At 36.5% G+C, this 57,671-nt stretch carries 60 protein-coding genes and 1 pseudogene (2 of these 61 only partly in view); 28 read left to right on the forward strand and 33 right to left on the reverse strand.

Annotated features, from left to right (window positions below):
• Both H131_RS17570 and H131_RS17575 read left to right on the forward strand, forming a co-directional pair.
• Window positions 1–227, forward strand: partial view of a response regulator transcription factor gene (locus tag H131_RS17570; RefSeq protein WP_010860478.1) — the 3' portion only. The gene continues 496 nt to the left of window position 1, outside the view; only the last 227 of its 723 coding nucleotides appear in the window; its start codon lies beyond the left edge, outside the window; it ends in the stop codon at window positions 225–227.
• The gene (locus H131_RS17575) at window positions 218–1,312 is read left to right on the forward strand and encodes a sensor histidine kinase (RefSeq protein ID WP_010860479.1); all 1,095 of its coding nucleotides are present in this window, start codon (window positions 218–220) and stop codon (window positions 1,310–1,312) included. The genes H131_RS17570 and H131_RS17575 overlap by 10 nt, the downstream gene beginning before the upstream one ends.
• A 118-nt stretch (window positions 1,313–1,430) precedes the next feature.
• Here the strand turns inward: H131_RS17575 and H131_RS17580 are convergent, their stop codons facing one another.
• Window positions 1,431–2,309, reverse strand: coding sequence for a DMT family transporter (locus tag H131_RS17580; protein WP_010860480.1), 879 nt, complete (start codon window positions 2,307–2,309; stop codon window positions 1,431–1,433).
• Complete coding sequence (locus H131_RS17585; RefSeq protein ID WP_010860481.1) at window positions 2,296–3,219, reverse strand: DMT family transporter; 924 nt, start codon at window positions 3,217–3,219, stop codon at window positions 2,296–2,298. Before H131_RS17585 ends, H131_RS17580 begins: the two co-directional genes overlap by 14 nt.
• 118 nt (window positions 3,220–3,337) lie before the next feature.
• Here H131_RS17585 and H131_RS17590 point away from each other — a divergent pair, with 118 nt between their 5' ends.
• Together H131_RS17590 and H131_RS17595 are read left to right on the forward strand one after the other, a co-directional pair.
• Complete coding sequence (locus tag H131_RS17590) at window positions 3,338–4,678, forward strand: aminotransferase-like domain-containing protein (protein ID WP_010860482.1); 1,341 nt, start codon at window positions 3,338–3,340, stop codon at window positions 4,676–4,678.
• Between the two features lie 262 nt (window positions 4,679–4,940).
• Window positions 4,941–5,186 carry a hypothetical protein gene (locus H131_RS17595; RefSeq protein ID WP_010860483.1) on the forward strand — a complete coding sequence of 82 codons (246 nt, stop codon included), beginning with the start codon at window positions 4,941–4,943 and terminating at the stop codon, window positions 5,184–5,186.
• A 354-nt stretch (window positions 5,187–5,540) separates the two neighbouring features.
• On the opposite strand, the gene H131_RS23900 is transcribed toward H131_RS17595, so the two are convergent.
• The 10 genes and pseudogenes from H131_RS23900 to H131_RS26160 all read right to left on the reverse strand — a co-directional run.
• Window positions 5,541–5,699, reverse strand: a complete 159-nt coding sequence (locus H131_RS23900) for a DUF1540 domain-containing protein (RefSeq protein ID WP_010860484.1) — start codon at window positions 5,697–5,699, stop codon at window positions 5,541–5,543.
• A 93-nt stretch (window positions 5,700–5,792) separates the two neighbouring features.
• Window positions 5,793–6,674: a helix-turn-helix domain-containing protein gene (locus tag H131_RS17600; RefSeq protein ID WP_010860485.1), complete on the reverse strand. Its 882-nt coding sequence runs from the start codon at window positions 6,672–6,674 to the stop codon at window positions 5,793–5,795.
• Window positions 6,675–6,755: 81 nt separating this feature from the next.
• Complete coding sequence (locus H131_RS17605) at window positions 6,756–8,018, reverse strand: erythromycin esterase family protein (RefSeq protein ID WP_010860486.1); 1,263 nt, start codon at window positions 8,016–8,018, stop codon at window positions 6,756–6,758.
• Window positions 8,019–8,045: 27 nt separating this feature from the next.
• Window positions 8,046–8,774, reverse strand: a complete 729-nt coding sequence (locus H131_RS17610; protein ID WP_010860487.1) for an ABC transporter permease — start codon at window positions 8,772–8,774, stop codon at window positions 8,046–8,048.
• Entirely contained in the window at window positions 8,774–9,484 is a 711-nt protein-coding gene (locus tag H131_RS17615) for an ABC transporter permease (protein ID WP_010860488.1), read from the reverse strand. Before H131_RS17615 ends, H131_RS17610 begins: the two co-directional genes overlap by 1 nt.
• Window positions 9,481–10,392: an ABC transporter ATP-binding protein gene (locus H131_RS17620; RefSeq protein ID WP_010860489.1), complete on the reverse strand. Its 912-nt coding sequence runs from the start codon at window positions 10,390–10,392 to the stop codon at window positions 9,481–9,483. Before H131_RS17620 ends, H131_RS17615 begins: the two co-directional genes overlap by 4 nt.
• Before the next feature lie 153 nt (window positions 10,393–10,545).
• A complete protein-coding gene (locus H131_RS17625; protein WP_010860490.1) occupies window positions 10,546–11,925 on the reverse strand; it encodes a HAMP domain-containing sensor histidine kinase in 1,380 nt (459 codons plus the stop codon).
• Complete coding sequence (locus H131_RS17630; RefSeq protein WP_010860491.1) at window positions 11,922–12,590, reverse strand: response regulator transcription factor; 669 nt, start codon at window positions 12,588–12,590, stop codon at window positions 11,922–11,924. The genes H131_RS17625 and H131_RS17630 overlap by 4 nt, the downstream gene beginning before the upstream one ends.
• A 223-nt stretch (window positions 12,591–12,813) precedes the next feature.
• On the reverse strand, window positions 12,814–13,260 hold the full coding sequence (locus H131_RS17635; protein WP_010860492.1) for a VOC family protein: 447 nt from the start codon (window positions 13,258–13,260) through the stop codon (window positions 12,814–12,816).
• 94 nt (window positions 13,261–13,354) lie between these two features.
• Window positions 13,355–13,450, reverse strand: a pseudogene (locus tag H131_RS26160) (GNAT family N-acetyltransferase); the annotation flags it as partial.
• 310 nt (window positions 13,451–13,760) lie between these two features.
• On the opposite strand from H131_RS26160, the gene H131_RS17640 reads away from it, so the two are divergent.
• Window positions 13,761–14,606 carry an aldo/keto reductase gene (locus H131_RS17640; protein WP_010860494.1) on the forward strand — a complete coding sequence of 282 codons (846 nt, stop codon included), beginning with the start codon at window positions 13,761–13,763 and terminating at the stop codon, window positions 14,604–14,606.
• Window positions 14,607–14,744: 138 nt separating this feature from the next.
• Here H131_RS17640 and H131_RS17645 read toward each other — a convergent pair whose 3' ends face one another.
• Window positions 14,745–15,128, reverse strand: a complete 384-nt coding sequence (locus H131_RS17645) for a winged helix-turn-helix transcriptional regulator (RefSeq protein WP_010860495.1) — start codon at window positions 15,126–15,128, stop codon at window positions 14,745–14,747.
• A gap of 109 nt (window positions 15,129–15,237) precedes the next feature.
• Between H131_RS17645 and H131_RS17650 the strand changes: the two genes are divergently transcribed.
• The 4 genes from H131_RS17650 to H131_RS17665 all read left to right on the forward strand — a co-directional run bounded on the left by H131_RS17650 (window position 15,238) and on the right by H131_RS17665 (window position 19,729).
• On the forward strand, window positions 15,238–16,422 hold the full coding sequence (locus H131_RS17650) for an MFS transporter (protein WP_010860496.1): 1,185 nt from the start codon (window positions 15,238–15,240) through the stop codon (window positions 16,420–16,422).
• Between the two features lie 185 nt (window positions 16,423–16,607).
• A complete protein-coding gene (locus H131_RS17655; protein ID WP_010860497.1) occupies window positions 16,608–17,555 on the forward strand; it encodes an ABC transporter substrate-binding protein in 948 nt (315 codons plus the stop codon).
• Between the two features lie 84 nt (window positions 17,556–17,639).
• Window positions 17,640–19,223, forward strand: a complete 1,584-nt coding sequence (locus H131_RS17660) for an AraC family transcriptional regulator (RefSeq protein ID WP_010860498.1) — start codon at window positions 17,640–17,642, stop codon at window positions 19,221–19,223.
• A 95-nt stretch (window positions 19,224–19,318) separates the two neighbouring features.
• Entirely contained in the window at window positions 19,319–19,729 is a 411-nt protein-coding gene (locus tag H131_RS17665; RefSeq protein WP_010860499.1) for a YuzC family spore coat inner layer protein, read from the forward strand.
• 199 nt (window positions 19,730–19,928) lie between these two features.
• Here the strand turns inward: H131_RS17665 and H131_RS17670 are convergent, their stop codons facing one another.
• Window positions 19,929–20,702 carry a Cof-type HAD-IIB family hydrolase gene (locus H131_RS17670; protein WP_010860500.1) on the reverse strand — a complete coding sequence of 258 codons (774 nt, stop codon included), beginning with the start codon at window positions 20,700–20,702 and terminating at the stop codon, window positions 19,929–19,931.
• 411 nt (window positions 20,703–21,113) lie between these two features.
• On the opposite strand from H131_RS17670, the gene H131_RS17675 reads away from it, so the two are divergent.
• The 3 genes from H131_RS17675 to H131_RS17685 all read left to right on the forward strand — a co-directional run bounded on the left by H131_RS17675 (window position 21,114) and on the right by H131_RS17685 (window position 23,829).
• Window positions 21,114–21,809: a DUF2225 domain-containing protein gene (locus H131_RS17675; protein ID WP_010860501.1), complete on the forward strand. Its 696-nt coding sequence runs from the start codon at window positions 21,114–21,116 to the stop codon at window positions 21,807–21,809.
• A gap of 21 nt (window positions 21,810–21,830) precedes the next feature.
• The gene (locus H131_RS17680; protein WP_010860502.1) at window positions 21,831–22,184 is read left to right on the forward strand and encodes a hypothetical protein; all 354 of its coding nucleotides are present in this window, start codon (window positions 21,831–21,833) and stop codon (window positions 22,182–22,184) included.
• A gap of 205 nt (window positions 22,185–22,389) precedes the next feature.
• Window positions 22,390–23,829 carry an erythromycin esterase family protein gene (locus tag H131_RS17685; RefSeq protein WP_036131653.1) on the forward strand — a complete coding sequence of 480 codons (1,440 nt, stop codon included), beginning with the start codon at window positions 22,390–22,392 and terminating at the stop codon, window positions 23,827–23,829.
• 176 nt (window positions 23,830–24,005) lie between these two features.
• Here the strand turns inward: H131_RS17685 and H131_RS17690 are convergent, their stop codons facing one another.
• From H131_RS17690 to H131_RS17705, 4 genes are all read right to left on the reverse strand, one after another.
• Window positions 24,006–25,181: a DUF4272 domain-containing protein gene (locus tag H131_RS17690; protein WP_010860504.1), complete on the reverse strand. Its 1,176-nt coding sequence runs from the start codon at window positions 25,179–25,181 to the stop codon at window positions 24,006–24,008.
• 43 nt (window positions 25,182–25,224) lie between these two features.
• Entirely contained in the window at window positions 25,225–26,505 is a 1,281-nt protein-coding gene (locus H131_RS17695; protein ID WP_230491868.1) for an SMI1/KNR4 family protein, read from the reverse strand.
• A gap of 441 nt (window positions 26,506–26,946) precedes the next feature.
• Window positions 26,947–27,603 carry a DJ-1/PfpI family protein gene (locus H131_RS17700; RefSeq protein WP_010860506.1) on the reverse strand — a complete coding sequence of 219 codons (657 nt, stop codon included), beginning with the start codon at window positions 27,601–27,603 and terminating at the stop codon, window positions 26,947–26,949.
• 142 nt (window positions 27,604–27,745) lie between these two features.
• Window positions 27,746–28,348, reverse strand: coding sequence for a TetR/AcrR family transcriptional regulator (locus H131_RS17705; RefSeq protein ID WP_010860507.1), 603 nt, complete (start codon window positions 28,346–28,348; stop codon window positions 27,746–27,748).
• A gap of 135 nt (window positions 28,349–28,483) precedes the next feature.
• Here H131_RS17705 and H131_RS26165 point away from each other — a divergent pair, with 135 nt between their 5' ends.
• Window positions 28,484–28,711 carry a hypothetical protein gene (locus tag H131_RS26165; protein ID WP_010860508.1) on the forward strand — a complete coding sequence of 76 codons (228 nt, stop codon included), beginning with the start codon at window positions 28,484–28,486 and terminating at the stop codon, window positions 28,709–28,711.
• 95 nt (window positions 28,712–28,806) lie between these two features.
• Here H131_RS26165 and H131_RS17715 read toward each other — a convergent pair whose 3' ends face one another.
• Window positions 28,807–29,646, reverse strand: coding sequence for a MerR family transcriptional regulator (locus H131_RS17715; protein WP_010860509.1), 840 nt, complete (start codon window positions 29,644–29,646; stop codon window positions 28,807–28,809).
• Between the two features lie 84 nt (window positions 29,647–29,730).
• Here H131_RS17715 and H131_RS17720 point away from each other — a divergent pair, with 84 nt between their 5' ends.
• From H131_RS17720 to H131_RS17730, 3 genes are all read left to right on the forward strand, one after another.
• Entirely contained in the window at window positions 29,731–30,198 is a 468-nt protein-coding gene (locus H131_RS17720) for a GNAT family N-acetyltransferase (RefSeq protein WP_010860510.1), read from the forward strand.
• On the forward strand, window positions 30,185–31,528 hold the full coding sequence (locus H131_RS17725) for an MATE family efflux transporter (RefSeq protein ID WP_010860511.1): 1,344 nt from the start codon (window positions 30,185–30,187) through the stop codon (window positions 31,526–31,528). The genes H131_RS17720 and H131_RS17725 overlap by 14 nt, the downstream gene beginning before the upstream one ends.
• 171 nt (window positions 31,529–31,699) lie before the next feature.
• A complete protein-coding gene (locus tag H131_RS17730) occupies window positions 31,700–32,179 on the forward strand; it encodes a GNAT family N-acetyltransferase (RefSeq protein ID WP_010860512.1) in 480 nt (159 codons plus the stop codon).
• Between the two features lie 73 nt (window positions 32,180–32,252).
• On the opposite strand, the gene H131_RS17735 is transcribed toward H131_RS17730, so the two are convergent.
• Window positions 32,253–32,834, reverse strand: a complete 582-nt coding sequence (locus H131_RS17735) for a TetR/AcrR family transcriptional regulator (RefSeq protein WP_010860513.1) — start codon at window positions 32,832–32,834, stop codon at window positions 32,253–32,255.
• Window positions 32,835–33,129: 295 nt separating this feature from the next.
• Here H131_RS17735 and H131_RS17740 point away from each other — a divergent pair, with 295 nt between their 5' ends.
• Window positions 33,130–34,398 (forward strand): MFS transporter, encoded by a 1,269-nt coding sequence (locus H131_RS17740; protein WP_010860514.1) that lies wholly within the window; start codon window positions 33,130–33,132, stop codon window positions 34,396–34,398.
• A gap of 161 nt (window positions 34,399–34,559) precedes the next feature.
• Window positions 34,560–35,621, forward strand: coding sequence for an LLM class flavin-dependent oxidoreductase (locus H131_RS17745; protein WP_010860515.1), 1,062 nt, complete (start codon window positions 34,560–34,562; stop codon window positions 35,619–35,621).
• A gap of 336 nt (window positions 35,622–35,957) precedes the next feature.
• Here the strand turns inward: H131_RS17745 and H131_RS17750 are convergent, their stop codons facing one another.
• The 6 genes from H131_RS17750 to H131_RS17775 form a co-directional block, all read right to left on the reverse strand.
• Entirely contained in the window at window positions 35,958–36,599 is a 642-nt protein-coding gene (locus H131_RS17750; RefSeq protein WP_010860516.1) for a pentapeptide repeat-containing protein, read from the reverse strand.
• A 159-nt stretch (window positions 36,600–36,758) separates the two neighbouring features.
• The gene (locus H131_RS17755) at window positions 36,759–37,214 is read right to left on the reverse strand and encodes a GNAT family N-acetyltransferase (protein WP_010860517.1); all 456 of its coding nucleotides are present in this window, start codon (window positions 37,212–37,214) and stop codon (window positions 36,759–36,761) included.
• A 193-nt stretch (window positions 37,215–37,407) separates the two neighbouring features.
• A complete protein-coding gene (locus H131_RS17760) occupies window positions 37,408–38,619 on the reverse strand; it encodes an MDR family MFS transporter (protein WP_010860518.1) in 1,212 nt (403 codons plus the stop codon).
• Between the two features lie 107 nt (window positions 38,620–38,726).
• A complete protein-coding gene (locus H131_RS17765) occupies window positions 38,727–39,395 on the reverse strand; it encodes a GntR family transcriptional regulator (RefSeq protein WP_010860519.1) in 669 nt (222 codons plus the stop codon).
• A 203-nt stretch (window positions 39,396–39,598) separates the two neighbouring features.
• On the reverse strand, window positions 39,599–39,997 hold the full coding sequence (locus H131_RS17770) for a RidA family protein (RefSeq protein ID WP_010860520.1): 399 nt from the start codon (window positions 39,995–39,997) through the stop codon (window positions 39,599–39,601).
• A gap of 355 nt (window positions 39,998–40,352) precedes the next feature.
• Window positions 40,353–41,414 carry an AI-2E family transporter gene (locus tag H131_RS17775; RefSeq protein WP_010860521.1) on the reverse strand — a complete coding sequence of 354 codons (1,062 nt, stop codon included), beginning with the start codon at window positions 41,412–41,414 and terminating at the stop codon, window positions 40,353–40,355.
• A gap of 351 nt (window positions 41,415–41,765) precedes the next feature.
• Between H131_RS17775 and H131_RS17780 the strand changes: the two genes are divergently transcribed.
• The gene (locus tag H131_RS17780; RefSeq protein ID WP_010860522.1) at window positions 41,766–42,158 is read left to right on the forward strand and encodes a RidA family protein; all 393 of its coding nucleotides are present in this window, start codon (window positions 41,766–41,768) and stop codon (window positions 42,156–42,158) included.
• An 86-nt stretch (window positions 42,159–42,244) separates the two neighbouring features.
• Here H131_RS17780 and H131_RS17785 read toward each other — a convergent pair whose 3' ends face one another.
• On the reverse strand, window positions 42,245–42,793 hold the full coding sequence (locus tag H131_RS17785; protein ID WP_010860523.1) for a GNAT family N-acetyltransferase: 549 nt from the start codon (window positions 42,791–42,793) through the stop codon (window positions 42,245–42,247).
• Between the two features lie 374 nt (window positions 42,794–43,167).
• Between H131_RS17785 and H131_RS17790 the strand changes: the two genes are divergently transcribed.
• Both H131_RS17790 and H131_RS17795 read left to right on the forward strand, forming a co-directional pair.
• A complete protein-coding gene (locus H131_RS17790) occupies window positions 43,168–43,920 on the forward strand; it encodes an IclR family transcriptional regulator (RefSeq protein ID WP_010860524.1) in 753 nt (250 codons plus the stop codon).
• 136 nt (window positions 43,921–44,056) lie between these two features.
• Window positions 44,057–44,989 (forward strand): aldo/keto reductase, encoded by a 933-nt coding sequence (locus H131_RS17795; RefSeq protein WP_010860525.1) that lies wholly within the window; start codon window positions 44,057–44,059, stop codon window positions 44,987–44,989.
• A 48-nt stretch (window positions 44,990–45,037) separates the two neighbouring features.
• On the opposite strand, the gene H131_RS17800 is transcribed toward H131_RS17795, so the two are convergent.
• Complete coding sequence (locus tag H131_RS17800; RefSeq protein WP_010860526.1) at window positions 45,038–45,976, reverse strand: ring-cleaving dioxygenase; 939 nt, start codon at window positions 45,974–45,976, stop codon at window positions 45,038–45,040.
• A 642-nt stretch (window positions 45,977–46,618) separates the two neighbouring features.
• Here H131_RS17800 and H131_RS17805 point away from each other — a divergent pair.
• Window positions 46,619–47,458, forward strand: coding sequence for a YitT family protein (locus tag H131_RS17805; protein ID WP_010860527.1), 840 nt, complete (start codon window positions 46,619–46,621; stop codon window positions 47,456–47,458).
• A 333-nt stretch (window positions 47,459–47,791) separates the two neighbouring features.
• On the opposite strand, the gene H131_RS17810 is transcribed toward H131_RS17805, so the two are convergent.
• Together H131_RS17810 and pdxR are read right to left on the reverse strand one after the other, a co-directional pair.
• On the reverse strand, window positions 47,792–48,715 hold the full coding sequence (locus H131_RS17810) for a D-alanine--D-alanine ligase (protein ID WP_010860528.1): 924 nt from the start codon (window positions 48,713–48,715) through the stop codon (window positions 47,792–47,794).
• Complete coding sequence (gene pdxR / locus H131_RS17815) at window positions 48,712–50,169, reverse strand: MocR-like pyridoxine biosynthesis transcription factor PdxR (protein ID WP_010860529.1); 1,458 nt, start codon at window positions 50,167–50,169, stop codon at window positions 48,712–48,714. Before pdxR ends, H131_RS17810 begins: the two co-directional genes overlap by 4 nt.
• Before the next feature lie 269 nt (window positions 50,170–50,438).
• Between pdxR and H131_RS17820 the strand changes: the two genes are divergently transcribed.
• The 5 genes from H131_RS17820 (at window position 50,439) to H131_RS17840 (ending at window position 54,757) form a co-directional block, all read left to right on the forward strand.
• Window positions 50,439–51,227 carry an ABC transporter ATP-binding protein gene (locus H131_RS17820; protein ID WP_010860530.1) on the forward strand — a complete coding sequence of 263 codons (789 nt, stop codon included), beginning with the start codon at window positions 50,439–50,441 and terminating at the stop codon, window positions 51,225–51,227.
• Window positions 51,224–52,846, forward strand: a complete 1,623-nt coding sequence (locus tag H131_RS17825; RefSeq protein ID WP_010860531.1) for a hypothetical protein — start codon at window positions 51,224–51,226, stop codon at window positions 52,844–52,846. Before H131_RS17820 ends, H131_RS17825 begins: the two co-directional genes overlap by 4 nt.
• Before the next feature lie 176 nt (window positions 52,847–53,022).
• A complete protein-coding gene (locus tag H131_RS17830) occupies window positions 53,023–53,499 on the forward strand; it encodes a sigma-70 family RNA polymerase sigma factor (protein WP_010860532.1) in 477 nt (158 codons plus the stop codon).
• Window positions 53,500–53,501: 2 nt separating this feature from the next.
• On the forward strand, window positions 53,502–54,482 hold the full coding sequence (locus H131_RS17835; RefSeq protein ID WP_010860533.1) for an anti-sigma factor: 981 nt from the start codon (window positions 53,502–53,504) through the stop codon (window positions 54,480–54,482).
• Window positions 54,464–54,757: a hypothetical protein gene (locus tag H131_RS17840; RefSeq protein WP_010860534.1), complete on the forward strand. Its 294-nt coding sequence runs from the start codon at window positions 54,464–54,466 to the stop codon at window positions 54,755–54,757. The genes H131_RS17835 and H131_RS17840 overlap by 19 nt, the downstream gene beginning before the upstream one ends.
• Window positions 54,758–54,826: 69 nt before the next feature.
• Here the strand turns inward: H131_RS17840 and H131_RS17845 are convergent, their stop codons facing one another.
• Complete coding sequence (locus tag H131_RS17845) at window positions 54,827–55,903, reverse strand: helix-turn-helix domain-containing protein (protein ID WP_010860535.1); 1,077 nt, start codon at window positions 55,901–55,903, stop codon at window positions 54,827–54,829.
• Window positions 55,904–56,295: 392 nt separating this feature from the next.
• Here H131_RS17845 and H131_RS17850 point away from each other — a divergent pair, with 392 nt between their 5' ends.
• Window positions 56,296–57,159: a glycine betaine ABC transporter substrate-binding protein gene (locus tag H131_RS17850; RefSeq protein ID WP_010860536.1), complete on the forward strand. Its 864-nt coding sequence runs from the start codon at window positions 56,296–56,298 to the stop codon at window positions 57,157–57,159.
• Window positions 57,160–57,280: 121 nt separating this feature from the next.
• Here H131_RS17850 and H131_RS24630 read toward each other — a convergent pair whose 3' ends face one another.
• Window positions 57,281–57,421, reverse strand: a complete 141-nt coding sequence (locus tag H131_RS24630; RefSeq protein WP_155242472.1) for a hypothetical protein — start codon at window positions 57,419–57,421, stop codon at window positions 57,281–57,283.
• Between the two features lie 131 nt (window positions 57,422–57,552).
• On the reverse strand, window positions 57,553–57,671 hold the end of the coding sequence (locus tag H131_RS17855; RefSeq protein ID WP_010860537.1) for a CPBP family intramembrane glutamic endopeptidase. 709 nt of this gene lie beyond the right edge of the window; the window shows 119 of its 828 coding nt (coding positions 710–828); the start codon falls outside the window, past its right edge — the gene reads right to left on this strand; it ends in the stop codon at window positions 57,553–57,555.

Below are 57,671 nucleotides of genomic sequence, written 5' to 3' on the forward strand. Positions count from 1 at the left end.
TACTGCATTTTTTTTGTAAAAATCCTAATCGTATTTTCACTACAACACAGCTCTATGAATTCGTATGGGGAAATGATGTATTCGGAGAAGAAAAAACTGTGACCATCCATATAGCAAAATTGAGGAAAAAACTCGGCGATGATACTCGTAAACCTAGAATCATTGTTAATTTACGAGGGATCGGCTATAAATTCATTCCACCAAAAGAGGCGTTTGCATGCGAATAAATACTCGATTTACATTGCATCTAGCACTGGGGATAATTTTGTGGATATTGGCGACCGGTGTAGGTATTCTGTTTATTCTTGAAGGTATCCTTCCACTAATTGAAATGAATGTTAATGAGGCTAAAGAAGGTTTACTTGTAGCATGGATTTTTGGCATTAGTACGATAATTTGTATCAGTTTATTTGGATGGTATTTTGGAGGACCCCTCGGTTTTATAATGACTTGGATTTATCAGCTCTCACAAGAGAACTTTAAACAGCCTGAAGGTTTACCTAAAATCTATACAAGAAAAGGAAAACTCCGTAAACGCTATCTTTTATATAAAGAGGTACTTCAGCACCTTCAATCCTTATCTGTGAAATTACAGGCTGCTGAAATAGAACGAGTACAAGTCGAACAAGCGAAACAAGAATGGATAGCTGGTATTTCGCATGATTTAAAAACACCCTTAACCTATATAACCGGCTACTCCACATTGTTATTGAATGAGCAGTATGAATGGTCAAAAGAGGAGAGTCATTCCTTTATTCAAGAGATAGCAGATAAGGGCCAGCATATGGAAGAACTTATTGAGGATTTAAGTCTCGTGATTCAGCTTAATAGTGCGGACGGTGCAATTCCCTTGCACAAGAACAGCCAGGATTTAGTTGAATTCACAAAAAGAATTGTTGCAAACATAAGCAATAATCCACAAGCACATGACTACATGCTGCACTTTAAAACGGATACGCCTGTGCTAAACGTTGAGTTTGATGCTAAATTTATGCAACGGATTTTACAAAACATACTGATGAACTCGATTATCCACAACCCTCAACACACAGCTATTTATACACAGCTTTATGATAACGATAAAAATATAGCCATCCACATTGTTGATAATGGTGTGGGTATGTCTACGCACATGGTAGAAAATATTTTTCAGCAGTATTATCGTGGAACAACAACAGACGCCTCTTCTGAAGGCACTGGATTGGGCATGGCTATAGTCCATAAGCTAGTTACAGCACATAATGGGACAATCTCCGTTCACAGTGAGCCCTCTAAAGGAACTTCTTTCAAACTTACATTACCGAAAAAATAGAATACTATACAACATGTCAGTGTTCTATCTAGCTGTCTGCGTAATCTCAAAAATTTCGCGTGACCACTAGATGCTTCATTCATCTAAGGGGTCACGCGAATCAACAGCACAATGGGCGTTAAATTTTTGCATTAGTTTTTTTAACAATGCGTTCATTCGAAAATAGCAGAGCAAAAAGAATTATACATATGCCCACCGAATGTCGCATCGATAACGTTTCATTTAATATAAAATATCCTAAGAGTACACCAACAACAGGAACGATATAATTACTAAAGGATGCAAATAGAGCACCTTCTACTTTAATTAAAAGATTATAGAGCAAGTAGACAATTCCTGAATGGAAAACGCCTAATATAGCAATCGATACTATTTGTGTTTTGTTTATATTCACTTGTAATGGTTGTTCAAAAATGAATGACAATGGAAGTAATAGTAGCGTCGCAATCCATAGAACGTTCCTCATATGGACCACAGGAGAGCCCCCCTGTAATTTTTCCATTAAAATCAATGACAACGCAAAGCTTATTGCGGCCAGTAGGAGTAGGACATTTCCAAGAATATTTCCCGAAATATTCAGTGCTGTTTGATCGGGCCATGATAACACAATGATGCCTAAAAAGCCTAAAAAAATACTGAGGACTTCTATCCTTCTTGCTTTCTTTTTAAAGAACAATGTAAATAAGGCGAGCGTAAAGATTGGTACCATCGCAATCAACATCGATGCAACACTGCTCGATACGTATTTTTGACCTTGTGCAATCAGGATGAATGGTAATACTACTTCAAAAAGGGCAAGACAAAAATATAATCTAATCGTCGTTTTATTGTTTTCTTTTATTAAAAATAGACTAATAATGCTTAAGCACATGGCTCCAATAAAAGCCTTTAACATCGATAAAGTAATGGCTCCTATATCATTCGTTACTAACGCTACAAAGAAAAATTGGGACCCCCAAATGCAACTTATCACGAGCAAAAAGCTATATTTTCTCATTGCATTTTCTCCCATTCCCCAAATAATTAGTTCCTACTACCCCAATAATAATGACAATAGCCCCCATTAAATGATAAAGATGAAATGCCTCTTGCAAAAAAATTACGCCTGCTACTATCGTAATGAGCGTGGCAAAATTACTAAAAACACTCATTTTAGATGCTTCCATTTTTGATAAAGCATAATTTGAAAGATACGATGTACCGAGTGACGATAAAATACCTAAGTATAAAATAGCTAGGATAAAGTTAATATGCATAAAAGGTCTGAAGAACTGATGGATAGTACCGTTTACTAAATGATTACCGACTGCTATTCCGTTAAACACTAGAAATCCACACAATGTCATGACATATGTTAATGTCACTAAGGTATATTGTTGTGTTAACTTCCTTGCAAAAACGTTGTATAACGATGTGGCTATCGCAGACAGTACTATGAAGCCGCTGCCGAGTAAATTCGCAGTATTAGCGCTCACTCCATTATTCATAAAGAGCATGTATATAACACCAAGTACCGATAGACTAATAAAGGCGAGCTGTCCACGCGTAGCTTTTTCCTTTAATAAAATACTGGCAAGGACTAACGTAAAAATAGGCACAGTTGCTTGAATAATTCCCGCTTCTGAAGAGCTAATACGAGCCAACCCAAACACTTGAAAAGTGAAAAAGGCAATCGGGTATAATAATGCTAAGGGTAAAATTCGCAATAAATCATATTTATTGATTTTCAATTTTTCTCGTTTAAGAAGTACTAAAACAGTGACACCAATCATTGCAATGGTAAATCGATGTGCAAGTGTATCCATCGGGCTTGCGACAGTTAATGTCACTTTAACGAACATAAACGATAGCCCAATAACGATGGAATAAATAATTGCTGCTATATATGCCATTCTTTTTTCTGCCATACGATTGACTCCTTCTATATTCTTTCCGGCCGGTAAAGCTATCGTATTAAAAAATATAGCATTGCACGATATCAAAAAAACACATCTGTACCGATACAGATGCGTAAGGAGATTGAACATGCTTAAATATGACTTTATATATAATCAACTACTGCAACAAATACAAACGGGTGTCTTACAAGCTGGTGCAAAGCTACCCTCTATAAGATCTTTATCGCTTCAATTTGCTTGTAGTAAAAGTACAGTCCTAACCGCTTTAAATAAACTCGAAAATCAACATTTGATCTATGCAATCTCTAAAAGTGGCTATTTTGTAGTGGATCATCAACTACCAAATTTGCCGTTGGAAAATGATTCTATAGATTTTGCGACTTCATCACCAACCTGGCATGCATTCCCTTACAAAGATTTTCAACACTGTATGAACAAAGCGATTAATACATATCAGATGGACTTATTTCGATATGGCACCCCCAAAGGCTTACCATCATTAATTGTCGAAGCTAAAAAGTTGTTAGAAACGTATCAAATATTCACACCTGAAGACAATATTTTCGTTACTTCAGGTGTCCAGCAATCACTATCTTTGCTCAGTATTATGCCATTTCCAAATCAGCGCACAACCATCCTAGTAGAACAGCCGAGTTATCATTTATACATGGATTACTTGAAAACCTATAAACTGCCAGTTGTAGGTATTAAAAGAACTGCTGAGGGCATTAGCTTAGATGAGTTAGAACATATCTTTAGTAGCAATACCATCAAATTTTTTTATACAATGCCACGCTTGCAAAATCCATTAGGTTGTTCTTTTAGCAAAAAGAAAAAAGATAGTATCCGTAAACTTGCTGATAAATACGATGTATATATCGTAGAAGATGATTATTTGGCGGACTTTGAGCAAAATTCGAAAATGGATCCGTTATTTACTGAGGATCTCGAGGACCGAGTGATTTATTTAAAAAGTTTTTCTAAAATTATGTTTCCTGGTCTACGCATTGGTCTAGCGGTGTTGCCTCATGCATTAATTAACACTTTTCAGCAATATAAAAATACCACCGATATCGATAGCTCTATGATTTCTCAGGCAGCCTTGGAGCTTTATTTGAAAAGCGGCATGTTCGATCGCTATCGATTAAAAGTATCTGAAGATTATACAAAGCGTGCCCATACTCTTCAACGCTCCCTAAAAATACATTTACCTATGTATTTAACAACAACTGATATTTGTATGCATAGCCATATCGTTCTACCAAGGCAAGTCAATATGAACTTACTTATTCAACAATTGAGCCAACAGCATATCTTTTTAGATAGCATTGATCGCAATTATTTAGAAGGATTTGACCGTGAACGAATTTTAAAACTAAATGTTTCGAATGTAGAAGAACAAAAAATTGACACAGGTATTAAAGAAATAGCTATCGCTCTTACTAACACTAAAAACTATTTTAGTTAATAACAATTCCCTCTCCATTTTTCTCTGTAAATAGTAAGCATTCGCGTAACATTATCCACTCATGAACTCCTATTATTAGGCATATGTTTAGACAGTATTAAGTGAAACTTCAATCAGTGTGAGTTTCATCCCACGCTGATTGTTAGTTCAACCAATCGGGCCTTTACGGTCAGTTGTTCGATCACCTAGTTAACTCGTTCTCATGAGGTGGGCATCTTACTGACTGTTAAGTCGGGATAAAATGGTGTACAAGGAGGATATTATGCGAAAAGAAAAAATGCGCCTTCGAAAAATTCAACATCTTGCTTATGAAATTATGGATGAGATGAATGCCGGGAAAGAATTGACACGATTTGATACGTTAATTCCTGTGATCGATAATTTATCCCGTGCAATTGGTGATTTAACAGATTCTGTTGGGCATTATTCGTTAGACTATGTAGAGGAAAAAGTCAAAAATGCTCATTACTTGTTATTCCACAAGGATAAAGTGGATTTACATCAATAAAGTGAAACTTCAATCCATGGGGTTTTCTTCATCCCCATGGATTGTTAGTTGAACCAATCGGGCTTTTACGGTCAGTTGTTCGAATACCTAGTGGACGTCTTACTGACCGTTCATGCGGGATAAAGTGAAACTTCAATCCGTGGGGTTTTCTTCATCCCCATGGATTGAAAATGCCCTGCAGGAGCGTAGCGACGAGTTGACTGAAGCCACGCCCGCGAAAATCATCTGCCATAGCGGCAAACAATGGGTTCATATAGATACTTCTATTTAAAAGAAAAAAACTGTAAACAAACACAAATTTTTGAGTTTGTCCACAGTCCGAGGGTGATCATATTAATGATTACCCTCATTGATTTAATGCGTTTCAGGTGTAAATGTTTTACAATCCGTATCCTCACTATTGGAAGCCTGTTGACCTTTTTGACTAACAACGTAAATAGCTTCTGCAGTACATTTGTTTCCAGAGTCCCAATACGTGCAGTTATTGACTTCACATAAAATCTCTTGTGCCATCGTATCCCACCTCCTCTGTTGTTATCTTTCACAAATTAGAGGCAATCAATACTTCACCACAAGAGAAATTCCAAAGATAACCTTTATCCCACCTTATTCGCTAAAATCCAGATTAAAAGGCTGTTTTGGCAGTTGTTCTTGAGCGAGCATATTTGTTGTTGGCACTTGTTTATCTACTTCCTCGAAACGAAAGCCATCCGCCCATACTTTTCCCGCACCAATTAACAGTACGCCGAAATAAATGGATGCACTGTCTTCCGGTACATCTAACACGACTGAATAATGATTCCACTCCGTCGTGCCTTGAATGGACCGATTATCCATATTATCAAATTGAATGGTATCTCCTGTGCCGTTATCAATGCGAAGCCATGCGCCACATTTAGTTGCTTGTGCAGTTTTTAAATAACACGACATTTTTAGTCGCTTTCCTTTGTAGACGTGTGCTTGAAAGCCTTGCATCATCGTCGCAAATTGCTCTCCATTACTCGCAACTTCCTTAGCATACAATACACCGGATTTAGTTCCTGAATGAAATACCGCTTCATCCACTTGAAATTCATATAGCTCAGGATTCGCTCCGCTTAATAACCAACCTTTAATTGGTTGTTGTACGTTCATCGCTTGTTCCTCCTTTTTCATACTTAATGACTGCATTAATTTGCGATATTTCCCTGGTGGCAAAGCGTACACATCTTTGAAAGCTCTTGTGAATGCTTCTTGTGATTGAAACTGGAGTTCGAAAGCAATCATTAAAATGGATTCATCTGAGTACAACAAATAGGAAGCAGCCGTAGCTAATCGGCGTAATCGAATATATTCTCCAATTGTTAAGCCCGTTTCTAGCTTAAAAATACGGCTTAAATGAAACTTCGAATAACCGACAACTATTGGAAGGTTCACTAACTGAATTTCCTCAGATAAATGCTCCTCGATATAGGTAATGGCCCTTTGTGTTGCTTGACTATACTCCATATTGCTCACCTCACAAATTATCATAATAGATGATGTGAAAGAATTTTTGATTGTGCTTGCTAAATCGGTGCTTATTGTATGTTATTCCATAACTGATGTTGCTGTTGCTTCTTTGACAATAATAATGCCATCGTATGCATCTGCTGGTGTCATTTTAATTGTATAAAGCATCTTTGAAAACTTATACCAAGGGCGGAAATCATCACCTATATTGCCCATTCTTTGCTCTTTCGCCAAGATATCTGCTAACTCATCCAACTCACTTGCTTTTTCGAAGTCTACATAGAAAATATTGTCCGTTACCTCACTAAATGCATCCACTAATTCATTATGATGCTTTAGTGTATAGGTTTTACGCTCACCTGACCCAGCATTTTGTGCCTGAAACGTATTGTTCATAAAGTCCGTACCTATGGCAAAATACGCCTCTCCGTATACTTCGTTTAAATAATGTCCCATCGATTTATAACCTGCCAACGATGCGGATGTTTTTTCGATATGCCCATTATGTGCAGACATAAGTACCTTGTCATGCCCTCGACCTGCTTCATAATCAACAATCCACTGCAAATTGTTCGCTAAATATTCATCCCGTAGATTCATATAATCACTATCATGTAAAAACAATTGTGTACGCTGCTTCATGATTTGGGCGTATTGTAAGGCAAAGGTAAAGTCATCATTAGATGATTGTTTGATATAGGATGCCTTATTTGACTGTAAATCTGTAATAATAGAGTCAATGACGTCATTTAGTTCTTTCAGTTCATTGTTGGATAACTCTCGCATTGTCTCATTAGAAACGTCAGCCAACTGTGTGGCATATTTTTTTGCGCTATCTTTGTTAACCACTTCATAATAATGTAAAACGCCCTGCTTACTGTAGTCATAACGTTGCATATCATTACCGTAAAAATATACTTTATCTTTTTCATCCGCCGTCTTGTTATAGTCATGCATCCACTGAACAAATTCAATCATTTGTTCAGTTTGATATATGCCATAATCAAGAGCTCTCACAGCCTCTTCCGCTGTTCCAGCACCATTCAAAATAAACTGATTGATTTGCTGCGCACCACCAAAATCGCCTTCTAAAACAAAGACACGAACATTTTCATTATCAATTAATGCTTGAAATACATCTTTCTTTAATGCCTGAAATTCAATGTTTCCATGGGTCGCTTCACCAAATCCAATTACTTTTACACCATCCGGAATATCGATATCTTCAATTGCCATAGTATATTGTGAAGCATCCTTAAGTACTTCACCATTACCACATCCCGCTAAAAAAACTGATAGAAAAATAGCTGTAACTATAAAACTCTTTTTAGAAAATAGCATTTTAATCTCCTCTACAATATGAAAAAGTTATACTGCTTTTCGTTGGAAATACAAATAACCTCCAAGGAAAAATACAATGAACCCTCCCCCTACTACTGTTAATAATTGATCCCAAGGTACAAAGAATACATCCTCTGTATTTCCACCTATATACATCATTGAAAAGGGTTGCGCCCATGGATAGTAAGGTCCAAATTGTTCAGAATTTATCGCAAATATGGCAGGCAACGTAAAAATAACGTTTACAGCAAATGGTGCGGCAAAACTCTTAAACAGTATAGACATCCACAACTGCAATGCAACTAAAGGTAATGTAGCCACCCATCCGCCAAGGATACTCTTCCAAACGATTTCCATTGGAAAAGGATCTGTAAAGCCTTTCATCATGCCCACTGCATAGATAGAACATAAATAAAGCATTTGCATTGTCATGACCAGCATCATAATTAATAAATATTTTGCTACGAATACTTTCCCTCTTGTTACAGGCAATGCTAAAAGTTGTTTCCAACCGCCCGATTGATGTTCATATCTACATATAACACTAGCGAAAACACCTGTAATCAACGGTAAAAATAATAATGCGTACGTTAAATTCATTGAAAATAAAGTGAGATACCACTCATTTATATGACTATCAACTTCAAGGTTTGAAGTTAATCCTATAAAAAGACCTATTATCGGCCCCGCCAAAATAATTGGCACCATTTTTGATTTTCGTAATTTATACCATTCAGCTTGCAGTAAAGCGCGCATTATTTCACGTCCCTTCTTGCAAAATCAATCATCCCAATAATGTACAAAATAATTCCTACAGCAAGACCGAACAGTACATTGATGATGGGCTCATCCCATTCATTCATTAATGACGGCCACTTCCAAATCATCCAATCTGGCAAAACGTACGCAGAATATGCAAAAATCACGCCAAAAATTCCTACTGTTATGGGAATTCCCTGGTTATGACTAACACTCGCAATCCAGAGCTGTAATGCCAATATCGGTAATGCTGCAAAGTATGGATAATAACTAAACTTAGCTAGCTCCATATATGGTACACTTTCACCCAAATCTAAAAACATGCCATAAGCACAAGTAAATACCATTAATAGTGTGGAAGACAGCAGTAACAATGTTGCCAATACCGTAAATTTTGATAGATACACAGTTAATTTAGACACAGGTAAAGCTATTAATTGCTTCCAGGCATTTGTCTCATTTTCGATGCTTGCTATAAAAGATGTTAAAATTGCGATACCTAGTACAAGGGCAAGCGGTGTAAAAGAATGGACATTTAATAAATAATAGCCCCAATCATCCTCGCTTTGCTGTAACAAATAGTCTTTCCTGATCCCGTAATTGACCATCTGAAGTGCAACAACACCAGTAGGACCTAAAGCTGTTAAAAACCATAATCCTTTTCGTTTAATCTTCAAAAAATCAGCCGTCAACAGTTTTCCTATCATATCGCTTGTTCTCCTGTTGTCATTTGAAGGAAAATATCCTCTAAGGATCTTTTTTCCTCTTCAACTCGATAAATGGAAACTCCTTCTTGCACAAGGATTTGAACAATATGTGCTACTTTTTCATCCGAGCATTCACCCATTAAAATTTGCCCTTCTTTATATTCTGCCTTGATGCCATTCGCAACGAGGGTACGCCATGCTTGCTCGCTATTACTTACCTTGAAAGAAACCTTTGGCTGTGCATAGGTGCGCATGGCTTCAATCGAATCTTGGAAAATCATTTTTCCCTTCGTGACGATGCCCACTGTAGTAGCCATTTGATCGATTTCTGACAGCAAATGACTTGAAATAATAATTGTCATCCCGTATTCCGCAGGCAGTCGTTTAATTAAATTCCGCATTTCAATAATGCCAGATGGATCAAGTCCATTTGTTGGTTCATCTAAAATTAGTAAGTCTGGATTATGTAAAAGGGAAGCGGCAATACCTAAACGTTGTTTCATGCCAAGAGAGAAACCCTTTACTTTTTTGTTAGCGACATCCTTTAATCGAACAATTTCTAACACCTCATCGATACGCGCTTTTGGTACACCTAAAATTTTTCTTAATACTTCTAAATTTTCATAGGCCGTTAAATGTGGATAATAGGATGGATTCTCTACCAATGAACCGACTTTCGCTAAAATATTTATTCGTTCTTTCGTTATATCCTTTTGGAAGATTTTAATTGTCCCGGATGATGGCTTCATCAATCCTAGAAGCATACGAATCGTCGTTGTTTTCCCGGCGCCATTTGGCCCTAAAAATCCATATATTTCACCTTTGCGTATTTTTAAATCCATGCCTGCTACAGCTTGCTCTTTACCAAAACGTTTGGATAGATTTTCTGTTTGTACGATATATTCCATTTCCCTCACCTCTTTATTAAGCATAGAAAACGAAGTTTAAAAGCAGGTAAGGGCAAAGTTTAAATTTTGTTTAAAAAAGCTGACATTGCGGTTAGATAAAAAAATCTGCAGACTCTTTTCGCTGAAGTCTCGCAGATTTTCTTATCAGGTAACCTATTTAAAACGTTTAATTTTGATTTCTGTGCCGGATTCACTGGAAGTAATATCCCACTCTAGTTCCATACCCTTCACCATTATGTCAACAATGGATAAACCAATGCCGGCACCTTTTGCATTTGATTCATTTTTCATTCCTTTTCCGTAATCCTTCAAGATAAATGCATCATAGTATGCTGTAGATTCTGTTTTTACGCCAATATATTTCCCGCTATTCGCATGTCGTAGTACATTCTGGAAAATGTTATCAAATATGCGTCCTAACCAAAGCGGGTCAATCAGCCACTTATTATCATCAAATGCCTGTAGCTCGATATCAATGTCAAAGCCTTCCTTTTCGAAAACTGGATACCATGTCGTCATTTGCTCTCGTGCAAATCGAATCACATCAATTTCCTTTGGCTCAAAGATATATCTACTAGCCATGAGCAGTGTATATGACATTAAATTTTCGATTAATCCGTCAATATTCACAACGGAAGTTTCCATTGCCTTAATCGCTTGTTTGCCTTCTTCTGATAAATCCTCTTTACTGATGGAATAAGCTTGAGCACGTATTTTCGTTAAAGGGGTACGTAGATCATGTGACAAGTTAGCGATTAGTTCTCGCCGGAGTTGCTCTTCCTTCATCTCACGATGTTTACTTTCTCTAAGTTCAACAACCATATGATTAAATGTTTGTTCGAGCTGTCCAATTTCATCCTGCTTTTTCACATGAATCTCAATGGGAAGTCCATCTACATCTCGAATTTCCATCGCATCCTGCAGTTTTAATAAGCGTTTTCGAATCCCTCTAAAGAATAAAAAGGATACACTAATAAAAAATAGAACAATCACAATAACACCTAATAATACGAAGGCCCCATATTGTTCATAAACTTTCACGAGTGGTGGATTAAATACATCTCTAGGAATTTCTAAAACAATAAAACCATTTGTTTCATCCTCCCCTAAAAAGGCAATAACCGTAAAGGGATTTCCTCCATAACGCTCTTTGATAAATTTTGTTGTAAAGGAGGGGGTCCATTTTAACGGTAGCTGCTCCTGGACATTCACTTTTGAGCGTAATGTGCCATCCTCGCTTATCCAAAACATTGCTGCTTTCGGGTATCGCTGCTTCCAACTTTCGAAATGCTGTGTAATCGTTTCATCCGTAAAATTTTGTATACGCTTCGCTTCATCGTGCCATCTTTCCTCAACATTGCTCTCTTGGTTAACCTCATTCAAACTTCCATCTTGCCCGGTTTTAGTGATCTCTAACGCAAAAAAGGCAATAACAAAGTAAGCTATCTGAGTAATTGACATAGCTATCAGGATAATCAACATGTATTTAGCTAATAATGATCGCAGAAAAAAAAATGGGCGCAAAAATTTCATAATTTCACCCTATAGCCAATGCCACGTATCGTTTCAATAATCATTGGCTTAGCTGGATTTACTTCAATTTTTTCTCTTAAGTATCGAATATGGACCATTAATGTTTTATCACCTTCTATGTAACTTTCACCCCAAACTCCTTCATAGAGCTGTTCTTTTGTTAATATTTGATTTAAATGGCGAATGAAAAACTGTAATAAGTAAAACTGCTTACCTGTTAATTGAATCTCGTCATTAGTTTGTTTATTAATAATACGCATATCTTTCGTATGAATTTTTAGATGCTGCAGTTCTAGCACATCATCATTCTTTTGATATCTCCTTAGTAATACTTCAAGACGTGCGACAAGCTCATCTGGATGAAAGGGCTTTGTTAAATAATCATCAGCAAAATTCAGGCCCTCTATTTTATCCTCTACAGCAGTACGGGCTGATAGCATTAAAATTGGTAATTCTTTATTTTCCCTCTTGATTCTCTTGCCAATAGAAAATCCGTCTAATCCCGGTAGCATGACATCCAATACAACAATGTCTACGGATACTAAGTATTTCTCAACTTCTTCACCAGACTCAAGCCACGTTACCTCATATCCTCTTTCCGTTAAATCCTTTGCCACCCACTGTCCTATCTCTTTTTCATCTTCTATGTACAATATACGAAACAATTTTTATCCTCCCAAAATGGTGTTTTGCGTTTTCAGGAATAAATGTCCACACCAAAAATCCATATTTTGTATTATACATTTACAAAAACACTAACTCAAATCATAATCCTACATTTCTATATGATCTCAAATTTATCTTTGAAAAAATTGTCAGCCTTTCAATTTACCTGGAATTTAAAAAGGCATGTTTTGAAAAAAAATTTCAAAACACGCCAGAAACGTTTTAATTCTCTGTAATAATCAACATATCGTTGTCATCAAACTCCCAGCTATCGCCATATGCAACTTCCCAATAATAGCCGTTAGGGTCCTGGAAATAGCCACTATACCCACCCCAAAAAACTAATTCTGGCTTCTTGACGATTTTCGCCCCCGCTTTTTCAGCTAACAAAAATACTTCATCGACTTCTTCTTTTGATTTTCCGTTATAGGCAAGGGTAATTCCTGCAAAGCCCTTACCTAATTCTAGCGGGTTTTCTTCGTTAATATCTTTTACTAAGCGATCCATTTGAAACAGTGAAATTTTTGTGCCTGCATTATTAAAGAAAATTACATCTGGGCTTGACTCATCTCCATATACAAATACTTCAAATCCAAGTCCATCACGATAAAATGTTAATGATTCTACCATATCTTTAACACCCAAAGTTATTAAATTTAATCGGTTCATCTCGTAATCTCCTTTTCTACAGTCTCCTTACTTAATTCTATTTCTGCACGTAAATCCCCTTTATCTTTATCAACAGTCCCATCTTATTATTTATTTAATTGACATCTGTCCAAATACTTTTTGTATTAGCCATCTTCAATCCACAGCGCTCCATATTATTTTGACTAGTAGAAGCAAATTTTGCATGTCCTATCACGAAGTCAAAGTTCATGCTTTTAACACCACCCCATTTTCACTATGAAAACTGATTAAAATCACATTAATCGTCTATTAAAAACTTAAGGAAGGCACTTGTTTTTTTGTGTCGTCCTCCATATTTTATCTAGCATTATAAGGTTAAAAATATACAAGTTATAAATTTTTTTCATTGTGGATCATTGATATAACACAATAGGAACCTCCGCGTTTCTATGAAACCAAAAAGTGCGTACTTTTTTTTATTTCTAGACAAAAGCATAATAAAAAAGCAACAAAGAACAAACCACAATGGAGGACTGAAAATGATAAATAATTTACAAGATACAATCACATTACACAATGGCTTAAAAATGCCTGGTCTAGGACTAGGTGTATTCCAAGTTGAAAACGATGCTACCGCAGAAATGGTGAAAAAAGCGATTGAGGTTGGTTATCGCAGTATAGATACCGCAGCCATTTATGGCAATGAGGTAGGCGTTGGTGAGGGTATAAAACAAGCATTGGTATCTACTGGTTTAAAACGTGAGGATTTATTCATTACTTCAAAGGTATGGAATGATGGCCTTGGCTATGACGAGACAATCGCAGCATACGAAGAGAGCTTGCAAAAATTAGGATTAGATTATTTAGATCTCTATCTCATTCATTGGCCAGGTAAAAACAAATATATGGAATCTTGGAAAGCACTGGAGGACTTATACGAGGAAGGAAAAATCAAAGCAATCGGTGTATGTAACTTCAATGTCTCACACTTACAAGATCTATTAAAAATAGCCCGCATCACTCCAGTTATTAACCAAGTGGAATTCCATCCACGATTACAACAATTAGAGCTACGTTCATTTTGCCATGAGCACAAAATTCAACTAGAAGCTTGGGCTCCATTAATGCAAGGTGGACTTCTTGAAGATGAGACAATCTCAAAAATAGCAAAAAAATATGGTAAGTCTACTAGCCAAGTTATTTTACGCTGGGATATCCAAAGTGGCATCGTAACCATTCCCAAATCAGCACGTAAAGAACGCATGATTCAAAATGCCAACATCTTTGACTTCAGTTTAAATGATGAAGAAATAGCATGCATTCATGCCATGAATTTAGATAAACGCGTCGGACCAGACCCAGAAGAATTTGATTTTGTCATGTAATGAAAAGAACAATTACTATAACAGTAGAACGACCAAAATGACTGCTACCATAAGTTAAAAAGAATCTGCGAGGCTCCTGCAATTCACCCGCAGAAAGCTAGCAGATTCAATTATACTAGAAAGCTTCTTTTGCTATTTTTAAGAGGTTTGCTTAACTGCAATATCTTCATCTCGTTGCATTAAATGGACATCTTCACCGTTATCAATTAATAGCTCAATGTGTTTCTCACCCCAAGTGCACAGTAAGTTCAGCACCGGATCCATTTCTTGTCCATAGGGTGTTAATGAATATTCAACCTTTGGCGGTACTTGATTGAAGACCTTACGATTAATTAATCCCGACTGCTCTAATTCTCGTAATTGACTCGTCAACATTTTTTGGGATATTCCTGGAATTAACCGACGAAATTCATTTGTGCGAATCTTTCCATGGTGAATGAGATGACACAGAATGACCGGTTTCCATTTCCCACCTATTACTTCAAGAGTAGCTTCAACACCAATATTATAAACTTTTTTCATAGTAACCTCCTGTAATATCCAAAAGTAACTAAAAGTACTCTACACAACTTTTTGATACCTATGAATATTACTACACACTATAAAAAAAATCAAAGGAGTTAGCAATATTATGACAACAACAAAAGCACTGAATGCTAAACTAACGTTACTTGCATTAGCAATTAGTGCGTTTGGTATAGGTTCAACAGAGTTTATAAGTGTAGGGCTTCTTCCCCTCATTACAAATGACTTGGATATATCGTTAAGTACGGCAGGTTTGACGGTTTCAATATATGCATTAGGTGTAACCATTGGTGCACCTCTTCTAACTGCTTTAACTTCTCGAATCAGTCGAAAAAATGTTCTATTGCTCGTCATGGTACTTTTTATTGTAGGGAATTTACTGGCTGCTCTAGCCCCTACGTTTTCAATATTACTAATTGGGCGTATTATTTCAGCTCTGGCACATGGTGTATTTATGTCCATTGCCTCTGTCATAGCGGCTGAGGTTGTAGAGCCAAATAAACGGGCAAGTGCAATTGCGTTTATGTTTACAGGACTAACACTAGCAACTGTCACAGGTGTTCCATTAGGGACTTTCATCGGTCAAGTGACAGACTGGCGAATGTCTTTCATTTTCATTGTACTAATCGGTTTAATTGGTTTAATAAGCAATGCTTTACTTGTGCCAAGTAATTTGTCAAAAGGTGAGCCTGTTTCAATGCGTGATATCGGAAAAGTTTTGGGTAACTTACGTATGCTCTTAATTTTTTTCATTACAGCAATTGGTTACGGTGGTGTATTTGTAGTATACACGTATGTATCGCCTATTCTAGAACAACACTTGGACTACTCTTCTCACGCGATCGTAATAATTTTAGTCGTATATGGTATCTGTGTGGCCATTGGTAATACATTGGGTGGTCACTTTGCAAATAACAACCCGTTACGTGCTATTTTCATTATCTTTATTGGCCTTGCTTTATCCCTACTGGGTATTAATTTCTTCTTGCAATCACATATTTTCGGCTTAATCATGGTCCTTATAATGGGACTGTTTATGTTTATGAACGTACCTGGCTTACAACTATACGCCGTACAGCTAGCAGAAAAACATGTACCTTCAGCTACTACAATGGCTTCAGCGTTAAATATTTCTGCATTTAATATAGGCATTTTCCTAGGATCTTACCTAGGTGGGTTAATTATTGACCATCTTTCTTTATCGCAGACACCCATGTACGGGTTCTTAATGGTTCTGCTAGCTGCTTTCGTTACATTAATTTGGCTACTCTTAGACAAAAATAAAAAATAAGGTTTGTAGTTGCTGCTACCTCTTCACGATAATTCTCAAGTTTGTATAAGAAACATCTAGAGAATGTGTATTGTTTGTTTTAATAATGTGTCCTATAATTTATTTGAACCAAACGAGAATGATTATCATTCTAAATTACATTTTTTCACAGTGTATCTGTACTTAAACTATAGGAGTGAATAGCTATGCGTAGAGGTCAATATTTTTCGTTAGCACTTTTATTGGTGCTGACGTTCATTTTAGGAGCATGTAGTTCTAACGAACAAAAAGTTGAGTCGAAAGAAAATCCATCATCAGTAGAAACTAGAATCGTAGAGGATGCGTTTGGTAAAGTCGAAATACCTGCCCATCCACAGAGAGTCGCAGCCGTATACTTAGAAGATTATTTAAGCGCTCTTGATATAAAGCCAGTCATCCAATGGTATCATCCAACATGGGGTATACAAGAGTATTTAAATTTAGATGTACCTAAGTTCGATGTGACAGGCAGTATAGAGGCTCTATTGGAAGCAAAGCCAGATTTAATCATTGTAGACGGAGCAGTCGATTCAGCGAAATATGAAAAGTACTCAAAAATTGCACCAACTTATCGATTAAAAGAAGAAATTCTCCAAAATCCTCGAGATATTGTAAAAACAATTGCAGATGTTTTAAACGTATCAGAAAAAGCGGATGAGGTTGTTAAACAGTATGAAGAGCGAGTAACTTCGTTAAAAACTGAATTAGATGCCTCTTTAGGTGACGAGACAGTAGCCGTTTTACGTTTAAACGTTGGAGATAAAACTTTAGCTTTATTTGGCATCGAAAATCGATTCACAGGGAATGTTTACAAAGAAACCGGTTTAACACCACATCCTTTGGTGCGTGATATGAAGGAATTCCAAGAAGTTTTATCTGAAGAGGCTATTCCCAATTTGGATGCGGATCATATTATCATCTTCCCTTCTGAAGGAACATGGGAATCGAAGGAAAATCAAGAGGCAGTTCAATGGCTTGATAGCACGCTATGGAAATCGGTACCCGCAGTAAAAAATGGTCATGTGTATATCGCAAATCGAACATATTGGCAATCAGGAGCTATTACAGCAAACTTATTAAAATATGATGATCTTGAAAAATGGTTTGTTAAATAACTGAATCTTCTTGTAAAATAGAAAGCTCTCTAAGGGCTTTCTTTCTGTTGTTTTCATAAAAATATAGAAAGGATGAAGGATGCAATGGGGAACCAACCGTTTATGTACGTATTACAAGAAATATTGTATTTCGCTCAATTCTCAGAAAGGCGATGGCAGACAAATAATAACAATGATTATACATTATTCATCATTAATAATGGCCATGGAAAACTAGTAGTAGCTGGGGAAACTATTAAACTTGATGAAGGTAAATGCGTTATTATTTCTCCAGATAACATGACTGAAATTAACGTTGAAAGTGAGTATTTTAGTTTTTATCAATTGTCGTTTACAACTATGAGTTTGGGAAATTTAAGACAACCCAACGTCCATGAAATCTTTTCTATTATAGGTGAACTACGTTGCCTTCCCGTTTCACAATGTAATAATCAGCTAGAGATTATTTATCGCAACCGCTTAATGATTGATGAACTTTCAATATTTGAGCAGCATGTTCGATTTCAAGAATTTATGCTATTCATTCTTCAACAGAATCTACCTAAATTGCACCAAAAAGATGACCGCCAATCTGTTGAACATTCCATTGACTATATCCACGAACACTATGAAAAGGATTGGACTGTCGAACAATTATCACATATTGCAGATGTTCCTCGGTGGAATTATTCTCGTCTCTTTAAAGAAATCACTGGCCACATTCCACTTCACTATTTAAACAATATTCGCATTGACCGTGCAAAACAATTACTTAGCACAACTAATGATCGGATATTTGAGATCAGTCAAACTGTTGGATTTAATAATGAATATTATTTTAACCGTCGCTTTAAAGAACATGTCGGTGTCTCTCCAGGACAATATCGTAAAAGTCACAGCAACAGCATTCGCATTTTTGCTCCTTTTTTAGAAGATTTTTTAGTTGCATTAGGCATTACACCCATTGCCCAATTTAGCCATGCAAAATGGGGAAAACAAGAATACTTGGGCTTACAAGAAGTGCCGGATATTGATGTAGCCGACGGTCACATGGAGCAGATTTTACAATATAAACCAAATTTAATTATGTTAAATGCTGGTGTAGAGCGCTGGGACACTTGCCACCATTTAAATCAGTTAGCGCCCATTTGTCTTTTCTCGCACCCTGGTGAGGACTGGCGTTCAACACTCTATAAAATTGCAGACCTAACAGGCCGAACCGCCATCATGAAAGATGTCATTAGGCAATATGAGCACACTGTCCACGATGCCAGAACAATCTTAAGTAAATCTGTTTATGGACAAACCGTTGCCTTTCTTCGTATTTCAGCAAATGGTATTAGTCTTTATGCTGGCCCAGAATGCGGCTACACAGGGCCCATTCTATATCGAGATTTAGGTTTGATGCCCCATCCGCTTGTCTGGAATATGCCTCACCACACAAGAAGATGCGCATTGACGAACGATCAACTTAGTAAACTTGATGCCCATCATCTGTTCATAACATTCGATAAACAGCATTCTACTTTTGAAGGAGAGGAACGAAATATTTTAACCTCACCTACATGGCTTGCCCTTTCAGCGGTGAAAAATCATTGCGTTTATGAAGTGGATTTTTTAACGTGGATGAACTACGGCGTACTTTCCCACAGCAAAAAAATAGAAGATGTCTTACATGTTCTTGGGTAAGACATCTAAAAGGATGCTTTTAAAGTCCATTTAGGGACCTAATGTCATTATCTTTCATAAGATAGGGTATCAGCTATTGGATAGGAGGAATTCAGTTGTATTACAATCCTTATCCGTATTTTGTCTATTCCAATCATTATCCCTCATGGGTAATACCCAATAATCCTACGCCTAGTCCATTTCCTAGACATCTAGCAATGCCGACAAATCCGGCCAACAACAGCCCCTTTCCCCCTGTGGATACACATAAGTTGGTGGCATCTGCAAAACGGGTTCAGACTATTATACGGCAAGCCCAATTACTTACGGATAAAATTAATGAGTCACAGCAATTTGCCCATAATCTTATGAACGCCGCGCAACTTTCAAATAAAACAGAAGTCGATAAATTAATTGCATCAACAGGTATCACCATTAAATTCGACGCTAAATATACACCTGATAATCTTCGAGTACTTTTTACTGAAAGCGATTGTTGCGGACTAACGTTGAATTTACATTGGTGATTGGCAGGAGTGTAAAATCCTGCTTTATTACTCATGTATTTTTATCGAATTCGGAAACTCCCTATGTAGTCCCAGCAATCTGCCTTAGCATGGTGCTAAGTGCAAATGGCGAATATCGCCTTTAAGATGAGGAAATTGACTTCAGTTGGTTATGCATGAGAGCCCTCTTCTAAAGGGGGCTCTCTATAAGCTTGATGACTTAGATTAATTGCAGTTTACGGAGTGCATACTCAATGCCATCCTCAGTGGATTTCTTCGTTACAAAGTCAGCACTACTTTTTAATCTTTCACTACCATTTGCCATCGCAATACCATATCCAACTAGTTCTAACATATCCATATCATTGTCCCCATCACCAAAAGCAATGGCCTCGTGAGAGTTTAACTGGAAGTAATTTAACACAGCTTTAACAGCAATCGATTTTGAAACATCATCTTGCAAAACATTGACGATATTTGGATGCCATCTGTCAAATTTTAAATTAGGAAATTGTAGCTTGTACTGTTTCTCCATCAGTTCATTCACATATAAACACATTAAGTAGACCTCTTGATTCACAATATCTTCATTAATCATTGGATAATCAATTAAAGATAGTGTTTCTTTCATTGCATTTAAAGTTGTTGGATTATGTACACCGTTCATCGATAATTGTTCTGTAAAAAATGTAAGACTTTGCTTATTTTCATGTGCAAAATCTTTTACTGTTCGCACAATCTCTTTCGCAAGAGGTATTTTATGAATTACTTGATCTTGGTGCTTAACATACGCACCGTTAGCTGTAATAAACGTATCGATACCTAAGGCTACTAATTCCTGACACATGGATAGCGGTCTGCCCGTAGCAGCTACTAGCCGAACCCCTTTGTTTTTTAATAACTGTAGAGCTGTCTTAGTACTTTTCACGATACTTCCATCCTCATAATTAATGAGCGTTCCATCTACATCAAAAAACACAATTTTACAATCCATTATTAGTCTCCTTCCACAAAAACGAGTTGAATTTATTATAAAATCTACAAGTAGTTAAATTAACCTACATCTAGCAAGAGTTGAACTCAAAAATATTTAGCTCCAAAGCACAAAAATATGCTTTCCAAATAAATGATCACGTTCGGTTTCACAAACTATCATAAACAATTTAACTTTATGTCAAATACATCGATAAATGCTATTACAAGTACACTTCAGAAAAAACTTAACGTACATAAAAACAACATAAATATGAACGAATATTATTTTAATAATTCTAAAGGAGTATACCAATAAACATAGAATTGTTAAAATAAGAGTTAGTTAATTAAATATATTGAACGAGCATATACATTCTATAAATAGAACAAAAGAAATAATAATGAATTTGCTGCAAAGGAGTTGAATCATATGGCTTTTAACATTTACTACTATGAAAGTAATGTAGAGTGTAAATTTTGCAAAAAACATTTTACTACCTATAAGGTACGTCCAAATCGCTATAAAATAGTTGAGGAACAAACAGACTTCATGCCAATTTATGAAGGCTTGAATCCATTGTTTTATGAAGTAGCCGTTTGTCCACATTGTGGATATGCCTACCATAAGTCCATGACAAGAACTTATGGGCCTTTCATGCTGTTAATCGATGAATTGTACATTAAAGAGCTGCAAAAACCGATGAATATTTGTCAGGAACGATCTATAGATGACGCAATTGTAAGCTATAAATTAGCATACCTCGTATCGAGGGCATCGATGGAAGAGCCTCTTTTAATGGCAAATTTCGCGTTAAAAATAGCTTGGCTTTACCGATTAAAAAATGAACATGAATCTGAAATACACTATCTCTTTGCCGCTAGAGATTTTTACAGTAAATCTTTTGCTTCCAACCAAGAGGGTGAGGAACGTATTCAATTCTTACATGCAGAACTAAGCCTACGAATTGGTGATATGGCTGAAGCAAAAAAAGGATTCTCTCGCTTAATTTCAGACCGCAGTATATCCAACAAATATAGAAAATTTGCTCGTAATCGTTGGGAAAATTATAAATATGATGAACAAACAATCCACGTAAATGAAAATATAGGGGAAATCATCAATTGATGTAATCGAGGAGGGAACAGAATGCAGCTGTTTGGCAAAAAAATTGATGCGAGAGAAGAAGATATTTTTTCAGAATTACATCATTTTTTACTAAGAAAAAATCATCGCACTTTAACGAACGATGAAGTTGTTGAATTAACAGGCGTGTCATGCGACTTACTTTATAAATGGGTTAAAGCAGGAAAATTAAAAAAGACAATCTTCCCCAACCTCGGCGCACCTTGCGAACGTTGCGGGAAAATTACACAAGCAAAAATCTGTGTTAGCTGTTCATCATCCATCGTTAGTACGTTAAATCAAGAGAAAAAAGATCAAGCATGGTTTAATCAAATGCAGCGCAATACTCCGCGAGCAAGCGCATACCACTACAAATAAGACAACAGAACACACCTTCCGAAATGTGTATAGATTTTTCATGTACGCATCTCAAGGTGTTTTTTTGTCCGCTCCGTCATCTTACATATAAATCGACACTAAGAAGAATCCGGAATTTAAACTAAATTTAAACAAGTCAAACCAGAATTTTAAACTTTACTCATTATAATTGGATTCAACAAGAGAAAGGGGCCGATGAATTTTGATGAAGCCATATAAGCAAAAAAGAAATAAACAAATGGTGTTGCTTTCATTAAGTGTAGCCTTTACTAGTTTACTAAGCTTCGCCAATGTAACCAATGCCTCAGCGGCTGTCCCTGCTATTACAGAGCAAACGGCAGTGGAAAATAATCATTTAGATGTTAAACAAGCTCGCACATCAAATGAAACACTACAAGAATGGAAAAGTTGGGTGAACGACCATGCCTATAGTTTAACGTCCATTCAACCAGAAAAACTAGAAAAACAGCAGATTCCATCTAATCACTTTGATGATTTAGATATGTTAAAGCCATTATTACATGATAAACGCATTGTCTTTTTAGGTGAAAGCTCCCATGGAGTGGCTGAATTTAACCTTGCCAAAACGCGTATCATCCAATTTTTACATCAAGAAATGGGTTACAACGTTCTTGCATTTGAAAGTGGTATGGGCAATGTAATGAATGCCCAAGGACAAATTGACAAGCAAGCCGCACAACAAACGATGAAGGATGCTATTTTTGGCGTTTGGTGGACAAAGGAAACACTACCGTTGTTTGACTATGCTAAGAAAACTCAACAAACAGATAAGCCACTCGTTTTGGCAGGATTTGATATTCAGCAACAAGGTGCATTTACAAACGGTGACTGGTTAAAAAATAGTGAACTAGCTAAACAGTTCAGTGACGTAGAAGAGCAGTTAGCGGAATGGAGCGCTAGCAAGGATTTACAAGGTTATAAAAAAGCAAAGCCAAGTATCATCGATGTATATACGCAGGTAAAATCACAGGTGAAGCCCAAGGAAGCAGAATTAAAGTTAGCTTATCCGAATGAACCACATATTGTAAAACTTATGGAAAGAACTTTAACTGATCGTATTCGTTTAGCAAACGAATATGTGGAATTAACGATTCAATCAAATATTGAAATCGAGCAAAATAACCCTGAGTCATTTTTTAAAACGATGGAATGGCGAGATCAAGCCATGCTAGAAAACTTGCTTTGGTTATCAACAGAAATTTACCCGACAGAGAAATTTATTGTTTGGGCTCATAATGACCATATTCGTAAAGTCCAATCTGAAGTTATGGGTTCTCCTTATCCGGTAAAATTAATGGGGGAACTTCTACCAGATATCTATAAAAAATATAGCTATGTACTTGGTCTATATATGGCTGGAGGAGAAACGGCAAACAATATGCGTGAACCTATGAAAGTCTTGCCCCTAGCAAAAGGATCGGTCGAAGATATTCTTTCATCGACAAATAAACCTTACACCTTCATAGACTTACGCAATCGTCAAAATGAACGAGGAAATTCGTGGATGTTTGAACCACGTTTAGCATATAGTTGGGGAATTATGCAGGAAAGTCTTGTTCCACGCGATCAATATGATGGACTTCTTCTGATTGACAAGGTAAGTATGCCGAATTATATAAAGTAGAAGAATTTGAGCATTGTATCGGTTCGCTTTGCTATTTTATCCGTCACTTTGACCATCTTATCCGTCACTTTCACTTTTTTATCCGTCAGTTCGACCATTTTATCCGTCTCTCCATCTATCTATTGAAAAAAGCAGGCTAAGGAAAAGATCCTTGGCCTGCTTTTCGTTATCATCTTCTAGGTATCCATCGAAATATTATCCCAGCCTTCATTACGATGACCCACCATCCAGAATAATCCCCTGCGTCTTTCTGTGACAATGCTTTCGTTCATGCCGGCAGGACATTCTTGCCCTTTTATTCGACTATCTACGCATGCCCAGTGCAGTCTATAAATTTTATCGGCCTCATCCAGTATTTCTTCTGTGCTACGCATCGTAGTATTGAGGTAGAACTGTTCAAATGTTTCGTGGTTAGAAACAACTTTAATTGCATAAGCACAGTCGCATACATCATCAGGAAATTCCAGCGTATCTACAAGACCTAGGGCCCAAACAAGTACCCAGTATGCTTCATATTGCCAAGAAATATTGACCGCCTCTTGCCTACTTGGTTCTTCAGCCTGTAGAAAATTGCTTTCATTATCAGTTAAGAATTCTCTCACGTCATACCTTTGCAGCATATTAACGAAAAAATCTTTGGATTCTTGGATGTTGTCACCTTGCGCTACATCACAAGCGTATTGAATGACAATTAACAAAGCGACAGCTCTCCTGGCTATATCTTCATGCGTTTTAAACTGACATTGCTCTATAGGCGCGAGCTGAGGTAAGGAATGATTAAAGGATATCCCATTTTCATTTAAATAAGCCTCTGTCTTGTTCTTTCTTAGTTCCCCCTCATCAGATGGTACCTCATGCCCCATTACCTTTTTTGTACAACCATGTGGTCTGAAATTAGCAGACCCAGATTCCCCATTTGGATACACAATAACAATCCCTTCTTGATCTAATAAAGTACCATCTGGTAAAAAGCCAATTCCTCCCATTTTCGATAGCAGCCTCGTAAATCGCTGCATCTGTTCCTCATTCATATCTTTGTCCATTTCGATGGCAACCACCGTATTTAAAACGGATATTTGTGTTAATACCAATCCCTTGAGGTTCTCATCCTCAAAAGGAATGTCATTATAATATCCCATCATTCCAGGTATATTTTTATCGAAGTAACTTGGATCCGTATCTTCAGAAATGACCCTTATCGTAAATATAGTTTTTTTAAACAACGATTTAGTTTTGATAAAATATACATTGTCCTCTCTCTTCATTTCAAAACCTTTAGCAAAAACAGTTGAAATATTAAATTCAATATCATCAATGTCATTCTTGGACGCAAATATAGTGAAATGCCTCAATATCATCTCTCCTTAGCACACAAAAGATTTCATTACCCGAAATTTACCAACTATTCAATGCATTGAGAGCTTGGTCAAATAGTTGTTTATTTTTGCGTAATAGCTCATTTTCTTTCCACGCAGTAAGTAATTGTCGCCATTTTTCCTTATCCACTCGTGTTGTAGGAGAAATTTGCCGGTGCATCATTTGACAGACTGCGCGTATCGCTGTTTGTCGCTCTGCCTCACTTCCATTTAGCCATGCAAATAATGCCTCCGCGCTTGGCTGTGATTCAACTAGAAGTTCTTCCCAACCGTCAATAGGGAAAGTTACATACGGCCTCATCCAGGATATAATCTCGGGATTATGAAAATGGCATAGTCGACGTAAAGCTATGTATGAATTTACCGGATTTTCCTCTATATCCTGAATAACGAGCAGTAGCCCTTCATCTGCTGGCAGGCAATGAGCTGTTAAATAATCACGAATCGCACCAACTACAGCCGTCTGGCTATCCCATAGCGACCTTACCCAATCTGCCGCTTCTGCTGCACATACCTGTACCAACACTTCACTCCATGCTTGCATATGAATTGATTTCGATGAATCTACTATATTAGATTGAACCGCATGATACACCTTAGTTGAATCAAAATTTGCAAATACCTCCTGAACTTTTGAGTCCTCCGCTCCGTGCATCGATACATAAATAAGAAACGATTCCAAGTTAATCATTGCTTGCTCCAAAGTTAGCGTCAAATATTGTTCAAGCCAATCCGTCCATATTTGCGAGCTAGAACGACTCAAATCCAAACCGTCCTCTCCGCAAAACTGACGATGCTGACCGCAATCTGCACCTATGCACCCAAGAGCTGTAACTCTCTCTATATAGGCATTGAAGCTTGGTGCAAGTAAGTCGAACTCACCATCCTCATGCCCCCAATACAAAACAGACCCGTCTTCAATCCTAATAAGCAGCGCGTCCCCGTTGCCAGCAGTATAGAACTGTAAATAATGATGTTCATCTGAAAAATCATCATCGCTGCCGAAATAAGGAAAATCAAGTCCTTCCAAGCTCCATCCAAAATCACCAGAGGGCATATCTTCAAGATTACTAGGAACCAACGCCTCATTTGGCAGCGACCAATACACTCCCACCTGTCGAGCCCCCGTTAGTAGCAAGTTCCGGAACTCAGATGGAATTCGAACACCAATTCTTTCTTCGACCTTTATCAGCTCTTCCTCGTTAGCTGCTGGCTGTATCTCAAGCGGATGCACCACTGCACCCTGCTGTTCAAGCTGTTTTAGCAGCGTTTCCCATCGCTCTACCCAAGTTTGCAACACTTTCCCCTCCGTCCTCAAGAAAAATATTCCATCAAATAAACCGTCTGCTACGCAGTTTCAGTAGTGCAAATACCGTGCCACCCTCTTCTCTAATCAAAGACTGTTCCAACATGTTTATTAAATATACTTCGCTTTTTTATCGTCAGAAACACTTTGACTTATTAGGTGAAACTCCTTTTATTTTGCAATTCTAAAATTACACCTTTATATATGATTTACATTTTATTTGTATGACATTCAAAATTAAATAGTCAGACCACATGTCCGATGCATGCAATCGTCCCATTCATTACTTACATTAAACAAAAAAAGACAGTTGATGATTATTGGTTCAGAAAAGCACCAAATGTATCACTAGGAGGGCACCTTATGCTTGACCGTTGCAATCAATAAATAAAGGAGACGATAGTCAAATCGTCCCCCTCATTCCTATTTTATGCGCTATAAATGTGGCTCTTGTTTCGCAAGTTCTTCAAGCATCATTTTTAATTGCCCTACCATAGGAGCCGGTGCTTTCTTTGGCGAACCCACATCAAACGGAGGCATAGGATCGTATTCTAATAACAATTGGACTGATTTACTAATATCTTCTCCACATTCCCACGCTACTAGCTGAAGAGCCATGTCGATACCAGAAGAGACACCAGCTGCCGTAACGATTTTGCCTTGGCGAACTACCCTTTCTTCAGTTGGCATGGTACCAAGAGAGCTTAGAATGTCGAAGGAGCCCCAATGACTGGTTGCCTTCGCTCCTTTTAGCAAACCTGCGGCACTCAAAATTAGAGAACCATTACACACGGAAGTCGTCCACTTAGTCGTTTCATGAATTTGCTGAATCCACTGCAATGTTTCTTCGTCATTCATTGGCCCTTTAAAATTAGGTGGACGACAACCAGGAACGACCAGAATATCGGCTGATGGTACTTCAGAAAAACTTAAATCTGCATGTAAGTATCCCATTTTAGAATCTAATTTTATTAAACCTTTATTTTTAGCGACAAACTCTACTTGCATGCCCTCTACTGTTGCGAATACTTCATACGGACCAATTGCATCTAACGCTGTGATTCCATCGTAAAGCATAATTACGACCTTCATATTAACCTCTCCTTTTAACTTCATTATTTATAAAGAATGAAAGATTCACCTCTTATACAAATCGGACCGGACGGTTCGGTCCTTAAATAGCATTATATAGTATAACCCCACATATTTCTATACAAAAAAAGAACCATGAATATTAACTATGGTTCTTTTCTGTATAATGCTGTAATAGTATTTTTACTTGGTCCACACTATGGTGCATATGTTCATTATTTAAAGATAATCGGCTTGCCATCACTGCACCCTCTATAGTCGAAAACAAAAAGGATGCTAAAGAATACGAATCCATCTCTTGCCGAAATTCCTTAGTATGAATTCCCTCATCAATTATGCCTTGTATAAAAAACACAGTTCGATTGTAGGCTTCTGAGGCTTTCTCATGAAGCTCCGGAAATCCAAAATCTGATTCGATAGCCGTATTAAGTAGTGGGCAACCTCCTTCGATTGGTGGGTTATTAACAGCATCTTGGTAGATATGAAACATCGCTATTAATTTATCGGTCGCAGTAACTATAAATTTCGTGGCTTCAAAATAATACTGCCAAATAATACTGCCCGCATATTCAAATGAAGCAATTGCAATATCATTCTTGTTTTCAAACCTTCTATATATAGCACCTTTAGGAAGTCCAGTGGCAGTCATAATATCTTGTATAGAAGTTTGACTATAACCCTTTTTATTAAATAAAGCTAAGGAAGTTTGAATAATAAGATCGCGTGTTTCATCTACCTTATTCATTTATATTCTCCTCCCCATGTAATGTAACAACTATTATAGCTAATAATGCAAAAACTTTAAATTAGTAACGATCTTTTTCTAGCGCTTTTACCATATAGTCTCCTCCATGGTAAAGCGCAAAGAATTTGTAGTCAAATGAATCGTGAGTTGTTGGTACAGGCTTATTATCCTGCCGAAAAAGGGACCGGCCATCCATCTCCTTACTTTGAGAACATCGACGCGTTAACTGAACAATTATCTAGCACACAGGGTTTTCCTTATATTGCAACAGGCTTTTTTGATAAAAATTTGAAGGGCACAAATGAACATCTATTAGAAGAAATTCAGAAAAACTATCCTGAAATTAACTTAGCCAAACATTAAAAAAAGGTTGTTGATGAGCTTAAGCACTTGTCAACAATCTTGTTAGGGAGTCAAAAAAATGATTTATCTTTAACGATAGTTCCTACAGGCATCCCTTACTCCGCTTTTTGTCTTTTTACAAGTTCCATCATAATTTTTGTCACATACTCTTCCTCACGATTTTTAATTACTGCGTCGTAAATATATTCCTCATAAACGTACTGTCCTAGCTCGTAGTCCTTGTCATGCATGACGTTAAATAATCGTTGGTATGTTTCACCTAGTGTAGTAGATGGCCCTACATGGTAACCAATAATAAAATCTCCTTCAATCGCTTTAAAGTATGGATGACCCTCACGCGGATGGGGCTGTTCCATATATAGGTAACAATAATTATCATAGTTACCGGCTAATACTTGCTCTCTTTTTGTAATACCGCCGATTGGATAACCAGTATCCAATTGCGAACGGTCTAACTCATCTATAAAATCAGAAACTGCCTTAACAAACTGTTCTTCTGTGGAATCCTCAATATTTTTACTTAAATACAATGTATCCTCAGGGAAATGTTCGATTGTAATACTATTAAGATCAAGATGTAGTGCTTCCACTGTTGAATCAATTTTTACATCAATAATATTTTCAATCATTGCAAGCTCTTGGCGCTTTTTCGCAACAATCTCCTTTTGCTGATGCATTAATTCTAAGAAATTTTCGGGTGATTTATCTGCCATATATTCCTGAATTTCCTTTAGCGACATACCAACCGCCTTCAATAATTCGATCACACTAAAAAAATCATATTGTGCAATGGAATAAAAACGATAGTCCTTACTATCTTTCATGATTGGTGATAATAACCCTATTTGATCGTAGTAAATCAGTGTTTGCTTATTAACTTTACAAAGCTTAGCAAACTCCCCTGTTGTAAAAAACTTTACATTTTGATTAAGCATTTTAAGTTTCCTCCCTTGACTATATAGTTACTATATACCTTAAATTGTAGCTAACCACAATAAAAAAAGAAAGGTTTTGACATTATGTTCACGGAAATTCGTGACATCACTACTTTAAACAAAGAAGAAATTTTAGCATTGCGCATCGCTGATCATCAGCAAGACTTTATTGAAACGACAATGCAATGCTTAACGGAAGCTGAAAACGATCGACGTTTCATACCTGTTGGACTGTATAAGGACGACATTGCGGTTGGATTTGCTATGTATGGGATTTTCCCACACGAGGATAAAGCGCAACGTGTATGGCTGGATCGATATTTTATCGATGAACGCTTTCAACATAAAGGTTTGGGGAGGTATTTTTTACAGCAGCTTATTCATTTTTTGGTAGGGAATTATCAATGCCAGGAATTATTTTTAAGTGTCTATGACAATAATAAAGTAGCCATTCAGCTATATAAAAAATTTGGGTTCATTTTCAATGGTGAACTCGATGAGCATGGAGAAAAGGTGATGGTAAAGGAGGTACACAATCTTGACAGCAATTAATTCTATTGAAACTAGACCACTGAAGCCATTGTTTTTATCGTATTTATTTCCAGCAATGGTTGGCATGTTGCTGATGTCAATCAATATTTTAGTTGATGGTATTTTTGTCAGTCATGGTGTTGGACCTACAGCACTGGCAGGCGTAAATATAGCCGTACCCATTTTCTCCATTCTTCTATCGATTTCGCTGTGGATTGGTATGGGTGGTGCCACAATGTACTCCATATCAATGGGTGAAGGCAACAAAAAGCGTGCACATCAGCTTTTTACATTATCTTTAATAGCGATGTTGGCTGTAGTTGTCACATTAATTACCTTACTTTTATTAAACTTAAAGGATATTGCCTATATATTTGGCGCAAGCGATGTTACCTATCCTTATGTACAAGAGTACTTGCATGTTATTTTGTTATTTGGCGTCTTTTATACGATTGAAAATTTATTAAGTATTTTTATTCGAAATGATGGCAATCCAAAGCTTGCCATGATGGGTTTAATTACGACATCAATTTTGAATATACTTTTAAACTATGTTTTTATTTTCGTATTAAATTACGGTGTAACCGGCTGTGCATTAGCGACTGCGATTTCCACAATTTTAGGGATGTCTGTACTATGCCTACATTTCTTCCGGAATGAATCTGAGCTAAAATTCGTATCAAAGTTTTTTAATTGGTCAGATTTAAAGAAAATATTTGCCATTGGCCTACCGAGCTTTATAGTGGAAGCTTCAATGGCTGTCATGATTATTTTGTACAATGTAACATTTCTACACTATTTAGGAGCAAATGGCGTTACTGCCTATGCAATGGTCAACTATATTCATACGGTACTTTTAACCGTATTCCTCGGCATCGGAATGGCGCTACAGCCTCTAGTCAGCTATCATCATGGTGCTAGATTAATAAAGAGATTAACCGTACTTTTGAAAATAGGGATTGGGACCGCTCTTATTTTCGGTTTAAGCACGACAATCATTGCCACGTTGTTCCCTTCACAGCTAATGGCTTTATTCGGTGACAGTACGATGGACATTCGCAGTATGGCTGCACAAGGCTTTGCTCATTTTGCGATTGGGTATGTATTTCTTGGCATAAATATGGTGTTTGCAGAATTCTTCCAATCCATTGAAAAAATTCGTCTCGCAACAACTATTATGTTACTTCGCAGTATTATATTATTTATACCTGCCCTCATATTATTGCCAAAATACCTTGGTGCACAGGCAATTTGGTGGACTTTCCCTGTCGCTGAAGGTATTACCGCCATACTTATTTTCTTGTATATGAAGAAAAAACCAAAAGTAATTACTTCTATTTTTAATTCATAAGAAAGAAACGATTACACGTTATCCCCCTTTCATTGATTTCTTTGAAAGAGGGATAACTTTATTTCAGCAGATATTGCCTGATAGATGAGCTTGCTGAAACTCACAAAATAGCACAAACGTTCTCATTTGTGCTATAATGAAAATTCAAAATATTTAAAAGGCGGGATGTCAATGAATACTAGTAGTTCGGTTAAATTAGAACACTTTGATGCAAAATTTCTACATGATTTAGAGAACTTTGCTCTACCACAAGAACAAATTCAATTTTCTGCACTCCCAAAAGAAATTATAAAAAAAACAGATCGGCAATATCGTATCGTCATCGCTCATGATGAACTAGCAGTGGGATTCTTTCTTTTGCATACTTCAGATAGAGTGAAAGACTACTCAGGCAATCCAAACGCGCTACTTTTAACAGCATTAACTGTAGATCACAAACATCAAGGTAGGGGATTTGCTAAGAAAGGCATGCTTGCTTTACCACATTTTATTAAAGATTCTTTCCCTAATTATAATGAGGTCGTTCTAGTTGTAAATAAGAAGAATATTCCTGCTCAACATTTATATAAGAAAGTTGGGTTTATTGATACCGGAATACGAAAAACAGGACCTATTGGTGAGCAAATTCTAATGAGCCTGCTCATTAAATAAACCGAATTCTCATAGAAAAGAATCTGCGAGACGCCTGCAACTTACTTGTAGAAATCGAGCAGATTCCTGTTATTTACTTTAGCAATGCAAGCATTACTTCCACAGAATTATCAACAAATGATCGCTCAGGACGAGATTTCATTATTACCGTTAGACCAATCAATGATACGAGTAATGCCTGAGATAATGCCTTCGCATTAATGTCTTTGTCAAATTCCCCCGATTGTATACCTCGTTCGATGGTCTCTTGAAATATGACTGATAAGTACATTTGATGTTCTCTTGTAAGAATTTCGAACTTCTCATCATGAGGCGCAAGTTCGACCATTGTATTGATGGAAAAACATCCTCGGCTGAAACCCTCTGTGTATTCCTCGGCAACCAAATCTTCAAAAAAAGTACGGAATGCTTGTTTGGCAGATGGATTGTTTTGGAGTTTCATTCGAATTTCAGATGCACGAGCCATCGTGTATTTACGTAACGCTGCTTCAAACAATTCTTTTTTGCCTCCAAAGGCTGAGTATACACTAGGGCGTTGAATGCCCATTCTGGAGGTTAAATCACTTAATGAAGTTGCCTCATATCCCTTCTCCCAAAATAGTTGCATAGCTGCATCTAATGCCTTTTCTTCGTCAAATTCGCGGTTTCGTCCCATCATCAGTACCTCGCATTACTTTTTATTATCTCTCATTCAATCGCTTTAAGTACATATAGCCAAATACATTTACGTACCAAACAGTATAATATAATTTTATATTTAATTATTGGTGTTGTCAATTATGCATTTCTTCAAACCAACAGAGTATTACTGTTATAGAGGCATTGAATACTTTCCCTAAAATTCAATTGACAGAAATAATATCTATACGTTATATTTACTTGGCACAATATCATACCAATCAGTACGATATTTCGCTTTGTTTTTAAATTTAGAGAGAGGTGTTTACAAAATGAAGGAGGTTAAAGAACAAGTAACAGGCAATACCGAGATAAAAACACATTCGCCAACAGGGACATTTTTCACAACTAATTCAGATCATGGTTCTGCTATGTCTCGCTATGAGACAATATTGTTTGCTGTTGCATGTGGTATGTCAGTCGCGAATATCTACTTCGCACAGCCGCTACTCGATCAGCTTTCAAGTGAGTTTGGTATTGACCATTCCATCATTGGTATTGTTATAACCATTACGCAGATTTTTTATGGTCTTGGATTACTGCTACTGGTACCACTTGGTGATTTACTGAATCAGCGCCGTTTGATCATCAGTCAGATGTTATTATCCATTATTGTTTTGGTCATAGTTGGAACTTCATCTACCGCTTCTATACTTTTCGCAGGTATGGCTTCGGTGGGACTCCTTGCGGTTGTTACTCAGACTCTTGTGGCATTCGCAGCAACTATGGCTGCCCCTGCAGAAAGAGGACGTGTCGTGGGCACTGTAACTAGCGGAATAGTAATCGGCATACTGCTTGCACGATCTATTGCGGGGATATTAACAGATCTTGCGGGTTGGCGTTCCGTATATCTAGTTTCTGCTGTGCTGCTGCTTTTTATAGTATGTATGTTTTTTAGGGTGTTACCTAATGTTGAACGCGAGGTAAAATCACTTTCGTATTCTCAATTACTTAAATCTGTCTTTACGTTGTTTATCCAAGAACGTGTGTTACGCATCCGCTCTGTTTTGGCCCTGCTGATATTTGCTGATTTCAACATATTGTGGACTTCACTTGTACTGCCCCTTAGCACGCCTCCAATATCTCTTTCGCACAGTGCAATTGGAGCGTTTGGTCTTGCAGGAGTAGCGGGAGCTTTAGCTGCTGCACGTGCAGGAAGGCTAGCCGATCGAGGTTACGGGCAGAGAACGACAGGCATTGCTTTGTTGCTATTGTTGATTTCATGGTTGTTCATTAGCTTTACAGAGCATTCGCTATTGGCATTAGTTATAGGTATTGTTCTGCTTGACTTGGCAGTGCAAGCGGTACATGTCACTAATCAAACGATGATCCTTCCATTGCGTACGGAAGCGCGTAGTCGTCTTACCGCTGGGTACATGGTGTTCTATTCTATCGGTAGTGCCAGCGGTTCAATTACTTCGACCCAAATGTATGCACACTTTGGCTGGCAAGGCGTATGCTTACTCGGTGCCTTTGTTAGTGCTTTAGCTCTTCTATTTTGGGCAATGACACGTCGTGCTACTGCTCTCGCAATAAAATAAGCCTGTGTCCTATCATTATCAGGTTCTACAAAATGAATCCGCACGACACAAGCACTTGTTATAGAAGGAATAAAAATAATGTGAAATAAAAATATATGCTATTCAAACCTTTGCTTTCAAACCTTACAGAGAAAGTTAATGGGAAAAAGGAGAGATAATTCGTGGAGATAGGTATTACTTCGTTTGTAGAAACAAAGCCGGATGTTAAGACTGGTGAAGTGATTAGTCACGCACAACGATTGCGTGAAGTTGTGGAAGAAATTGTTCTTGCTGATCAGGTGGGACTTGATGTGTTTGGCGTAGGTGAGCATCACAGGGAAGATTATGCAGCATCTTCTCCAGCAATTGTGCTGGCTGCTGCTGCACCCATGACAAAACATATTCGGCTGACTAGTGCCGTGACAGTGCTTTCTTCAGCAGATCCAGTACGAGTTTTCCAGGATTTCGCTATGCTCGATGGCATTTCAAATGGACGTGCGGAAATTATGGCTGGCCGGGGTTCATTTATCGAATCATTTCCATTATTTGGTTACAACTTGAATGACTATGATGAGTTGTTTGAGGAACATTTGGAATTACTGCTTAAGATTCGTGAATCCGAAAAAGTAACCTGGGATGGCCGACATCGACCTGCGATTAATAATTTAGGCATATACCCACGGCCCGTTCAAAGTCCTTTACCGATATGGGTTGGTAGTGGAGGCAATCAGCAATCTGCTATTCGTGCTGGTTTGCTAGGATTACCACTGATGTTGGCAATTATTGGTGGAAACCCTATGCAGTTTGAACCGCTAGTGCAACTTTATAAGAAAGCGGCAGCGCACGCTGGTCATGATGTATCAAAACTAAAAGTCGGATCGCATTCAATAGGATTTATCGCAGAGAATACCGAACTAGCAGCAGAGACATTTTTCCCTTCTACTCAAGCAGGCATGAATAAACTTGGCAAGGAGCGAGGCTGGAGGCACTATGACCGCTCTAGTTTTGATGACGCTCGCAGCTTCGACGGTGCTCTATATGTTGGTGATCCGGAGACTGTTGCCCAGAAGATTATTCACCTGCGTAAAAATGTTGGTATTACACGCTTTATGATGTATGTACCGTTAAGCTCTATGCCACATGCAGAAGTAATGAGAGCCATTGAGTTGTTAGGAACTGAGGTAGCACCCCGAGTAAGGAAGGAAATAGCCAAATGGGAAGCTGAAACAGGGGGCAATCAATAGAATAAATTCCTCCAGGACTAATAATCATTTAATGAAAATTATAAAATAAGAACATAGTTTACACTTCAGTAGACGTAAAAGGGCTGTCCAAAAGTAAAACAATACACTTAGAGGTATCCTATTAAGCTATTTTTCTGATACAAAGGGTCAACTTTGCGTGAAGAGCAAGCGTATGAGAACCAGCAAGGTGCTTAGCGAGCGATGCGCTCATACCTTGCCCGCGGAAAAGCGAAGCGACTTTTACCAAATAGGAGCACAGGCGTTATTGTTTAGGACTTTTTAGACAGCCCTTTCGTTGATAGACAAGTGAGTAAAACTTTACGCAAAATAAATAGCTTATTTTACTTTTAAGCCCAACATTCTAGCAAAACCAATTGCTTGTTCAGAAGAAACCTCGCATCCATCTAAATCCTCCAAAGTTACACTTAGCCTTTCAAATGTTGAACTACTAATATCTATCCCTTTAAGAGATGTTCCAGAAAAATTCACTTCATTTATATCACATTGTTGGAATCCAACTTTCTTAAAATTGCATTCATAGTAATCAGCATTTTGTAATGAACAATTAGCAAACTGTACTTGTTTTAAACTACTATAACCGTACGAACTTAGATTCATAATACAGTTTTCAAAAAGTACATTGCCTAAAGTAGCATCTGACAGATTAATCCCTAACATTTTTGATTCTTTAAATTCGACTCTATGTATAATCCCTCCCATAAAATCGGCATTGGATAAATCACAATTTTCAAAAGTAACATCTGTTAACTCAATATTTCTAAATGTCACATCATTAAATAACACATTTTTAAAAGTAACTTGCGAAAATTCTATCTTATCTACATTTTCTCTTTCAATTGTGCAATTAGTAATTGTGCAATTAGTCAGATATGACTCGTCCATATCATGTATTTCTTGAAAGTTCGCAGCAGGTAAATGAAGAGAAAGTTTTGGTTTTTCAACTTTTATTTTTGACATATTATCACCTTACCTAACATTTTAAGGAACACTAGTTCTTATACAATGATAGCATATTAGATATTCCACTGCTATGCATTTCAATGATCACTATCTTTCCAAACTAGAAAAAGGACCTAAAACAGGCCCCTTCCCCTCACTATTTCTTGAAATACTTTTTTACTTATTTATATATTTGATGACTGCCATTTCTTTACCGAATTTATCCCCATTATCAATAAACCCTAAACTAGAATATAAACGATGGGCACCCTTATTTTCTGGGTGATAACCAACTACAATTTTCTTCGCATTCGGTAATTTAGCTACCTCCGAAATCATTAATTCAGTAGCTTTTTTACCAATTCCCTTCCCTTGGAAATGCTTATCAACCATAATTCTATAGACCCAATAGCCACCAAGTTCCTCTGTTACAGAATTAAACATTAAAAACCCTACAATTTTTTCTTCAAAATAAATGGCATACGGTTTTAATGTCGGTTCAAACTTTGACTGCGCTATTGAGATAGCATTTGGTTCTATAAAAGCTGTTTGTTCTTTTGATAATTCTAGTACACAACATTCATACCAATTTTCTGCATTTACTTCTACAATTTTTACATTATTGTTATTCACAAATTTTCCCCTTTCGAATGTGAGGAAACGCTAATACTTTTGTTAATTAAACGTTATCCCCCAGTATTTAAAATGGATAAAAATGGTATTGTTTGTCATAATGACCTCCTCCTTTCAAAGTTCGCCTACATTGTAAATCGAATTTTCAGTCTTTATACATATTTCATATTTCTATAAAGTAATTTTCTACGTGTTAAACCTGCATCTTTTTGTTAAAGCTTCGCTTCCCTACATAGAAGAAGTAAATCCCTAATAAAGATATGAAAGCCATAAATAAAAACATGGTTGTCCCGCCATACGTAGATAACAAGATACCTCCGAACCAGGGACCCAAGAAATTGCCAAACTCCCCTAAACTTTGAGCTCCATAATAAGTACCTCTTAAATGCTGTGGTGTAATCTCATCTACTTGAGCATATTCAGCAGGAATGACCAGTATTTCACCTAAAGTAAATACAAACATCGAAATAATAAAGGCAATCCAAATAGTAGAAAAGGCAAATCCGATTTCTCCAACTGCAAATAGCATGCAGCCATAAGCAATTCTTTGAATTAAAGTAAAACGCTCTGACCATCTGGTTAACGGAATTTGCACTATAAGTACGGTAAATCCGTTGACACTCATTAATATCGCAAATAACTTTACTCCATCAATAATATTTGCCTGTAGGTATTGAGAGAGTGTTACTGACATTTGACCATGTACAGTCGTTAATAAGATGCCACCTATAATAAATAACATTAAGGGTACATCACTACGTAAGGTATGCCATAAGAGAGCCACATTCATGTTATCTTTCGATACAGCTCCATTGTTATGCTTAGAGTCCTTGATAGCTCTAAGCATAAAGTATATAACAACTGCATAGATGACATAAATTGAGGATGTTAAGATAAATGCTATCGTACTGCCCCCAATTCCTAAAAAGGCACCTAGCATAGGCCCTATCGCGTAACCAAGATTAGAAGCTAAATATCGATTAGCGAACATTTTATATCTTTTATTATCTGGTGTTAAATCGGCCATTAATGCCTTTGATACCGTTCCAAAGAAAGCTTGCGCAATTCCCCTGATTATACTAAAAATCAATAAAAAAATAATATTCGTGGTAGAAATAAAACCAATAAAAGCAATACTTAACCCTATCAAAGAGAGGATCATCAATTTCTTTCTTCCAATAAAATCTGACAGGACACCTCCAATCAATCCACAGAAAGTACCTGCTAAAGGACCTACACCTATGATAAACCCGATAGTAGCAAAATCTAAATTTGCAGACTGACTTAGAAAAATTGCTAAAAAAGGCATACTCATTGAGCTTGTTAAAGTAATTAAAACAGTTCCAAATACTAATATATGAACAATTGGATGAAATTCTTTTAAGTAACTCTTAATTTTGTCCATTAAATAATTTTGCTCTCTTTCTACAAAATTTCCATTTCTATGGCCCAAATAAACTATGATTATTGATTGAAAGCTTTTGTGAACTTATCTATCTTCTTTATCTTGTATTAAAATATATGCTGTTCAATTCTAGAAAAACTTTGTCTCCAATTCTTTTCTATTTCATCAAGAACTAAAGGTAAGTTTCTTTGTTTTAGTGCAGTTATAATCAGATTATGTTCCTCGTAAGAAAAATGAACATCCTCTACCTCATCAAAATAATATAATTCTACTCGTTTGAGCTTTTGCTTAATACCTTCCAGTATTCGTTTCAATTCCTCATTTGTAGAAACTTCTATATAAGTGGAGTGGAATTCATTATCACACTCTACCGCTACTAATTGATTTCTCTCTTCTATTGCTTTTTTAAGTTCAAGATTGATTTTCTCCATCCTTTGCAGATGCTCATCCCCAATTTTCTCAAAGGACTGTTCCATAGCCAATCGATCTAGCGTCCAACCAATCGAATAGAGGTGTAATACTTCATGAGCATAAATAGGCGAAACAGTAGTTGAACGATTAGGCTTGGTCTGTACAAATCCTTCATCCTCCAACCGTAATAATGCTTCTCTAATAGGCGTACGACTCACACCTAATAATTCTGCTAATTCCTTGTCGCGCAATTGTTGCGCTGGTTTTAGGGTTCCATCTACGATCCAATCTCTTAAAACCGTGTAGGCTTCCTCACGCACAAAAGTACGCTTAAGTGTTTTCTTTACCTGCAATTGATCCAACATTTCCGACCCCCATAAACATTTTATACACATTTTAGTAATATGTAATATATCACACACTAAAGATATTTTCCTTATTTTTCATAAGAAAACAATGTTCTTCCATTAAAATATTTCTTTAGAGCATTTAAACGTTTGGTAAATCTCCGATAACTACAACAATCCATGGAAACAATACGTTCCCATGGATTGGATGAGGTGTGTTACTATGCTTTTGCTGCCCAAATCTCTATTTCTATTTGAATTTCTGGTAAACCTAACTCCGAAATATAGCCAATCGTCATTGCTGGATAGTCATTGCCGAATAGTTTTTCCCATTCAGCATACAAGTAGTCCCAATCAATTTTTTCTATTGCCCATATGTTCACTTTAATAATGCCTTCAGCTGTTAAACCTTCCGAGTCCAATACTACCTTAATATTATGAAAAGTATTTGTGATTTGATCATTCATACTATGTGGCATTCGACCATTTTGATCTAATCCAATTTGACCCGATGTCACATATAACTCTGAATTTCTAGGGATTTTCGTAATATGCGTGTAATTCCCTACTGGATTAGGCATTCCCTGTGGATTTTTTCTAATGATTTTAGTGTTTTTCATATTATTTACCTCGCCTTTTAATAGTTTCTACTGTACTTCCTTTTTATCATTTTTTGGGCACACTTCTCCCTTGAAAAATGATTCTAGAAAAAAACAGCAGTAGAGTATCCATATCCAGACGATAAAAGCTTCAGTAATCTTTTTTTCATGAATTGAATACCCCTTTCTGTTAATAGGACAAGATAGTAATTTCTATATTTATTATACACAAAAACGCTCAATGTTTACATTATATTCTATTATTTACGTCAATTCATACAAACCAATATAGGCAAATTTAAAATACACAATACCAATAAATAAAATGAAAGCATGCGCATAAGAGCGATGCTTCCATTTTTAGAATGAGGCAATGTTAGTCAATTTGATTGCCGTTATTATCCTGAACTGCAACTTTTTTCTGCAAATCTACCTCTGGAGCAGACGTCACACCCAGAATATCGAGAAGGAACATGAACAGTGGAATCCCGATGATTAGTCCCCAGACACCTAGGAAATGTTCCGAGAAGAGGATCACGATAAATGTATAGAAAATTGGAAGATTCGTCTTTGCCGACATCAACTTCGGGTTTAAGAAATACGCCTCAAGTGCATGTAGCACTACAACGATGATTAGAATATAGACTATGTGCATTAATCCACCGATACTATAGGCAATAATACTGAGCGGAATCAATGAAATGATAACGCCTGCGACAGGAATCAATCCAAGTATGAAGAGCATGATTCCTAATGCAATCAAATGTGGGAATCCCATGAAGTACAACGCAATAACAGATACAACACAGTTCACAGCTGCAATAACAAATTGTGCTTCGATGACCTTACCGAACGACCGAACGAATATTTTGCAGAAATACGTTAGTTCATCGTAAAGTGGACCAATCTTGCTATCCTTGAATTTCGCTGTAAACTCCGTAATGCGTTTTTTCTCGAGAAGAATAAACAAGCTTAAAATCAGTGCGATGAACACATGCATGATAACTTTACCAATATTCGTGAGATTTGTAAGTGTGAGGTCCACACCTTGCTCCAAATATTTACCTAGCTCAATCTTCTCGAAAGTTGGAGCCAAATACCTCGCAATCTCATTATCATTCGGATTGAGGTTAAATGCTGCAATAAGATTAAACAATTGTGTAATTTGCTGACTTACGACTGGTAAATACTTATAGATAACAGCAACAATACCCGCTACAAGTAGAAGGTAAAGAGTAACAATCACAGCTTTCTCATTTATCGGTGCGATTCGTCTGAGCCTTTTAGTCACACCAGTAGAGAGTTCATTCATCAGATAGGTGATAATGAATGTAAGCAGAATAAGATTGATCATACTCCACATCAGATATAGTGCAACTGCGACCCCTATTAGAATAATAAAACGTTTAAATCCATTACTTCGAAAAAAATCAACCATGCATTCACACCCTTCAAAAAAACGGCTTCTCTGCCTTTACGGTTTGATTTGTTCATTTATCGTGAGATACATTAACATATATAATAGGAAAGTAGAAAATATATTTTGATATCTAAACAAATATTTTTTATGCTATATACTTTCAAAAAATGATAAACCATTGAGCTTAACAGCTAAAAAATCCATAATTAGAAGAATATTCACATAATCCAAAAGAATAAGTAAAAACAGACCTATTTTAACTATATAGCTAAAAACGCTGTTTGACAAAGGATTAATCGAAATGGCGTTATTCTTCTTCGAATGTGAATGTTTTTTTATAAAAAAGTTTAATCAGCAAAGGATGATTCTATGAAAACCTCAAGAAATCCAAAGGACATTCACCCTCCAGTGGCTCCTTATGTCCACCAAATTGAAGTAACTGGGCCAACTAGATGGCTAACATTATCTGGACAATTAGGGATGAGCGTAGATGGAACAGTACCTGAAGATTCTTTAGAACAGATGCAGATAGCATTAGACAATATCCTAAAAAATCTTACATCGGCTAACATGGGGGTTCAAGATTTGACCAAACTAGTTTTTTATTTTGTCGGAGAAAATGACGCCAATCAGAGACGTCAGATTATAAAAGATTTTCTCGGAGATCACCTACCGTGTACAACAATGATTTATGTAGTCGCATTAGCTGCACCAACCTTTAAAGTTGAAATCGATGCTTGGGCATGTAAGGAAATTGAATAACGGTATAGGTAATATATGCTTGCTTGAAGATTAATTCCCCTTATCTTATTGATAATTTGTAACAACAGGATAAGGGGGGATGCACATTAATAGCTGTCGAATTTCATATTAAACCACTCTTCTCTTAAAATGCCCATTCGGATAGAATCGTAATAATGACCGTTATAATAACGAACCTTACGAATTCGTGCTTCCATTTGCATTCCAAGTTTTTGACCCACACGAATCATTCGTTCATTACCAGACCAAGTAGTAAACCCTACTCGTACAATAGGGAGTGTAGAAAACAAATGATTTATCCAGAGCTTCAACGCCTTTGTTCCAAAACCTTTTCCCCACGTATTAGCTTCGTGAAATACAATACCCATTTCAAGCCATTTAGAAGGCTCGTGCTCCCAATAGTATGAAATAACCCCTCTTACAATACCATTTACTTCTATCACCCAGAAATCCTCACGGTTTATCCATTTTTCACTCATTGGTATAAAATCCTCATAAGTCATAGGTACATGAGGAAAATAGGGTGCATCCCACAGTTTCCACTCTGGTTGCTCGTCTTTATAAATTAATTGCCATAAGCGAGGTAAATCTTCTTGTTTAATTGGTCTAATGGTTAATCCATCTTCAGCGTACATAAAATCCCTCTTTTCAATTAATATTCTGCAATAGTTGATTGAAAAGAGAATTTGATACTCTACTTTTCAATCACTTTTTGTTTCTGTCTCATTTTCATCATTCCTTTCAACTTTTACGTTTCCATTATAAGGTAATTCTGTTTTTTTGCACTACTAATCAGTAGATATTTTTTAGATGTGCCGCTTCATGTTCAGCATGTTAATGGAAGGTCGAACAAAATTGATTTAAATAGCAGCCTATGTTGAAAGCGAAAGACGAAGTTTCAGAGATTAAAGCCACTTTTCTATTCTTGTAATATATTAGAAGAAAGAATACGATGAGTTTTAAACTTGTTACGATTAACTAAGCTAATTCAAAAGTAAGGAGAGACATAATGGAGTCTTATGAAGTATCAACATTAAAAAAGGGCCTTTTAATTTTGGATTTACTACGTGAAAAACATGCGCTTACCTTAACTGAAATTATGGAAGAACTATCAATGAATAAGACTTCTGTTTTTCGAATGCTTTATACACTAGAAAAAATGAATTATGTTACAAAATATAATAAATATTACCAATTAAATTCTCATATTTTTAGAAATGAGCATTTATATTGGCATAATGATATCCAATGGGCTTCTCTTGTAGCCCCCTATCATCTAGCAAGGCAAGAACAAATAACCACTTATATTGGTATTTTAGAAGATTGTGAGATGGTCATAAAAAATGTAATTAAGGAGCCTTTTGAGCAACCTGCTTTTCATGCCATCGATTCTCGAACACCTATGCATTCGAGTGCCCTTGGCAAAGTAGTATTAGCTCATCTCTCACCTGAAAGACAACAAGCAATGTTAAATACTATGGAGCTACATACCTATACACCAGAAACTTTTTATGATTACGGACTATTGGTTCCTCATTTACAGGTCATTAAAGCACAAGGATATGCGGTTGATAATGAGGAAACAAATCTAGGTAAATGCTGCATTGCAGTTCCAATTTATCGTAATAAAGAAGTAATCGGAGCAATTGCTTTCCATGGTTCGACCGAACAAATTAAAAAAAACGCCATTCGTTCGTATGTAAAAAAATTAGTGAAGGCAAGTCAACAAGTGACAGTAGAAATTAATTATCTGATAACTTAAGATGTTCATTTACAATTTCTCCTTTTTTTACAATGAAAATGCTTTTGTTTCTATATTCGAAACAACATGTAGCTGTGTTGGTAAAAATTTTTTTTTTGCTCTATGCTGATTATAGAAAACACGAGGAGGTAGGATGATGAAATTTCATACGTTAAAGAAAACAACGATCAATATTTCAGAAATTGGTCTTGGTACAAATGCTGTAGGTGGACATAACTTATTTGAAAACTTAAATGAACAGGATGGTAAGGAACTAGTCTCCGCTGCACTTGATTTAGGGATAACTTTTATTGATACAGCAGACATTTATGGTAAAGGACGTTCCGAGGAAATTGTCGGGGAGGTACTGAAAAATTATCGCAGAGAGGATTTCGTGTTAGCGACAAAGGGAGCTAAGCATTGGTTTGAAGATGGATCAGTCACAGTAGATAATGATCCACAATATTTACGCCAAGCACTCGAGAATAGCTTGCAACGTCTTCAAATGGATTATGTAGATCTTTATTACTTACACTTTCCAGATAACGATACTCCGCTAGCTGAGTCGATTGGTGAATTATCACGTCTAAAAGAAGAAGGGAAAATTCGAGCAATAGGAATTTCAAATGTAACAGTAGATCAACTAAAAGAAGCCAATGTGCATAATGATATTTCAGTTTTACAATCTCCTTACAATATGTTAAACCGTTCAGCAGAGCAAGATCTATTGCCTTACTGTATTCAACATGATATTTCATTTATTCCATACGGTCCGCTTGCTTATGGGCTACTTGGTGGTAACTATACAAAAGATTTCAGATTAGATGCAGGAGACTGGCGAATATCAAATCCTTTATTCCACGGTGAGCTATTTGAACAAACGTTAGCAAAAGTAGAGGCATTAAAGGAAATCGCTCAGAAGCATCAAACAACATTACCCAATTTAGCGCTTGCTTGGTTATTAGCACAAGAGGGTATTGATGCCGTTATTCCAGGAGGAAAGCATAAAAACCAAGTGGCTGCCAATGTAATAGCGACTGATGTCCTTTTAACAAATGAAGACTTAGTGAATATAGCAAGAATTTTATAATAATAGAACATGCGGAAATGCTGTTAAATCAACATTTCCGCAAATCACTTAATCAAGCGAACGCACTTTGATGGGGATTAATGTTCTTTCTAACTGTTCACGTTGCTGTTCATACTGAGAGGGTAACATTAATTGGCTACCCATTGTTTCAGGTGTCTCATCATGTGAGAATCCTGGAGGATCTGTCGCAATTTCAAATAGAATTTCACCGGGTTCGCGGAAATAAATGGCGTTAAAGTAATTACGGTCTTTTACTTCCGTTACATGTTGTCCATAATTCATTACATGCTCTTGCCATTCTAAGTGATCCGCATTATCTTTAGCTCTCCATGCAATATGATGTACTGTCCCTACACCCATTTGACCCCGTAAGCCTGATACTATTTTTAAATCTACAGTATTTCCAATATCTGCACTTGATTTATAGCGTGTATATTCGCCTTCTGTTGCTACTTTTTCCAGCCCCATTACACCCGTTAATACCTTGGCTGTTTCTTCAGGATGACTTGAATAAAGCGTTGCACCACCAAATCCCTTAATCGCGACCTCTGATGTAACTTCACCAAATGACCATTCGTTTATATCGCCTTCTGCACGTGCAACGATTTCTAATTGAAGTCCATGTGGGTCATCCAATTGAATAATTTGTTCACCAAAGCGCTCCGCTTTTTTGAATGGGATGGCAAATTTCGCAAGACGATTTATCCAAAAAGGTAGTGCCCCTTCAGGTACAACATAAGTTGTTACGCCGACTTGACCATCGCCAATTTGTCCTTTATAAGCATTTGCCCATGGAAAGAACGTAATAATCGTACCGGGTTTACCACCTTTGTTACCAAAATAAAGATGATATGTGCCCGGGTCATCAAAATTTACCGTTTGTTTAACTAAACGTAAGCCTAAAATACCTGCATAAAAATCAATATTCTCCTGTGGATGCCCCACAATGGCTGTGATATGGTGAATACCTGCTGTATGTTTGTTCATATTGACAACGCCTTTCATGACTAACTAATTTTTTCTCTCGTATATTTTTTCCAATTGACCACAATACCAAACTTCCAATGACTAGTTACTTGAAGCTCTTAACCTGCTTTAAATATTATCTCAAATTAATTTATCTTGAATTCGAGATAATAATAACACGTTATTTTGAAATCCGTCAACATATCTGTAAGAAAAACATCTTATCTTCCCAAGTAAATAACTAGACATGCTAAACATCACCGTCCCTACATATCAATTAGTTATGGAAATGGTGCAAATTTTTTATATCCATTTATATGCTTTAAGATCAAGTTCAGTGATTATGGCATTAAAACTTAAATTGAAACTAGCATTGTGCATAGCATCCCACCCAGCAATCAATTATTTTTTGCTATATAGCCCCCTCCTTGGCTAGAAAATTATTAAAGGTATGTTATTATATTGTTAGTTTTTGTATTATTTTATTAAAACTTCTAGTATCTAATGCTTATATCATGGATTCATTTAGTTAAAACTAACAACATACTTACTCACACTTGTTGATTTATCACAAATGAACATTCCAACAGTATATAAAATGAATAGAACTTGATATAGTATGTACTTAAGAAAAAATCAATTATGTTATGGTGGTGTCATGTAGTGAAGAAATACATTTTGGATATTTTAATGATTATGGTCGGGTCGCTGCTTTTTGCGCTGGCAGTTAACTTATTTGTTATTCCAAATGATTTAGGTGAAGGCGGCGTAACTGGTATAACAATTATCGCCTATTATCTATTTGGATGGTCGCCAAGTATTGTAAGTTTTGTGTTAAACGCAGCTTTATTAGTGGTTGGATATAAATTTTTAAATAGGCAAACGACCATTTATACGATTATTGCCGTAACGTTCCATTCACTTTTTTTACATTTGACAGAAACGTGGTCCATTTCTTCAAATGAAATTATTGTGAATGCCATTTTCGGCGGGGTATTTGCTGGTGTAGGCATTGGCTTAATAATAAGGGTTGGTGGAACAACAGCGGGTTCTACCATCTTAGCTAGAATCACGAACAAATATCTTGGCTGGAGTATTAGTTATGGTTTATTATTTTTTGATTTAATTGTTGCTTTCTCATCTTATTTTATTATCGGGACAGAGGCATTGTTGCTAACTATTATTATGCTATATGTCGGTACAAAGGTGATGGAGTTTGTTATTGAAGGTGTGAATCCTAAAAAGGCAGTTACGATTATTTCAAAAAAACCGGAGGCCATTGCCGGCCAAGTAAGTGCGTTTATGAATCGAGGCGTGACGGTCCTATCAGGCCATGGCTATTATACGAAGGAGCAAAAAGAAATTCTTTATATTGTCATTAGTAAACAGGAAGTTGTAAAGCTAAAGAAGATTGTCAAGGAAATAGATAAGGATGCCTTCATTGCCATTCACGATGTACGAGATGTGTTTGGAGAAGGATTTATTGAATTATCTAAGGCATAACACCAAAATGTTTGGAAATCTGATTAAAGACAACGTATCGGTTTAAACATCGGATATAGATGGCAAGCACTTTGCTTTTTCACTTCTGACACATATAAGATTACTAATTCTCTCGAACAAATATTTTACGGGAAATAAAAAACGTCATTTTGAAAAATTTAATCAAAATGGCGTTTTCTTAATAGTCCTCTTTCCTAAAACCCTGGATAGTGGAAGAAAAAATATCTCTATATCTTTAAATCCGATTCTTACCTTTTGCCATTCTTTATTAAATATTTAGACCGAAAAGGTTATTTAGCTACCTTTAACGATTACAAAGTCTAAGCTATTATTCTATAAAATAGTATAATCTTCGCTTCTCCTAACCTGTAAGGAACTTTCAATAATTTTATCTAACAGCTTGGTATAGGTGATTCCTGCTGCATGAGCGCTTTTTGGCAGTAGGCTATTTTTCGTCATTCCCGGCAATGTATTGACCTCCATGACATATGGAATTCCATCCTTTATGAGCATATCAATTCGGGCATAAATAGTGCATTTTAAGGCGCTATAGCAGACCATTGCAGCCCTAGCGACCCGTTCATGTATTGCTGCTGGAAGTTCTACAATCTCTTCAATCGTTGTGGCATTTTCATATTTTGCATGATAGTCAAAAAACGCCGCTGTATGTCGAATTGAAAGTATCGGTAACAGCTTTCCATCAACAATAGAACATGTAATTTCTTCGCCTGTTATATACTTTTCTATAATGATTTCACTATCCCATTTGAATACGTCTGCCACTGAAGATAGTAATGAATCTTTATCGTATACTATTTTTACCCCTACACTGGAACCGCCTGAATTCGGTTTTACCACCAACGGATAGCCCATATTATCTAATTCATCCATCTGAAGCTCTTTCATATCCGAAATATGAAGCCAATCTGGTGTTTGAATGCCCTCATAGCGAATAATTTTTTTTGACATATTTTTATCCATACAAATACCGCTTGATAGCATGCCACTTCCGGTATATGGTACATCTAAGGTTTCAAGTACACCTTGAATTGAGCCATCTTCACCAAACTTGCCGTGAAGCGCTATCAAAGCAATATCAATATCTCTCACCTTGTCAATCAGCTCTATTTTGTCATTTAGTTTAATAGCTACAACTTCGTATTTATCCTTATCTAAATGGGTAATCATTTCTTCACCTGTCATGAGAGACACTTGTCTTTCTGAAGAAACACCGCCCATAATAACGCCAACTTTCATTTTTTCAACTCCTCTAATTCATTTTTTAAGGTCGTACCGATTATCTTAATTCCACGGACAATATCCTCTTCATTTAACCGGGAAAATCCCAATCGAAATGTGTTGCTTCCTCCTCTATCGGTGAAAAAAACATCTCCAGGATAAAAAACAACACCTTGTTGATAGCACTTTTTTAAAAGCGTACGTGCATTTATTTCGTCTGCAAGTTCTATAAAGAGATGTAAACCGCCATCTCCTGTCATTCTTTTAAAGGGAATGTATTGAATGCATGCTTGTCGGGCTAGTTCATATTTTTTCTTATATACTGCTTTAGCTTTTTTCAAGTATCTTTCGAAATAGCCATCATGCAAATATTGATAAAGCACGGCCTGATCCAGTGTAGATGTATGAATAGTACGTGCCCTTTTTACACTTTCTAAACAGTGGATTAGTTCTTTATCTGCTAAAATCCAACCAACACGTAAGCCTGGAAAAAGAATTTTGGAAAAGCTGCTAATATAAATAACCTGGTTACCTGGGCCGACCAAAGTCATTAACGGCGCTAAATGTGCGCCTGAATAAAGTAATTCTTCATTAAAACCATCCTCCACAATAGGGATTTGATATGTCGAAAATAGTTTAATGATTTCAGCCCTCTTTTCAGATGAGGTCACAATTCCAGTTGGATTATGATAAGACGGGATGAGATAGGCAAAATCAAAAGCCGCTTTAGATAAACTTTTTTCAACTTTACTGATGTCAATGCCATCATCCTTCATGTCGATTCCGTGAATGTCGAATCCATGTAAGCGAAAAAGCTTTAATGCGGCATAATGCGTTGGATTCTCACATAGAACACGTCCGGATTTTTTAGCTAAGGAAGATAATAAAATATCCAAACCTTCTGTGAAGCCATTCGTAATAAGAATATCCTTATTGGAAATATCTACACCCTTCAATTGCATATAGTGAAGAAGGTAATCGATGAGCGGTTTATAACCTTTTGCATAGCCGTAATTCAACACAATATCCCCTTCAATGGACATTCGAGTCAGAAAAGCCCTTTTAAAATTTTCGACATCAAAAAGCTTTTCTTCTGGGGCAATACTACTGAATGAAATTATGCCTTTTTCCCATAAAACATCTTGCTTCATTAAGTCTAATTCGTCAGCTAATAATGTCACTTCATTGAGCCTCTCTTTCCAATGAAGTTCTATAGATGGCGGTTTGAACTTTTCGACTTTCCTTATAAAATTTCCTTTTCCTTTAATTGCGTAAATTAGACCTTCTTGTTCTAAATCTGCGTAAGCCGTGAGAACAGTATTTCTACTAATCGTTAATAATTTACTAAGTTCACGGGTTGACGGAAGCTTCTGATGCTCCAACAGGTGTCCTTTCCTAATCATCTCTTTTAAATAATCCCTTACTTGCATATAAACCGGACGATCATCCACAAGCTTAAAATCATTAAACACGCCCTGACCTCCTTGCTATCATTTTTACATAACTATATCTATCTCAAAAGGTCCACGCCATATGTATTTTCCTTTAGCGGCGGTTGCCCAAAAGAAACAACACAGTACAGTTTATTCCAAATGTATACTTAAAGCCAAAGCGTGCTGCAAAATTTCTTACTTTCTTCTTACACGTAATTATATTATCATTTCTACATATGGTTAATTTAACCAAAACTATTGTCTATCTGTATAGAAGTCAGACAGAAAAACGAAAAAGGAGCGCTAAAATGAATCAGCAAGAAATTTTGACGATTACGAATTTGACGAAGAGCTATGGTAGCAAGGAAATATTAAAAGGCATCGATTTGCACGTTTCAAGAGGAGAAATTATAGGCTATATCGGTCCAAACGGCGCTGGTAAAAGTACAACTGTTAAAATTATTTTAGGAATTGAAGGCGACTACGGTGGAGAAATTAAGCTTTTCGGAGAGGCTATTCAACAAGATCATATGGCGTACAAACGAAGAATCGGCTATGTACCGGAAATAGCTGATGTATATGACAACCTAACTGGTTATGAATATTTAACTTTCATCGGCCAGCTTTATGGCCAAGAGTTAGAGGTTGCCGCTGAAAAATCAAAATCCTTAATGGAATTGTTTGGAGTTGGAGAAGCCTATCATGCTAGAATATCCTCCTATTCAAAGGGAATGAGACAAAAGCTGTTAATTATCGCTAGCCTTATACATAATCCAGATTTACTATTCTTAGATGAACCAATTAATGGGTTAGACGCAAATAGTGTGATGATATTTAAAGAGATTTTAACGCAATTGGCTGCTCAAGGAAAAACAATATTTTATTCCTCTCATATTATGGATGTCGTCGAAAAAATAAGTAGTCGCATCATCCTGCTGAATGATGGGAAAATTGCAGCTGACGGAACATTTGCCCAGCTACAAGCAGGCAATACTATGGGAACTTTGGAAGGAATCTTCAATCAATTGACAGGTTTCCATAATCATCAAGAAATTGGTGAACAGTTCGTTGCTGTTGTACAAGGGAGAATGCAATGAACGATTTTAAAACCCTACAACTGCTTGATAAATTCCGACTTGTATTTGTGAAAATGGGCATCGATTATGACATCATGAGAATAATCCTCCATATTAAACTAACGATGGATGAACGCAAAGTACCTACATTATTTAACCAAGCTAAAAAAAAGGAAGATCAAAAATATGGCTATATCAAGTCTTTATGGATTTATACTTTATTCGGACTTGTGCTCATTCCGTTTATAGGCTTTGGCCATAATTATCTTTTTCAGATGAGTATTGCTTATGCAATGATTATTTTTTTGATTATGACATCGATGATTTCTGATTTTTCTTCTGTACTTTTGGATGTACGTGATAAAAGCATTCTCTCAACCAAGCCCATTACTGAAAAAACGGTAAATGCGGCTAAGTTTATGCATATATTTATCTACTTGGCGTATTTAACCATTGCCTTAACAACCATTCCACTTTTAGTCGGCTTGTTTAATCAAGGAATTGTATTCTTTATGTTAACTGTGCTCGAACTAGTTTTAATTAATATTTTTATTGTCGTTCTTACTGCCATTTTATATATTGTTATTTTGCGATTCTTTGATGGGGAAAAGCTGAAGGATATCATCAATTATGTACAAATCGGTTTGTCGTTAGTACTGATGATTGGCTATCAAGTCCTCATTAGATCCTTTGAATTTGTCAATTTTGATGTTGTCGTCGCGTTTCATTGGTGGAGTATTTTTCTAATTCCAATGTGGTTTGCCGCTCCCTATGAATTGCTGTTCAATGGTGACACAACTTTATTCACAGTGATATGCAGCGTTTTCTCTGTCGTCATACCTATTGTGTCGATATGGCTTTATGTAAAACTGATTCCAACCTTTGAGCGCAGCCTGCAAAAGCTATTAAGCACAAGCAAATCAAAAAAGAAAAGCAACAATCGCCTAAAGGAGTATTTATTATCGTTCATTTGCCAAACAAATGAGGAAAGAGCATTTTATCGTTTTGCCTCTCTCATGATGAAACAAGAGCGCGAATTTAAACTAAAAGTATATCCATCTTTAGGTTTTGCTTTTGTCATTCCATTTATATTTATATTTAGTGTGCTCAGGACAGAAACTGATGATTATGCCGTTAGTATGAGCTATTTTACTATTTATTTTAGCATGCTACTTATCCCATCAGCTGTGCTCATGCTTGGACATTCAGGAAAGTATAAAGCCGCTTGGATCTACAAAATCTTTCCAATCAAGGACTATACAGACTTAAAAAAAGGTAGCTTAAAAGCATTTTTGATTAAGCTATATATACCTTTGTATCTTGTCCTAAGCATGGTGTTGTGCTTTATTTATGGCACAAGAATTATCCCGGATTTATTGACTGTTTTTGCAGCAAGTTGCTTTTACACTGTGATTTGTTACATCGGCTTTGGAAGCCATATCCCTTTTACAAAGCCTTATGATGAAATCGGCAACGCACAGGGTTGGAAATCTTTTCTATTATTTATTCCGTTAGCTATACTGGCGGGACTACATTATTTCATGGCAACACGTATCTCCTATGGCACAATCATTTATTTGATTGTGCTAGTAATCATTAATTTTGTACTATGGAAAATCGTCTTCAAACGTGTAAAATAACAAGTTATACCCCTACTTATAAATTAGATAAGACGGCTCAAGCCCTTTATTTCAATGGGCTTAAGCCGTTTTTTCATGCGTCATCATATTCATTGGTTTAACATTTATAATAATTTTTAATTATTTTGCAACCTTTTTTGGCCCTTAAACGAGGATAGGATGAAAGGTGGGAAGAGATGGAACTTGAAACAATATATATCACCTATATGAATGATATATATCGCTATTTATATTCACTTACCAAAAATCATACTTTAGCTGAGGATTTGCTTCAGGACACATTTACAAAAGCGCATATTACCCTTCTTGGTCAAGAGATTCAAGATATCAAACCTTGGCTTTTTAAAGTCGCTTACTATACATATATCGACAGTACACGGAAAGAGCTGCGGTATATTACTTCCGACAACGTTGACCAAATTCATTCAACAACACCGGAACAAATCATTGTTGAACAAGATGCTTATCTAAAATTATTAAACCTACTAGAACAAATTAAACCGATAGAAAAACAAATCATCTTGTTATGTGATGTGCATGACTGTACAAATGAACAGGCTGCGAACATTTTACATTTAAATTTGAATACAGTGAAAAGTCATTTAGCGCGAGGACGCAAGAAAATGCGCGCACTAATTACGAAGGAGGAATAGCATTGGATTCTTATAAACAATTATTACAACAGGCAAAGGATAGTGAAAAAAGAGATGCACCTTCTACAAATGTTATAAAAAAAGCCATTGCATCATCTAAGTGGAAACTTATTTTAACTACGTTGACCATTGCCCTTTTAATTGTACCTACTTGTTATATGCTGACATTTTTGTACTATGCTTTTGGTACAAAATCTACCACATTAATGGATGTTACGAGCCAGACTCTTTACGTAACAGAACCAAATACGACGTTAGAAGAACTTGAATTTGATATGGATTTTTCACTCTTTTCGATGGGACTATCATTTGAGCAATTTAAGCAGATAGGTGATGAGGTCTATCCCATTAAACATTATAATACACGCTTTATGTTAAATGATTTAGTTGAAAAAAAGATTACTTCTAAACTGGAAAAAACGTATCCGAAATACCCAACTGAAACAAATCAGTGGCTAGTGCATCCAAAAAATCGAGCAGAATTTAATTCAACTGAGGAGCGACAAGTGCTAAAAGGATTACCAAATGAAACAGTTGTAGAAGCATATATTTCTTTAAACGATTTATATACAGTTGATGAAGTAATCCAGCAAATGCCGAAAGTAGATGTCACATGGGCAGCTATTTATACCGGTGTAGAAGACACCATGCTAAGTGCTAACGGTAATGTTGTATCGCCAATTGGCTATCCTGTACAACCAGATAATACAAATTGGTCACCATTTAAAAATTCTACTTCTCATGAACAAACTTTTTTATCCATCCTAAACTTTTTAGCTGATTATGAGGATACCGCTACTGCTGTTTCCTCACATAAAAATCTGGAACTAACAGAAAGAATAAATTATTTAGAGCAACAAGACATGAAAACTTATGCTGTTGTCATTACAGGCCCTAAAGCTGAAATCGAGCAGTTACAAAATCATACAATGATTAAACATATAAAACTTGGGGAGGTTAAATTATGGAATTGGGTGCATTAAAACAGTCCATTTTTAATGTGTTTGGCTGGGCTAGTGTTGGCTTAGGCTTATGGACACTGATTATGATTAATAGTTGGATTATTATTGGTTATGATGCTCCATTTACTAGTAACTCTTCGACAATCATTATCTTAACATTCATTTTTGGCATCCTTGCTGCCATTCCAAAATCTAGCCGTTCTCTTGGGAAGTGGGGCATCTTTCTTGGCTGCTACCTTGTGTTATTTATGATTGTCATATTTTTGGTTGGCTGGTCTATTACTCCGTTTCCTTAAGAAAGATTCGTAAAAGAGTCCCAGGCCCCCTTTTTCTAGATGAAAAGCCAGTCGATGCAGACTAACTTTTCATCTAGTTTTATTAATCAGCGCTATATATTGCGAATTTCCATATCCTACTGTTGGGAAAAGATCAAATAATCTTTTAAGTAATTCTGATGTTGGCAAATCTTTATTTTTGGAAATATACTTTACTACTGCATTATTTTCGATGAGCATATTTAAATAGATGTCTATTGCTTGATACATTACTGGCAGTAGTTGATTTGATGGTTTTTTATGATTCACCAATACTTCCTTGTAGACAGAAATATAGTGCCCTAATTTAAGTTCCATTTGACTTACTTTAAATTCATCCTCTCGGAAGCTATTTAACACCACCTTGCCTTTATACCCACACTGCTCCAGGTAGCAAAGTATAGTCAGTAAGTTCATTTGACAAAACATGTCTTCACCAAACCATAAAACGATACATTTATACTCTTTATTAAAAAGATTGTCTAATGGATCAATAACTTTTTTGATATAATCTTCTACCGACGCATGATGTCCCAATGCCCGTGTTTTTATAAACTCTTTATCAAAAACTTGTTTAGTAGTGGCGTTTACACACATCGCTTCATTAAATGGCGCGTAATCACAATCCCCCATTAGTTTGTTATCTTTAAATTCTTCGTACATAACTTGTCCATTCAATATGTTCAGTACATACTTGTCAAACAGCTCACTGTGCTCATTTTGTAACTGTTCAACCTCAATTTTTCTAGAAATATTCATTCTACACCATCCCTCTTCTTTATGGAGTGTGAGTTTAACAAATGATTGAACAGGCATTTTGTTCAGTTGAAACTCTCTTGGATTTATACCAAAAATAGTTTTAAAAGCTCTACTATATGCTTGTTGGGAAGAATAATCGTAATCAAAGGCAATGTCCATTATCTTGCAATCATTCGCCAAATCCTCCGTAGACAAATACAACTTTCTAAGCAGAATATAGCGCCGAATACTTATACCTGTTACTTGATGAAATTTAAAAGAACAATAATAAGAGGAATATCCCATATAATTAGATAGTTCATCTAATGAAAATTTATTTTTTAAATTGTCTTCAATCCAATCAATCATCAGCTGTATATGTTCATTCATTTATCTCACTCCTCAAGAAGATTATATGAGGTATTCATTTCTTTGTTTTGATATTTCTTGTGATTGTTAAAACTAGTCCTTCACAAAATTTCTGAAATAATATCTATAACCTCTCATTTCATATTTTATCTTATACTTTTTCCTTGTGATGTAATTTAACTTTGTGATATGAACACAAAAATGTTATGCAACTTAGAGGAACGTGCACTTCAAATCTCCTACTCTCTAGCCACTTCTTAAATTGTATTTCCTCAACAAATGCACTACTTCTTTCTTCATTGCCTTTTGACAAAAGTAACAACCTTTTGATAACATTAAGTTGTTACTTACTAATTTTTAGGTATATTTGGCTCGTTTTATAAAATAGAGAAAGCAATAAGGAGGGAGATTTTATGAGATTCAATAGATTATCAAAGCTAGGTTTAGCATTTGCATTAATGTTACTATTAGCTGCCTGTGGTTCAGATGATACAAGCACAAAAAATAAAAAAGTCAATTTAGCGTATGTAGAATGGGATACAGAAATTGCATCCACTAATGTAGTTGGGCAAGTTCTAGAGGATTTAGGATATGATGTAACACTAACACCACTTGATAATGGCATTATGTGGGAGGCTCTTGCTAATGGTGAGGTTGATGGCATGGTGTCAGCTTGGCTACCACAAACGCATGCTCCACAAGTTGAGAAATACAAAGATAGAATAGTAGACTTAGGTGAAAATCTAACAGGTGCCAAAATCGGCTTAGTCGTACCTAGTTATATGGATGTAGACTCTATCGAAGATTTAACAAATGAAGCGGGTAAAACAATAACAGGCATTGAACCAGGTGCCAATATGACAGCAGCTACGGAGAATGCTTATAAGGACTACCCAAACCTCGAAAGCTGGAATGTTGCTACCTCCTCTGCAGGTGCAATGACAGCCGCTCTTAGTCAAGCGATTGCCAAAAAAGAAGAAATCATCGTTACAGGTTGGTCCCCTCACTGGAAATTCAATGCTTATGATTTAAAATATTTAGATGATCCTAAAGGTATATACGGAGCTGAAGAATATATTGGCACATTTGCACGTAAAGGATTTAAAGAAGAGAATCCGGGAGCATACAGTGTTCTCAATAACTTCCACTGGGCTGCAGAAGATATAGAAAGTGTTATGCATGATATTATGGAAGGCACTGCGCCTAAAGATGCAGCAAAAAAATGGATCAAAAAAAATGAAGATAAAGTCGCAGATTGGACAAAAGATGTAAAATAATAAGTTGTTATACTGTGTATGAACTTCTTCCATGGACATAGCTCAAAATGATAAAAAAACTCGATACAACCATCCAACTTTGATGTGGGCCATGCAAGAGCATGAGACCCAGCAGAGAGCGTTAAGTAGAACGAAGACTAAAGTCGTCACGTCCTGTGACAACGCCTTCGTGACCAACATTCTGTTGCTGTCGCACATAAAACATTTGTTGCTGTCGCTCCGCTTTCGCACATAAAACATTTGTTGCCCTGATGCGGCTCATGCCTTGCCCGCAAAAAGCGAAGCGGATTTTTACCATATCCGAAGGCGGACGCTATTGTTTAAAGGATTTTTAAACAGCCTCTTTATCGCTCCCAATAGTTTAAGTGGAAAGCTGTACAAGCAATCACTAAATCATGTTTGCTCCCCATTAATACTATTTGTAGCTTCCTTGCCATACAATACTTTCTTTGGATTTATAACGATGATTAAGACTGCTACTACTAAATAAAAAATTGCGTTATACAGCATTA

Origin of the sequence: Lysinibacillus sphaericus OT4b.31 (assembly GCF_000392615.1) — a bacterium.
GTDB lineage: Bacteria > Bacillota > Bacilli > Bacillales_A > Planococcaceae > Lysinibacillus > Lysinibacillus sphaericus_B.

What these genes read in the sequence shown, in the direction of transcription:
- H131_RS17575 (WP_010860479.1), top strand. Translation starts at nt 218, where the DNA reads ATGCGAATAAATACTCGATTTACATTGCATCTAGCACTGGGGATAATT.
- H131_RS17580 (WP_010860480.1), bottom strand. Translation starts at nt 2,309, where the DNA reads ATGAGAAAATATAGCTTTTTGCTCGTGATAAGTTGCATTTGGGGGTCC.
- H131_RS17585 (WP_010860481.1), bottom strand. Translation starts at nt 3,219, where the DNA reads ATGGCAGAAAAAAGAATGGCATATATAGCAGCAATTATTTATTCCATC.
- H131_RS17590 (WP_010860482.1), top strand. Translation starts at nt 3,338, where the DNA reads ATGCTTAAATATGACTTTATATATAATCAACTACTGCAACAAATACAA.
- H131_RS17595 (WP_010860483.1), top strand. Translation starts at nt 4,941, where the DNA reads ATGCGAAAAGAAAAAATGCGCCTTCGAAAAATTCAACATCTTGCTTAT.
- H131_RS23900 (WP_010860484.1), bottom strand. Translation starts at nt 5,699, where the DNA reads ATGGCACAAGAGATTTTATGTGAAGTCAATAACTGCACGTATTGGGAC.
- H131_RS17600 (WP_010860485.1), bottom strand. Translation starts at nt 6,674, where the DNA reads ATGGAGTATAGTCAAGCAACACAAAGGGCCATTACCTATATCGAGGAG.
- H131_RS17605 (WP_010860486.1), bottom strand. Translation starts at nt 8,018, where the DNA reads ATGCTATTTTCTAAAAAGAGTTTTATAGTTACAGCTATTTTTCTATCA.
- H131_RS17610 (WP_010860487.1), bottom strand. Translation starts at nt 8,774, where the DNA reads ATGCGCGCTTTACTGCAAGCTGAATGGTATAAATTACGAAAATCAAAA.
- H131_RS17615 (WP_010860488.1), bottom strand. Translation starts at nt 9,484, where the DNA reads ATGATAGGAAAACTGTTGACGGCTGATTTTTTGAAGATTAAACGAAAA.
- H131_RS17620 (WP_010860489.1), bottom strand. Translation starts at nt 10,392, where the DNA reads ATGGAATATATCGTACAAACAGAAAATCTATCCAAACGTTTTGGTAAA.
- H131_RS17625 (WP_010860490.1), bottom strand. Translation starts at nt 11,925, where the DNA reads ATGAAATTTTTGCGCCCATTTTTTTTTCTGCGATCATTATTAGCTAAA.
- H131_RS17635 (WP_010860492.1), bottom strand. Translation starts at nt 13,260, where the DNA reads ATGAACCGATTAAATTTAATAACTTTGGGTGTTAAAGATATGGTAGAA.
- H131_RS17640 (WP_010860494.1), top strand. Translation starts at nt 13,761, where the DNA reads ATGATAAATAATTTACAAGATACAATCACATTACACAATGGCTTAAAA.
- H131_RS17645 (WP_010860495.1), bottom strand. Translation starts at nt 15,128, where the DNA reads ATGAAAAAAGTTTATAATATTGGTGTTGAAGCTACTCTTGAAGTAATA.
- H131_RS17650 (WP_010860496.1), top strand. Translation starts at nt 15,238, where the DNA reads ATGACAACAACAAAAGCACTGAATGCTAAACTAACGTTACTTGCATTA.
- H131_RS17655 (WP_010860497.1), top strand. Translation starts at nt 16,608, where the DNA reads ATGCGTAGAGGTCAATATTTTTCGTTAGCACTTTTATTGGTGCTGACG.
- H131_RS17660 (WP_010860498.1), top strand. Translation starts at nt 17,640, where the DNA reads ATGGGGAACCAACCGTTTATGTACGTATTACAAGAAATATTGTATTTC.
- H131_RS17670 (WP_010860500.1), bottom strand. Translation starts at nt 20,702, where the DNA reads ATGGATTGTAAAATTGTGTTTTTTGATGTAGATGGAACGCTCATTAAT.
- H131_RS17675 (WP_010860501.1), top strand. Translation starts at nt 21,114, where the DNA reads ATGGCTTTTAACATTTACTACTATGAAAGTAATGTAGAGTGTAAATTT.
- H131_RS17680 (WP_010860502.1), top strand. Translation starts at nt 21,831, where the DNA reads ATGCAGCTGTTTGGCAAAAAAATTGATGCGAGAGAAGAAGATATTTTT.
- H131_RS17685 (WP_036131653.1), top strand. Translation starts at nt 22,390, where the DNA reads ATGAAGCCATATAAGCAAAAAAGAAATAAACAAATGGTGTTGCTTTCA.
- H131_RS17700 (WP_010860506.1), bottom strand. Translation starts at nt 27,603, where the DNA reads ATGAAGGTCGTAATTATGCTTTACGATGGAATCACAGCGTTAGATGCA.
- H131_RS17705 (WP_010860507.1), bottom strand. Translation starts at nt 28,348, where the DNA reads ATGAATAAGGTAGATGAAACACGCGATCTTATTATTCAAACTTCCTTA.
- H131_RS26165 (WP_010860508.1), top strand. Translation starts at nt 28,484, where the DNA reads ATGAATCGTGAGTTGTTGGTACAGGCTTATTATCCTGCCGAAAAAGGG.
- H131_RS17715 (WP_010860509.1), bottom strand. Translation starts at nt 29,646, where the DNA reads ATGCTTAATCAAAATGTAAAGTTTTTTACAACAGGGGAGTTTGCTAAG.
- H131_RS17720 (WP_010860510.1), top strand. Translation starts at nt 29,731, where the DNA reads ATGTTCACGGAAATTCGTGACATCACTACTTTAAACAAAGAAGAAATT.
- H131_RS17730 (WP_010860512.1), top strand. Translation starts at nt 31,700, where the DNA reads ATGAATACTAGTAGTTCGGTTAAATTAGAACACTTTGATGCAAAATTT.
- H131_RS17735 (WP_010860513.1), bottom strand. Translation starts at nt 32,834, where the DNA reads ATGGGACGAAACCGCGAATTTGACGAAGAAAAGGCATTAGATGCAGCT.
- H131_RS17740 (WP_010860514.1), top strand. Translation starts at nt 33,130, where the DNA reads ATGAAGGAGGTTAAAGAACAAGTAACAGGCAATACCGAGATAAAAACA.
- H131_RS17750 (WP_010860516.1), bottom strand. Translation starts at nt 36,599, where the DNA reads ATGTCAAAAATAAAAGTTGAAAAACCAAAACTTTCTCTTCATTTACCT.
- H131_RS17760 (WP_010860518.1), bottom strand. Translation starts at nt 38,619, where the DNA reads ATGGACAAAATTAAGAGTTACTTAAAAGAATTTCATCCAATTGTTCAT.
- H131_RS17765 (WP_010860519.1), bottom strand. Translation starts at nt 39,395, where the DNA reads ATGTTGGATCAATTGCAGGTAAAGAAAACACTTAAGCGTACTTTTGTG.
- H131_RS17770 (WP_010860520.1), bottom strand. Translation starts at nt 39,997, where the DNA reads ATGAAAAACACTAAAATCATTAGAAAAAATCCACAGGGAATGCCTAAT.
- H131_RS17775 (WP_010860521.1), bottom strand. Translation starts at nt 41,414, where the DNA reads ATGGTTGATTTTTTTCGAAGTAATGGATTTAAACGTTTTATTATTCTA.
- H131_RS17780 (WP_010860522.1), top strand. Translation starts at nt 41,766, where the DNA reads ATGAAAACCTCAAGAAATCCAAAGGACATTCACCCTCCAGTGGCTCCT.
- H131_RS17785 (WP_010860523.1), bottom strand. Translation starts at nt 42,793, where the DNA reads ATGTACGCTGAAGATGGATTAACCATTAGACCAATTAAACAAGAAGAT.
- H131_RS17790 (WP_010860524.1), top strand. Translation starts at nt 43,168, where the DNA reads ATGGAGTCTTATGAAGTATCAACATTAAAAAAGGGCCTTTTAATTTTG.
- H131_RS17795 (WP_010860525.1), top strand. Translation starts at nt 44,057, where the DNA reads ATGAAATTTCATACGTTAAAGAAAACAACGATCAATATTTCAGAAATT.
- H131_RS17800 (WP_010860526.1), bottom strand. Translation starts at nt 45,976, where the DNA reads ATGAACAAACATACAGCAGGTATTCACCATATCACAGCCATTGTGGGG.
- H131_RS17810 (WP_010860528.1), bottom strand. Translation starts at nt 48,715, where the DNA reads ATGAAAGTTGGCGTTATTATGGGCGGTGTTTCTTCAGAAAGACAAGTG.
- H131_RS17820 (WP_010860530.1), top strand. Translation starts at nt 50,439, where the DNA reads ATGAATCAGCAAGAAATTTTGACGATTACGAATTTGACGAAGAGCTAT.
- H131_RS17825 (WP_010860531.1), top strand. Translation starts at nt 51,224, where the DNA reads ATGAACGATTTTAAAACCCTACAACTGCTTGATAAATTCCGACTTGTA.
- H131_RS17830 (WP_010860532.1), top strand. Translation starts at nt 53,023, where the DNA reads ATGGAACTTGAAACAATATATATCACCTATATGAATGATATATATCGC.
- H131_RS17840 (WP_010860534.1), top strand. Translation starts at nt 54,464, where the DNA reads ATGGAATTGGGTGCATTAAAACAGTCCATTTTTAATGTGTTTGGCTGG.
- H131_RS17845 (WP_010860535.1), bottom strand. Translation starts at nt 55,903, where the DNA reads ATGAATGAACATATACAGCTGATGATTGATTGGATTGAAGACAATTTA.
- H131_RS17850 (WP_010860536.1), top strand. Translation starts at nt 56,296, where the DNA reads ATGAGATTCAATAGATTATCAAAGCTAGGTTTAGCATTTGCATTAATG.
- H131_RS24630 (WP_155242472.1), bottom strand. Translation starts at nt 57,421, where the DNA reads ATGAGCCGCATCAGGGCAACAAATGTTTTATGTGCGAAAGCGGAGCGA.